At 45.4% G+C, this 57,671-nt stretch carries 41 protein-coding genes and 1 pseudogene (1 of these 42 running past the window's edge); 16 read left to right on the top strand and 26 right to left on the bottom strand.

The window, feature by feature from the left end; translation table 11 throughout:
* Positions 1-281 carry the 5' portion of an isochorismate synthase MenF gene (locus tag ACED59_RS16530; RefSeq protein ID WP_029224036.1) on the bottom strand. It extends 1,027 nt beyond the left edge of the window, so only the first 281 of its 1,308 coding nucleotides appear in the window; its start codon is at positions 279-281; the stop codon falls past the left edge of the window.
* Between the two features lie 295 nt (positions 282-576).
* On the opposite strand from ACED59_RS16530, the gene ACED59_RS16525 reads away from it, so the two are divergent.
* The 3 genes from ACED59_RS16525 (at position 577) to ACED59_RS16515 (ending at position 4,123) form a co-directional block, all read left to right on the top strand.
* Positions 577-1,809: a pyridoxal phosphate-dependent aminotransferase gene (locus ACED59_RS16525; RefSeq protein ID WP_017098783.1), complete on the top strand. Its 1,233-nt coding sequence runs from the start codon at positions 577-579 to the stop codon at positions 1,807-1,809.
* 331 nt (positions 1,810-2,140) lie between these two features.
* On the top strand, positions 2,141-2,725 hold the full coding sequence (yfbR, locus tag ACED59_RS16520; RefSeq protein ID WP_017098782.1) for a 5'-deoxynucleotidase: 585 nt from the start codon (positions 2,141-2,143) through the stop codon (positions 2,723-2,725).
* A 54-nt stretch (positions 2,726-2,779) separates the two neighbouring features.
* The gene (locus tag ACED59_RS16515) at positions 2,780-4,123 is read left to right on the top strand and encodes an anti-phage deoxyguanosine triphosphatase (RefSeq protein WP_017098781.1); all 1,344 of its coding nucleotides are present in this window, start codon (positions 2,780-2,782) and stop codon (positions 4,121-4,123) included.
* A 27-nt stretch (positions 4,124-4,150) separates the two neighbouring features.
* On the opposite strand, the gene ACED59_RS16510 is transcribed toward ACED59_RS16515, so the two are convergent.
* Complete coding sequence (locus tag ACED59_RS16510) at positions 4,151-4,750, bottom strand: tRNA-uridine aminocarboxypropyltransferase (RefSeq protein WP_017098780.1); 600 nt, start codon at positions 4,748-4,750, stop codon at positions 4,151-4,153.
* 9 nt (positions 4,751-4,759) lie between these two features.
* Here ACED59_RS16510 and rrtA point away from each other — a divergent pair, with 9 nt between their 5' ends.
* Entirely contained in the window at positions 4,760-5,302 is a 543-nt protein-coding gene (gene rrtA / locus ACED59_RS16505) for a rhombosortase (protein ID WP_017098779.1), read from the top strand.
* Here rrtA and ACED59_RS16500 read toward each other — a convergent pair.
* From ACED59_RS16500 to ACED59_RS16465, 8 genes and pseudogenes are all read right to left on the bottom strand, one after another.
* The gene (locus tag ACED59_RS16500) at positions 5,299-5,598 is read right to left on the bottom strand and encodes a ComEA family DNA-binding protein (protein WP_012604502.1); all 300 of its coding nucleotides are present in this window, start codon (positions 5,596-5,598) and stop codon (positions 5,299-5,301) included. The two genes, rrtA and ACED59_RS16500, sit on opposite strands and share 4 nt — an antisense overlap.
* Before the next feature lie 221 nt (positions 5,599-5,819).
* Complete coding sequence (ppiD, locus tag ACED59_RS16495) at positions 5,820-7,685, bottom strand: peptidylprolyl isomerase (RefSeq protein WP_017098778.1); 1,866 nt, start codon at positions 7,683-7,685, stop codon at positions 5,820-5,822.
* 220 nt (positions 7,686-7,905) lie between these two features.
* Positions 7,906-8,199, bottom strand: coding sequence for an HU family DNA-binding protein (locus tag ACED59_RS16490; RefSeq protein ID WP_012604504.1), 294 nt, complete (start codon positions 8,197-8,199; stop codon positions 7,906-7,908).
* A 170-nt stretch (positions 8,200-8,369) separates the two neighbouring features.
* A complete protein-coding gene (gene lon / locus ACED59_RS16485) occupies positions 8,370-10,721 on the bottom strand; it encodes an endopeptidase La (RefSeq protein WP_017098777.1) in 2,352 nt (783 codons plus the stop codon).
* Between the two features lie 132 nt (positions 10,722-10,853).
* Entirely contained in the window at positions 10,854-12,134 is a 1,281-nt protein-coding gene (gene clpX, locus ACED59_RS16480) for an ATP-dependent protease ATP-binding subunit ClpX (protein WP_009847283.1), read from the bottom strand.
* Between the two features lie 81 nt (positions 12,135-12,215).
* Complete coding sequence (clpP, locus tag ACED59_RS16475; protein ID WP_004736080.1) at positions 12,216-12,842, bottom strand: ATP-dependent Clp endopeptidase proteolytic subunit ClpP; 627 nt, start codon at positions 12,840-12,842, stop codon at positions 12,216-12,218.
* A 105-nt stretch (positions 12,843-12,947) separates the two neighbouring features.
* Positions 12,948-14,246: a trigger factor gene (gene tig / locus ACED59_RS16470; RefSeq protein WP_004736079.1), complete on the bottom strand. Its 1,299-nt coding sequence runs from the start codon at positions 14,244-14,246 to the stop codon at positions 12,948-12,950.
* Positions 14,247-14,540: 294 nt separating this feature from the next.
* Positions 14,541-14,723 (bottom strand): annotated as a pseudogene (locus tag ACED59_RS16465) (hypothetical protein); the annotation flags it as partial.
* A 163-nt stretch (positions 14,724-14,886) separates the two neighbouring features.
* On the opposite strand from ACED59_RS16465, the gene ACED59_RS16460 reads away from it, so the two are divergent.
* The 3 genes from ACED59_RS16460 to ACED59_RS16450 all read left to right on the top strand — a co-directional run bounded on the left by ACED59_RS16460 (position 14,887) and on the right by ACED59_RS16450 (position 18,356).
* Positions 14,887-16,695 (top strand): ATP-binding protein, encoded by a 1,809-nt coding sequence (locus ACED59_RS16460; protein WP_017098776.1) that lies wholly within the window; start codon positions 14,887-14,889, stop codon positions 16,693-16,695.
* Positions 16,696-16,755: 60 nt separating this feature from the next.
* The gene (locus tag ACED59_RS16455; protein WP_012604507.1) at positions 16,756-18,105 is read left to right on the top strand and encodes a sigma-54 dependent transcriptional regulator; all 1,350 of its coding nucleotides are present in this window, start codon (positions 16,756-16,758) and stop codon (positions 18,103-18,105) included.
* A gap of 77 nt (positions 18,106-18,182) precedes the next feature.
* The gene (locus tag ACED59_RS16450; RefSeq protein ID WP_017098775.1) at positions 18,183-18,356 is read left to right on the top strand and encodes a hypothetical protein; all 174 of its coding nucleotides are present in this window, start codon (positions 18,183-18,185) and stop codon (positions 18,354-18,356) included.
* 32 nt (positions 18,357-18,388) lie between these two features.
* Here the strand turns inward: ACED59_RS16450 and ACED59_RS16445 are convergent, their stop codons facing one another.
* The 3 genes from ACED59_RS16445 to ACED59_RS16435 all read right to left on the bottom strand — a co-directional run bounded on the left by ACED59_RS16445 (position 18,389) and on the right by ACED59_RS16435 (position 21,569).
* Positions 18,389-19,750, bottom strand: a complete 1,362-nt coding sequence (locus tag ACED59_RS16445; protein ID WP_004736074.1) for a TRAP transporter large permease — start codon at positions 19,748-19,750, stop codon at positions 18,389-18,391.
* 2 nt (positions 19,751-19,752) lie between these two features.
* Positions 19,753-20,508: a TRAP transporter small permease gene (locus tag ACED59_RS16440; RefSeq protein ID WP_009847290.1), complete on the bottom strand. Its 756-nt coding sequence runs from the start codon at positions 20,506-20,508 to the stop codon at positions 19,753-19,755.
* 65 nt (positions 20,509-20,573) lie between these two features.
* The gene (locus ACED59_RS16435) at positions 20,574-21,569 is read right to left on the bottom strand and encodes a TRAP transporter substrate-binding protein (RefSeq protein ID WP_012604509.1); all 996 of its coding nucleotides are present in this window, start codon (positions 21,567-21,569) and stop codon (positions 20,574-20,576) included.
* Between the two features lie 356 nt (positions 21,570-21,925).
* On the opposite strand from ACED59_RS16435, the gene ACED59_RS16430 reads away from it, so the two are divergent.
* Positions 21,926-22,333, top strand: a complete 408-nt coding sequence (locus ACED59_RS16430) for a thioesterase family protein (protein ID WP_009847292.1) — start codon at positions 21,926-21,928, stop codon at positions 22,331-22,333.
* Between the two features lie 11 nt (positions 22,334-22,344).
* Here ACED59_RS16430 and ACED59_RS16425 read toward each other — a convergent pair whose 3' ends face one another.
* The gene (locus ACED59_RS16425) at positions 22,345-23,181 is read right to left on the bottom strand and encodes a 4'-phosphopantetheinyl transferase superfamily protein (RefSeq protein WP_017098774.1); all 837 of its coding nucleotides are present in this window, start codon (positions 23,179-23,181) and stop codon (positions 22,345-22,347) included.
* A gap of 527 nt (positions 23,182-23,708) precedes the next feature.
* On the opposite strand from ACED59_RS16425, the gene ACED59_RS16420 reads away from it, so the two are divergent.
* From ACED59_RS16420 to pfaD, 5 genes are read left to right on the top strand one after another with little or no spacing between them, the layout of a single operon-like run.
* Positions 23,709-23,900, top strand: coding sequence for a hypothetical protein (locus ACED59_RS16420; protein WP_017098773.1), 192 nt, complete (start codon positions 23,709-23,711; stop codon positions 23,898-23,900).
* On the top strand, positions 23,900-31,708 hold the full coding sequence (locus tag ACED59_RS16415) for a phosphopantetheine-binding protein (protein WP_371705058.1): 7,809 nt from the start codon (positions 23,900-23,902) through the stop codon (positions 31,706-31,708). Before ACED59_RS16420 ends, ACED59_RS16415 begins: the two co-directional genes overlap by 1 nt.
* Complete coding sequence (locus tag ACED59_RS16410) at positions 31,708-33,741, top strand: PfaB family protein (protein WP_017096197.1); 2,034 nt, start codon at positions 31,708-31,710, stop codon at positions 33,739-33,741. The genes ACED59_RS16415 and ACED59_RS16410 overlap by 1 nt, the downstream gene beginning before the upstream one ends.
* A complete protein-coding gene (locus ACED59_RS16405) occupies positions 33,738-39,680 on the top strand; it encodes a beta-ketoacyl synthase N-terminal-like domain-containing protein (protein WP_371705057.1) in 5,943 nt (1,980 codons plus the stop codon). Before ACED59_RS16410 ends, ACED59_RS16405 begins: the two co-directional genes overlap by 4 nt.
* Before the next feature lie 30 nt (positions 39,681-39,710).
* On the top strand, positions 39,711-41,348 hold the full coding sequence (gene pfaD / locus ACED59_RS16400; RefSeq protein WP_371705056.1) for an eicosapentaenoate synthase subunit PfaD: 1,638 nt from the start codon (positions 39,711-39,713) through the stop codon (positions 41,346-41,348).
* Between the two features lie 94 nt (positions 41,349-41,442).
* Here pfaD and rnd read toward each other — a convergent pair whose 3' ends face one another.
* The 8 genes from rnd to ACED59_RS16360 form a co-directional block, all read right to left on the bottom strand.
* Complete coding sequence (gene rnd, locus ACED59_RS16395; RefSeq protein ID WP_069591626.1) at positions 41,443-42,561, bottom strand: ribonuclease D; 1,119 nt, start codon at positions 42,559-42,561, stop codon at positions 41,443-41,445.
* 142 nt (positions 42,562-42,703) lie between these two features.
* A complete protein-coding gene (gene fadD / locus ACED59_RS16390; protein ID WP_017096200.1) occupies positions 42,704-44,398 on the bottom strand; it encodes a long-chain-fatty-acid--CoA ligase FadD in 1,695 nt (564 codons plus the stop codon).
* Positions 44,399-44,504: 106 nt separating this feature from the next.
* Positions 44,505-45,356 carry an alpha/beta fold hydrolase gene (locus tag ACED59_RS16385; protein WP_009847300.1) on the bottom strand — a complete coding sequence of 284 codons (852 nt, stop codon included), beginning with the start codon at positions 45,354-45,356 and terminating at the stop codon, positions 44,505-44,507.
* Positions 45,357-45,403: 47 nt separating this feature from the next.
* Complete coding sequence (locus ACED59_RS16380; protein ID WP_017096201.1) at positions 45,404-45,964, bottom strand: Slp family lipoprotein; 561 nt, start codon at positions 45,962-45,964, stop codon at positions 45,404-45,406.
* Between the two features lie 39 nt (positions 45,965-46,003).
* Positions 46,004-46,309 carry a hypothetical protein gene (locus ACED59_RS16375; RefSeq protein ID WP_017074520.1) on the bottom strand — a complete coding sequence of 102 codons (306 nt, stop codon included), beginning with the start codon at positions 46,307-46,309 and terminating at the stop codon, positions 46,004-46,006.
* Positions 46,310-46,402: 93 nt separating this feature from the next.
* The gene (gene tsaB / locus ACED59_RS16370) at positions 46,403-47,104 is read right to left on the bottom strand and encodes a tRNA (adenosine(37)-N6)-threonylcarbamoyltransferase complex dimerization subunit type 1 TsaB (protein WP_017096202.1); all 702 of its coding nucleotides are present in this window, start codon (positions 47,102-47,104) and stop codon (positions 46,403-46,405) included.
* A gap of 59 nt (positions 47,105-47,163) precedes the next feature.
* Entirely contained in the window at positions 47,164-49,092 is a 1,929-nt protein-coding gene (locus tag ACED59_RS16365) for an ATP-dependent DNA helicase (protein WP_017101291.1), read from the bottom strand.
* A gap of 150 nt (positions 49,093-49,242) precedes the next feature.
* On the bottom strand, positions 49,243-49,443 hold the full coding sequence (locus ACED59_RS16360; RefSeq protein WP_009847305.1) for a hypothetical protein: 201 nt from the start codon (positions 49,441-49,443) through the stop codon (positions 49,243-49,245).
* A 301-nt stretch (positions 49,444-49,744) separates the two neighbouring features.
* Between ACED59_RS16360 and purU the strand changes: the two genes are divergently transcribed.
* The gene (gene purU / locus ACED59_RS16355) at positions 49,745-50,578 is read left to right on the top strand and encodes a formyltetrahydrofolate deformylase (protein ID WP_012604522.1); all 834 of its coding nucleotides are present in this window, start codon (positions 49,745-49,747) and stop codon (positions 50,576-50,578) included.
* 313 nt (positions 50,579-50,891) lie between these two features.
* On the opposite strand, the gene ACED59_RS16350 is transcribed toward purU, so the two are convergent.
* Positions 50,892-51,488, bottom strand: coding sequence for a VOC family protein (locus ACED59_RS16350; RefSeq protein WP_017096773.1), 597 nt, complete (start codon positions 51,486-51,488; stop codon positions 50,892-50,894).
* A 349-nt stretch (positions 51,489-51,837) separates the two neighbouring features.
* Between ACED59_RS16350 and argS the strand changes: the two genes are divergently transcribed.
* Positions 51,838-53,571 (top strand): arginine--tRNA ligase, encoded by a 1,734-nt coding sequence (argS, locus tag ACED59_RS16345; protein ID WP_017096772.1) that lies wholly within the window; start codon positions 51,838-51,840, stop codon positions 53,569-53,571.
* Between the two features lie 269 nt (positions 53,572-53,840).
* Positions 53,841-54,269, top strand: coding sequence for an HIT domain-containing protein (locus ACED59_RS16340; RefSeq protein ID WP_004734200.1), 429 nt, complete (start codon positions 53,841-53,843; stop codon positions 54,267-54,269).
* A 138-nt stretch (positions 54,270-54,407) separates the two neighbouring features.
* Here ACED59_RS16340 and ACED59_RS16335 read toward each other — a convergent pair whose 3' ends face one another.
* Genes ACED59_RS16335 through ACED59_RS16325 form a run of 3 tightly spaced genes read right to left on the bottom strand, consistent with a single transcriptional unit; the run spans position 54,408 to position 57,130 of the window.
* Positions 54,408-54,638 (bottom strand): FeoC-like transcriptional regulator, encoded by a 231-nt coding sequence (locus tag ACED59_RS16335; RefSeq protein WP_017096771.1) that lies wholly within the window; start codon positions 54,636-54,638, stop codon positions 54,408-54,410.
* The gene (gene feoB / locus ACED59_RS16330) at positions 54,635-56,908 is read right to left on the bottom strand and encodes a Fe(2+) transporter permease subunit FeoB (RefSeq protein WP_371705055.1); all 2,274 of its coding nucleotides are present in this window, start codon (positions 56,906-56,908) and stop codon (positions 54,635-54,637) included. The genes ACED59_RS16335 and feoB overlap by 4 nt, the downstream gene beginning before the upstream one ends.
* The gene (locus tag ACED59_RS16325; RefSeq protein ID WP_004734203.1) at positions 56,909-57,130 is read right to left on the bottom strand and encodes a FeoA family protein; all 222 of its coding nucleotides are present in this window, start codon (positions 57,128-57,130) and stop codon (positions 56,909-56,911) included.
* Positions 57,131-57,671: the final 541 nt, after the last annotated feature.

Genomic DNA, 57,671 nt, shown 5'->3' with positions numbered 1-57,671 from the left:
CCGTCAAACGAGCGCCCACCCCAGATTCGTTGGTCTTCACCAAGAATTGCGTACGCGGGAGCGGGATCAGAAAAAGTATGTAATTGCCCGAGCGCAACGACCTCTTCACGAGTATCACGTGACTGCCAATAAAACTTAGGAAAGAGTGGTTGAGCATGAAGCCATTCAATAAATGCAAACGATGGTTTTTGCGTTAGAACTTCAACACAACGCACTTCGCTTGCTTGGGCATTTTGTACTCGCTCAATCAAAGCGGAGACAGTTTGCTGGAAATGTGACAAATCGACCTCGTTCACATCTAAATTATTATTATATTAGTTTGATACTTTATGGGCAGCACCAACTTAGATCAAGAATGTACGATATCTTTCGAACATTCGTGTGATTTTAAGCGATCCCGCCTCTTTATTCATCTTAGCCAACAACAAACAAGCGATTAATTAAAATTTAGAAAAGAGTGACAACAAAAAGACCAAACGTGACACTGAAATACGACATTCATCAGATTTTTATTCTATCAAACCCCGTTTTGCGGTACTTTAATAAAGTATTTAAATTAATTTCAGGAAATCGGCAATGCAAAATATCGGGATGTCGTCAAAACTCAACAGCGTATGCTACGAAATCAGGGGGCCTGTACTCAAACATGCTAAGCGTATGGAAGAAGAAGGGCATAAAATACTGAAGCTTAATATCGGTAACCCCGCCCCATTTGGTTTTGACGCCCCTGATGAAATCCTTGTTGATGTAATCCGTAACCTACCGACATCTCAAGGTTACTGTGACTCAAAAGGCATCTATTCAGCCCGCAAAGCGGTTGTTCAACACTACCAGAAAAAAGGCCTCCGTAACCTTGATGTAGAAGATGTTTACATTGGTAACGGCGCATCAGAGCTTATCGTTATGTCTATGCAAGCGCTACTGGATAATGGTGATGAAATCTTAGTTCCCGCTCCGGACTACCCACTATGGACAGCGTCTGTTGCGCTTTCTGGCGGCACGCCGGTTCACTACATGTGTGATGAAGATGCTGATTGGTATCCAGATCTAGACGACATGCGAGCGAAGATCTCACCAAAGACTCGCGGCATCGTTCTTATCAATCCGAACAACCCAACGGGCGCGGTATACAGCCGTGATTTCCTATTACAAGTTGTTGAGATTGCTCGTGAGCACGGTTTGATCATCTTCGCTGATGAAATCTACGACAAAGTACTTTACGACGGTGCGGTACACACTTCAGTTGCAACGCTTGCCGAAGACGTACTCATGGTGACATTCAACGGTCTGTCTAAGGCTTACCGTGTATGTGGGTTCCGTGGTGGTTGGATGTTCTTAACGGGTCCGAAACACATAGCGAAAGGCTATGTCGAAGGGCTAGAAATGCTCGCCTCGATGCGTTTGTGTGCCAACGTGCCAATGCAACACGCCATCCAAACGGCACTGGGTGGTTATCAGAGTATCAACGAACTGATTCTTCCTGGTGGTCGACTGCTTGAGCAACGTGACCGTGCATGGGAACTGATCAACAAGATCCCTGGCGTTTCTTGTGTGAAACCAAAAGGCGCGATGTACCTGTTCCCTAAGATCGACACCAAGATGTACAACATCAAAGACGATCAGAAATTCGTACTCGACTTCCTTAAGCAAGAGAAAGTGTTATTGGTTCAAGGTACTGGCTTCAACTGGCCGAAACCGGATCACTTCCGCATCGTGACTCTACCGCACATCGAAGATCTAGAAATCGCGATTGGTCGCCTAGAGCGCTTCTTACAGACTTACAGCCAAGACGACCTCGTCGAAGGTTAATTAGCACAAAGAAAGATGACTACAATTTGCTGTTTTAAAAGACTTTAACTTGTAATCAATCACTTCTATGCTTAAAAGGCTCCTGTTTGGGAGCCTTTTTTGTATCCGCTGTCTCGTGTCCCTGTGCAAACACAAGATACGAGTGGAGCATTGCTTATACCAATCACAGTAAGTAAGTGTTCAGAAATAGCGCAGGGAAAAAACTTGAGAACAAGGCAGATTTTTTTGGTAAGTAGTTATTCTACAATCAAAAATTCTAACAAAGTTATCGAGTTTTTTAACAAGCTAGGATGACCAGTTATTTACTACGATTGGTACTAAAAGGACTCTTATGAAACAAAGCCATTTCTTTGCCCATCTTGCCCGTATGAAGCTGATTCAACGCTGGCCCCTGATGCGCTCAGTCTCAAGCGAGAACATTTCAGAGCATAGCCTACAGGTCGCTTTCGTCGCCCACGCCTTGGCGCTTATCAAAAACAAGAAGTTTGATGGCAAACTCAACCCAGAACACATTGCTCTGCTTGGCATGTACCACGATACCAGTGAAGTGCTAACAGGTGATTTGCCGACGCCAGTTAAATACTACAATCCAGACATCGCACAAGAGTATAAGAAGATAGAAGCGGCAGCAGAGCAAAGACTGCTTTCAATGCTGCCAGAAGAGTTCCGAGACGACTTATCCCCGTTTTTGATATCTGGAACAGCAAACAAAGAAGAGCAAAGCATCGTTAAGCAAGCCGACACCATCTGTGCTTACCTGAAATGCTTGGAAGAACTCAGCGCAGGTAATCATGAATACGAACAGGCCAAACGCAGGCTTGAAGAGACGCTATCACAACGTAAAAGCCCGGAAATGGACTACTTTCTCACCACATTTGCGCCGAGCTTTGAATTATCACTAGACGAGATAAGCTAACTGGGTATAAGTTGAGTGTAATTAGCTAAATAAATCAATTTGATAGGTGCTATTTTGAATTCTCCACTCGAACCACCATTTAAACTCGAACAAGAATGGCAACATCGAAATGACGATGAACATAAAATAAGGCGTGATGACCACCGTAGCCCGTATCAACGCGATCGTGCGCGGGTGCTTCACTCTGCCGCTTTTCGCCGCCTCCAAGCAAAAACCCAAGTTCATGGCACCACGGTAAACGATTTCCACCGAACTCGCCTTACTCATTCGCTAGAAGCCGCTCAGCTAGGTACCGGTATCGTTGCCCAGCTGAAAAAAAAGCAGCCCGAGTTTCGAGATTTATTGCCTTCAGACAGTTTGATTGATTCATTGTGTCTTGCTCACGACATTGGCCACCCACCTTATGGGCACGGTGGCGAAGTCGCGTTGAACTATATGATGCGCGATCATGGTGGCTTTGAGGGCAATGCTCAAACATTTCGCATTGTCACGCAGCTAGAACCTTACACTGAACATCACGGGATGAACCTATCTCGACGCACTTTGTTAGGTTTGATTAAGTACCCTTCTCTGCTGAGTGAGGTTCAAGCTAAATTGCAGTCTGAACCCGTAAAGCATCAACGACAGCTCCGAGCTAAAGATTGGATGCCAGCAAAAGGCATCTACAATCATGATGAAGAGTTGTTTAACTGGGTGCTTGAACCGCTTTCAAGCAGCGACCAACAGCTCCTAAAACAGAAAAGAAAAACACACACCGAGCCTCTTGAACATAACAAGACCAAATATAAGTCGCTGGATTGTTCGATTATGGAGTTGGCTGATGACATCGCGTATGGCGTACACGATTTAGAAGATGCGATTGTGCTTGGCTCTGTGACCAAAGCTCAGTGGGTCGAATCGGCTTACCCTCAACTTAAAGAGATGGCCGATCCTTGGATTTGTGAACACCTAGATTCAATTACAGAGATGCTTTTCTCTGGTGAGCAGTATCGTCGAAAGGATGCGATTGGTGGGATAGTCAACGCTCTGTTGACCAGTATTTCGATTGAACGAGTAGATGCTAGATTTGAGAATGTACTGCTTGCTTACAATGCGGTGCTTGAACCGAGCATGGACGCCACACTCGACAAACTGAAACACTTTGTCAGCGAGTTCGTGATTCAAGTGCCACAGGTTCAAGTTATCGAATATAAAGGTCAGCAGATTATCATGGATATGTTTGAAGCATTCAGCGCAGATCCTGAACGCTTGCTGCCACTACCTATCAAGAAGCAATGGCTACAACATCAAGATGAGTCTCGAAAAATGCGCGTGATTGCGGATTACATATCATCCATGACCGATGATCTTGCACAGAAAATGCACCAGCAACTGTTCTCAGCTCATACTGAATTTTAATTTCTGACTCGTTCCAACGAAACTGGCTTAATCTAGGTAGTTTTTCTCAAACACGCCCGGCGGCATTTGATTGATTTGAAACTGAATCATTTGGTCAAATGCCGTTAGCAGAGGGCTAAAGTCTCGATCATTTTCTAACAAGCTCAACAGATGATAACCCGCCTCTACTGTCGAAAGGCTGTTTTCACTTGGCGCTTTGCGAATTCGGTAATTACCCTTGAGATCTTTCGGCAAGTGAACCGTATTCAACGCATGCAAGTTACTCGATACTTGCCACATCTTGAACGCCTTCTTCCAGGTGCCATCCAATAAAATCACACGCAGCTTCTTTTCAGGACATGTCGCCGACTCAACTGAAACAGAGTTTTCGCTTGGGTATAAAATCACATGTTGGTACTGTTCATCGCACAACAATGCGTTGAGTTGTTCATTGTCTGAAAAGTCTTCACCGACAAACGTCACACTGTTATTTAGAGATAACGAGAGGATACGCGCAGTTCCCATCGGGCGATGCTCTTCTGATGGGTGCTGAAGAATGATAAGCTCAACGTTCGATTCTAGTGGCGTAACCCACTGACATATACAAGCTTTCAAAGCCTTGCTGCATTGGCGGCAATAACGAGACATGGATTTAATGTGTACCCTGTTTTAATTTTCACTTCACTTTTATGCGTATTATTCCAACTAGAGCCTGTTCAGGCTTGGGTAGTTTGGGATAAAAATGCGATCGCCGATGGGCAATGGTGGCGGATCCTAACAGGAAACTTTTCACATACCAACTACTCGCACCTTCTGATGAATCTAGCCGGCTTATGGATCATCAGCTATCTGTTTCAACCGAGTAAAAAACAGCTTGCTCTTGCTCTGCTTGTGATTAGTTTAGTCACTGGGGTCGCTTTGTTGTTTTCGAGTATTCAGATCTATGTTGGCCTATCTGGCTCTTTGCATGGGTTATTTGGCTTATTCGCGCTCAGTGAGGCTTTAAACGTTAGGAGATCAAGTTGGCTGTTAGTGTTGGGATTAATCGTTAAAATCGCTTGGGAGCAGCTTGTTGGCCCTTCTAGCACGACTGGAGAACTGATTAATGCTCGTGTCGCGATTGAAGCCCACCTAGCAGGTGCACTGGCCGGAGGCTTCATATCTATCGCTTCATTTCTAACAAGTAGACAAACGGATTAAAGTTGAATTCTTTCGCGGTTCTTTTTAACCGTGGCTTCACCTATCCCTTTCACACTCACCAAATCATCAGCAGTCGTAAATGCCCCGTTTTGATCCCTGTAATCGACGATCTCTTGAGCTTTCTTATCCCCAACACCAACCAATAGCGCTGACAGCTCTTCAGCTGTCGCGGTATTGATATTGACCGTAATCTCAATGCCATCGTAAAGCTCTGCCTTAGTTGGGCTGTCTGCATACGCTGCGGGGCTTAACAGAATCAGAAATGTAAGAAATAATGTTGAATATATCGTGCGCATAAACCGTTCCTTTGTTCAAAAAACGTAACTTATGCATTTGCTGCGCTAGATAAAACACTCACCAGACAAAAATAAAGCGGGTCACCTAAGTGACCCGCTTCGTTATACATCTAATTTTCATCAATTTGTTAGCTAGCTCGCAAACCGAGTTGCTGCACTACTTTCAAGTTGTATTCTCAAGTTGCATTACTCGGCAGAAGACTACCGAGTAAATTCAAAGCTTATTGAGCTTGACCAACGATGTAGTATTCAACGTCTGCATTTTTACGCAGTACGTTTAGTACATTAGTAAGGTCTTGTTGATTACCAACGCGCTCTAACTGTGCACCAAGTTGTGTGCTGTAAGCAGGGTTGATTTCAGCCGTTACTTTAGAAAGCTCAACAACAACGATGTTACCGTCTTGATCTTTAGATTGACCGAACACAGCTTGGCCGGCTTCTGGTTTCACTAGAGCGAATACAGATGCAGCTAATGGAGAATTACGGTCAATGGTTTCAAGTTCAGTAAACTCAAGGCTGTTATCCGCCAGTACCGCTTCATTACCTTGCTTAAGTTCGTTTACTAGAGAAACACCTAGCTCTACCGCTTGTTGCTCTGCTTTTACAGCAGACAATGCAGCTACAACTTGATCTTTCACTTCTGCTAAAGGAAGAACTGTTTCGTCGCGAGTCTCTTCTACACGTACAACAATAACGTGCTCAGGAGCCACTTCGATAACTTCAGAGTTCAAACCGTCTTCTTTCACTTCAGGGCTCAAGATAGCTTGCATTACTGCAGGCGTCATCAGAACTTCTGGAGCGTCAGCTTGAGAGATGAAATCAGTCGTCGTGATCTTCGCGTTGATAGCTTCAGCAGAGTCGTCTAGAGAATCTGGGAATTCAAACGCTACTTTTTCAAGTTCAGTTTGTTGCTCGTAGAACTGATCAACGGCGTGTTGGTCTAGAAGCTCTTGCTTAATATCAGTAGCAACTTCAGTGTAAGGCTGAGCTTGAGATGCTTTTACTTCGTCTAGCTTGATGATGTGGTAGCCAAAATCAGATTTAACTAAGCCAGTCGTATCGCCAATATTCTCAAGAGCGAAAGCCGCCTCTTCGAATGCTGGATCCATAACATCGCGTTCAATCCAACCTAGGTCACCGCCAACATCTGCACTACCGAAGTCGTCAGATTTTTCTTCTGCTAGCGTAGCAAAATCAGCACCTGCATTTAGCTCGTCTAGGATAGACTGAGCTTTCGCTTCGTCATCACCTTGAACTAGAATGTGGCTAACTTTACGTTGCTCTTCAGTAGAGTACTTGTCTAGATGCTCTTGGTAGTATTTCTGTGCTTCCTCATCGCTAACTTCAAGTTGCGATTTAAGTGCTTCAGCAGAAAGTTCGATGTAAGACACCTTAGCCTGCTCTGGACGAGTGTAAGCCGCAGGGTTCTCTTGGTAGTACTGTTCGATTTGCTCGTCAGTTAACTCGATATTTTTCGCTAGGTCAGCAACAGATAGTGTCACTGTGCGAATGTCACGAGTTTGAGCAATAAGCTTGCTCTGAATATCAATTTCGCCTTGAAGAACAAATTCACTGCCTTGAAGTGCAGTAACAAACTGGTTACGCATTAGGTCACGACGCATGTATTCAGCGAAGCTTTCTGCGCTGAAACCTGCACGACGTAATGCCGATTGGTAAACTTCTTGGTCGAATTGACCAGCCGTTTGAAACTGAGGCATTTCTAGAATCATGGTACGGATTTGAGAATCACTGATTCGTAGGCCTAGAGACTCTGCTTGCTGCTCAAGTAGAACATCGTTGATCATGCGATCAAGTACTGACTTACGGAAAGACTCAACGTATGCAGGGTCTGCAAGCATTTGAGCGAAGTAATCGCCAAGTTGAGATTGCATGCGATTACGTTCGTTTTGGTAAGCTTGTTCGAACTCACCACGAGCAATTTCTGTGTTGCCAACTTTAGCTGCTGCGTTGTTACCGCCACCGGTGATGTAGCTGCCTACACCTGCGAATACGAATGACAGGATAATCAACCCAAGGATAATTTTTACCGCGATGCTATTCACGCCTTCGCGTAATCGATCCATCATAATTTAAGTGCTCTCCGGATATGAAGCATTGGCTTCAAAATAAAAATCTATTCACGCGATATTATCAGAAAAAGAAATGCGCATCAGTAGGATGCGCATAATTTAAATAAGTTCAATGTGCTTTGCACATATACTGTTTAAAAATGAAACATCATTGTTCAAACAGTAAACGCATATTACTGCCTTCCCCTCACAAAACTCGAGGTTTCAGCAACAAAAATTAGTTACATGCGTCTTTAAGTGCTTTACCCGCTTTGAAGCCAGGTACTTTAGCTTCTGCGATTTGGATCTCTTCACCAGTTTTTGGGTTACGACCTGTACGAGCAGCACGAGTACGAACACTGAAAGTACCAAAGCCAACAAGTGCAACTTGGTCGCCTGATTGTAACGTTGTGCCAACTGCTTCGATGAAAGCGTCTAGAGCGCGACCAGCTGAAGCTTTAGAGATGTCTGCGTTTTCTGCGATTGATTCTACTAGTTGTGTTTTATTCACTGTTTTTCCCCTATGTGTCATCTGTGACTACTTCTCGATGACTGTACGTTCCATTTTGGTTTTAATTTAGCCGCAAGCCTTATTACAAAAGGGCTGCCGCTTTAGTCGAATAACTTAGCGTCCAAAAAAAACGCTGACAAGCCTTTTCGGGTCTATCAGCGTAATTCTTTACTTATTTTTGCTATGCATCACTATTTTTTCACGTCGAACTCGACCCCTGACGGATCTCGTTCTAGTGCGACTTTCAGTACTTCATCAATCCATTGAACCGGAATCACCTTCAAGTCAGCGATTACGTTGTCTGGAATCTCTTCCAAATCACGTTCATTGTCTTTAGGAATCAAGACCGTTTTAATGCCACCGCGGTGCGCTGCAAGAAGCTTTTCTTTCAAGCCACCGATAGGTAAAACTTCACCACGAAGGGTAATTTCACCGGTCATACCAACCTCTGCTTTTACAGGGTTACCCGTTAAGCTAGAGACCAATGCAGTACACATTGCGATACCCGCACTAGGGCCATCTTTCGGTGTAGCACCTTCCGGTACGTGAACGTGAATATCGCGCTTTTCGTAGAAATCTGAGTTAATACCCAGTTTCTCGGCACGAGAACGAACCACGGTCATTGCCGCTTGAATCGATTCTTTCATCACATCACCAAGTGAACCGGTTTGCGTTAGCTTACCTTTACCCGGCATTGCTTCAGTTTCGATAGTCAGTAGATCACCACCAACTTGAGTCCAAGCTAAACCAGTCACTTGACCAATACGGTTACTTTCATCCGCTTTACCGAAGTCATGACGTTGAACGCCTAAGTACTCTTTCAGGTTATCAATATTAACCGTTACAGACTTAAGGTCGCTGTCTAGCAAGATGTTCTTCACAGCTTTACGACAGATCTTAGAGATTTCACGCTCTAGGCTACGTACACCCGCTTCACGTGTGTAGTAACGAATGATGCCGATGATTGCAGAGTCTTCAATCTCAATCTCATGAGGCTTAAGACCGTTGCGTTGAACTTGCTTGTCCAATAGGTGGCTCTTAGCAATGTTCAGCTTTTCATCTTCTGTGTAACCAGACAGGCGAATCACTTCCATACGGTCCAGCAGTGGGCCAGGAATGTCCATTGAGTTAGACGTTGCCACGAACATCACATCAGACAGATCGTAATCGACTTCTAGATAGTGATCGTTGAATGCATTGTTTTGCTCAGGGTCTAGAACTTCTAGAAGCGCTGAAGATGGGTCGCCACGCATATCAGAAGACATCTTATCGATTTCATCTAATAGGAACAGTGGGTTCTTAACGCCAACTTTAGACATCTTCTGGATTAATTTACCCGGAAGTGAACCGATGTACGTACGACGGTGACCACGAATCTCAGCTTCATCACGAACGCCGCCTAGCGCCATACGTGTGTACTTACGACCCGTTGCCGCAGCAATCGAACGACCTAGTGAGGTTTTACCAACACCAGGAGGACCTACAAGACAAAGGATTGGACCTTTTAGCTTGTTGATACGATTTTGTACTGCCAAGTACTCAAGAATACGTTCTTTAACACGCTCTAAGCCATAGTGATCTTCGTTTAAGATCTCTTCCGCTTTCGCTAAATTCTTTTTAACTTTTGAACGCTTAGCCCAAGGAACGCCTACCATCCAATCAATGTAACTACGTACTACTGTTGCTTCAGCAGACATTGGCGACATCATTTTCAGTTTTTGCAGTTCTTGCTCAGTTTTTTCACGAGCTTCTTGAGGCATCTTAGAATCTTCGATCTTCTTCTTCAGAGTCTCGAATTCATCAGGCGCGTCGTCCATCTCGCCCAGTTCTTTCTGAATCGCTTTCATTTGCTCATTCAGATAGTACTCACGCTGAGACTTTTCCATCTGTTTCTTAACGCGGCCACGGATGCGTTTTTCAACTTGCAGGATATCAATTTCTGACTCCATTTGGCCCATCAAGAATTCCAGGCGTTCCGTCACATCTGAAATTTCTAGAACGTGCTGCTTATCTACCAGTTTAAGTGGCATGTGCGCAGCAATCGTATCAGCAAGGCGAGCAGCCTCATCAATACCGTTCAGCGAGGTTAGAACCTCTGGTGGAATCTTTTTGTTCAGCTTAATAAAGCCTTCGAATTGATTGATCGCACTGCGAACAACCACTTCTTGTTCTTTTTCGTCAAGTTCTGAGGTTACAACGTATTCGGCATCCGCTAAGAAAAACTCACTCTCTTTGAACTGGTGAATTTTTGCACGCTGCTGACCTTCGACAAGTACTTTTACGGTACCATCTGGCAGCTTTAGCAACTGAAGAATAGTAGCGACTGTACCTACGTTAAATAGGTCGTCGATTGAAGGCTCATCAGTGTCCGCTTCTTTCTGCGCTACAAGTAGTACTTGTTTGTTAGCTTCCATTGCCGATTCAAGGCAAGTAATCGATTTTTCACGACCAACAAACAATGGAATAACCATGTGTGGGTAAACCACTACATCACGTAGAGGTAGCACGGGGATTTCGATACGCTCGGAACGTTCCAAGTTCATATATTTCTCTCTTCCGCTTTAACTTATAAAGCAGTATATGGGGCTTAAACGACTGGATTCAATGGAAGAATAAAAAAAAGGAGGTAATTGCTTACCTCCTTTTTCAATTTGAGTGTGTAGTCTTAAAAAGACCTACTCTGCAACAGCTGCTTGGTTATCTGAGTTGCTGTAAATCAATAGTGGTTCTGACTCACCATTAATTACCGACTCATCAATCACAACCTTGCTTACATCAGTTGAAGATGGCAGTTCGTACATAGTTTCTAGTAGAACACCTTCCAAGATAGAGCGTAGACCACGAGCACCCGTTTTACGGTTCATTGCTTTCTTCGCAATTGCGCGTAGGGCGTCTTCACGGAATTCTAACTCTGTATCCTCAAGCTCAAATAATGCAGCGTACTGTTTTGTCAGTGCATTCTTTGGCTCACAAAGGATTTGGATTAGCGCTTCTTCATCAAGCTCTGTCAGTGTTGTTGTAACAGGTAGACGACCAATGAATTCTGGAATCAAACCATACTTCACTAGATCTTCAGGTTCTACTTGAGTGAACAGTTCACCGATAGTTTTGGTTTCGTCTTTTGAACGCACTTCTGCGCCAAAGCCGATACCTGAACCTGTTTCTACACGTTGCTCAATCACTTTATCTAGGCCGGCAAACGCACCACCACAGATAAATAGGATCTTAGACGTGTCCACTTGCAAGAACTCTTGCTGTGGATGCTTACGACCACCTTGAGGTGGAACTGAAGCTACTGTACCTTCAACAAGTTTTAATAGAGCTTGCTGTACACCTTCACCAGACACGTCACGCGTGATCGATGGGTTTTCAGCTTTACGAGAAATCTTATCGATTTCATCGATGTAAACAATGCCGCGTTCCGCTTTCGCTACGTCGTAATCACATTTCTGAAGCAACTTCTGGATGATGTTTTCAACATCTTCGCCTACATAACCCGCTTCGGTTAGTGTTGTTGCATCTGCCATTGTGAAAGGAACGTCTAGGAAACGAGCCAGTGTTTCAGCCAGTAGGGTTTTACCACTACCAGTAGGACCAATAAGAAGAATGTTACTCTTACCGAGCTCTACGCCTTCAGCCGTCGTATCACCATTACGTAAACGCTTGTAGTGGTTATATACTGCAACTGCTAGCACTTTTTTCGCGTATTCTTGACCGATTACATAGTCGTCAAGATGCTCACGAATCTCACGCGGCGTTGGCAGCGATTCCGATTCTTTCTTTGGAAGAACATCTTTAATTTCTTCACGAATAATGTCGTTACAAAGATCGACACATTCATCACAAATGTAAACAGAAGGACCTGCGATTAACTTGCGAACTTCGTGCTGGCTTTTGCCACAGAAAGAGCAGTAAAGCAATTTACCGCTACCACCCTCTTTGCTTTTATCTGTCATTCGCTAACCTCTTAGCCTTTACTCTCTATGTTTGAGTGTATATCAATTTGAATCACTTTGCGTTAAACAATTGCCCTGCAATTATTGACCGCGGTGATTAAGAACTGAATCCACCAAACCGTATTCTACAGCCTGATCAGCAGACATGAAATTGTCACGATCTGTATCACGCTCAACAACCTCTAGAGGCTGACCTGTGTGCTCTGCCAATAGTTTGTTTAGCTTTTGCTTGATCGTTAGGATCTCTTGCGCGTGAATTTGAATATCAGACGCTTGGCCTTGGAAGCCGCCAAGTGGCTGGTGAATCATTACACGTGAGTTTGGAAGCACGTGACGCTTACCCGGAGTACCACCCGCTAGTAAGAATGCACCCATAGAGCAAGCTTGACCCATACATACGGTGCTCACGTTTGGCTTGATGAACTGCATTGTATCATAGATAGACATGCCCGCTGTTACGCTACCGCCAGGTGAGTTGATGTAAAGATAGATATCTTTGTCTGGGTTTTCTGATTCCAAGAAAAGCAGTTGAGCCACGACAAGATTTGCCATGTGGTCTTCCACTTGACCTGTTAAGAAAATGATACGTTCTTTTAATAGACGAGAATAAATATCGTAAGAACGTTCACCACGGGAAGTCTGTTCAACCACCATAGGAACTAGTGCGTCCATAATCGATGGCATTGTATTTTTTTCTTGGTAGCTCATATTCTTATGTCCCTAAAATAAATGGCCCGAATGATTAAATCATACGGACCATTGTTAGCAGAATTGTTGACCGTACGTCAACCTTCTACGTCAGATATTACTATATTAAGCAGGTTGCTGATTCATTAGCTCGTTGAAGCTAACTTCTTTATCAGAAACTTGAGCTTTAGCGATGATTGCATCAATAGCTTGCTCTTCTAGAGCAACATTGCGCATGTTGTTCATCATTTGCTCGTTTTGCTCGTAGTAAGCAATAACTTCTGTTGGATCTTCGTATGCTGTAGCCATCTCTTCGATGATAGCTTTAACTTTCTCGTCATCAGCTTTTAGCTCTTCAGTCTTGATTACTTCACCAAGAAGAAGACCTACAACTACGCGACGTTTAGCTTGCTCTTCGAACAGCTCACGTGGAAGTTGGTCAGCAGCTTCAGTGTTACCACCGAAACGTTGAGCAGCTTGTTGACGTAGAACACCGATCTCTTGATCGATTAGAGCAGAAGGTACGTCGATGTTGTTTTCGTTAACTAGACCGTCGATTGCTTGCTCTTTGATGCGGTTCTTAACAGCTTGCTTAAGCTCACGCTCCATGTTCTTACGAACTTCAGCTTTAAGGCCTTCAACGCCTTCAGCTGCGCCGAACTTAGAAACGAATTCTTCGTTTAGTTCTGGAAGCTCACGAGCTTCAACTTTGTTCAGCTTGATAGAGAACTTAGCAGCTTTACCTTTTAGGTTTTCAGCGTGGTAATCTTCTGGGAAGTTTACTTCGATTTCGAATTCCATACCTGCTGTTTTACCAACGATACCGTCTTCAAAACCAGGGATCATGCGACCAGCGCCCATCTCTAGTGGGAAGTTCTCAGCTTTGCCGCCTTCAAACTCTTCACCGTCGATAGAACCAACGAAGTCGATAGTTGCACGAGAACCAGCGTCAGCAGCAGCTTCAACTTCAGTCCAAGTCGCTTGTTGCTTACGTAGAGTTTCGATCATCTCTTCAACGTCAGCTTCTTTAACTTCTACTGCTGGTTTTTCAACAGTGATGTTTTCTAGACCTTTCAGCTCAACTTCTGGGTAAACTTCAAAAGTTGCGTTGAATACTAGGTCAGCGCCTTCGTTGTTTTCAACTGGTGCGAAAGTAGGTGCGCCAGCTGGGTTGATTTTCTCTTTAACGATCGCTTCGATGAAGTGACGTTGCATTACTTCGCCCATCACGTCTTGACGTACTGCTTTGCCGTACATTTTAGCAACCATCTTCATTGGCACTTTGCCTTTACGGAAGCCATCGAAACGACGGTTTTTCGCGATGTTGCGTAGTTCAGCTGTAACTGCATCTTCGATGTTAGCAGCAGGAACAGTAATATTAAGACGGCGCTCTAGGCCTTCTAGCGTTTCAACAGTAACTTGCATTATATAAACCTCAAAACTGGCTCAGTAATCTGAGCATATGAGCCGTAACTTAGCTTTAATTCAAAAGCCGACGTTGTTGGCTGCATCCTTGTGTAGTGCTCTATCCGAACACCTAATTTAAAATCGAGCATTGATGTCTGAATTGATTATTCAACCAAACACCAGACTAATCAGCGATATCTTCGTTCTTCACGCGTCGATTAAAACGCAATAAAGCTTGTTTTCGAAAACAAGAAAGGTATCTCCGATTAGCCTCAGGACAGAAATTTTAGACGCGACATTCTAGCGATCTGTTTAATCTCTGTCGAGCCGTTCACCTCTGCATGATGATGAATGCTCTAAATTCGTCCAACTAAATGATACAAAAACGATCAAATCATCACTTAGCACAACAGAAATGGGGACAATAGCGACTTTTTCAAGGGAATCGAGGGCTTTTTTTGCTAAAAACCTTAAAAAGAGATCTTGCTCTTGTTTTACCCCTCAGAGTCGATAACTTTTTCAACAATCCCCGTTACAAACCCTTAACCTACATCCATCTGGCGACTGTCTACTTTCAGCAAACACTACCGCTATTTGCTACCATAAACGAGAGAAGACAGGCTTGATTATTTACCAAAGAAATGAGCGGAGAGCCTTCATGTTTCAAGCTTTGAGAATCCCAATCCTATTAATGGCCACATACAGTTTACTAATGGTGTTCGGCGGTCATTGGGTGTGGAACACAAGCCATGAAAGTTTGTTAAATGATCATCAATCTAAGCTAGACCGATTTTCGGTTCATATTTCAAGCCAACTCGACAAGTTCGCGCACATTCCCGAGCTGCTTTCAAAAGACAAAGAGTTGGTCGATGCTCTTCACTCTCCAAGTAACTCTGCGCAAATCGAACTCACCAATCGCTACCTAGAACACGTAAACTCGGTGATTCAAGCATCGGACACCTATCTGTTAGATAGCATTGGCACCACCATAGCAGCCAGTAACTGGAATCTACCGCGTTCTTTTATTCGGCGAAATTTCGCTTTCCGTCCCTACTTTCAAGAAGCGATTCTTGGCAATGAAAATCAATATTTTGCGCTAGGTTCAACCTCTGGGAAACGAGGCTATTATTATTCTTACCCCGTCGCCTATGCCGCCGAGATTATTGGCGTCATTGTCGTAAAGATGGATTTATCGCTGATTGAAGCAAGTTGGAAAGGCAAACAGAGTTTTTTTGTTGCTGACGATAAAGACCAGATCGTATTTATGTCGAGTAATCCTGAGTGGCTGTTCAAAAGCCTTCAACCATTAAGCGAAGAACAACACACTCAAATTCAAGAAAGCAGGCAGTATCTCGATACAAAAATAGAAAGCCTGCACTTCTCCGGTGACTTAGAGAGTGCTACTAGCAATATTGAGTCTCCCCACAAGCTCGTCCAAGAGCAGTTCTTTAACTCCTCACGCTTCCTAGCCGAGCCAAAACTCACCATACGAGTATTTTCTCCGACCCACTTAGTTTGGTGGGACTTGGTTGCTTACCTTGTGGTTTTGAGCCTTATTTTTGCGATTATTTATCTAACGATGCAACTCAATCACCATCGACAACAAAGACGAGCTCAGATAGACAGACTGCAATCCGAAGCCAAGCAAAAGCTAGAATTTCAAGTGCTTGAACGAACATCAGAGTTGCATGTCGAGATTAAGCACCGAATCGAAACTGAACATGTACTGAGGCAGACACAAGACGAACTCATCCAAGCCGCCAAACTGGCAGTGTTGGGGCAAATGTCAGCAAGCATCAGCCATGAACTGAATAACCCGCTTGCTGCGATTCGCAGTTATGCCGACAACGGCCGACTGTTTCTTGCCAAAGAAAAAACCGAGCGTGTCGATGACAACCTATCGCGAATCTCGGCGCTCACTGACCGTATGGCTAAGATAAGCCACCAGCTTCGTTCCTTTGCAAAGAAATCCACTGCGGAAGAGCTGCACACGTTACAGATACTGCCAGTATTGCACTCGTCAAAAGAACTGATGAAACCACAACTCAAGAGTGAACGAGTAAAGGTCAACGAACTTCCTGAAACCTTTGATGCTTGCGTGCTCGCCAACGCCATTCAATTGGAACAAGTGATCATTAATTTGCTGACTAACGCGATTCAGGCGATGGAACAACAAGACGACAAACAATTAGCTATTCTGTTAGAGATTAGGAAGCCCGACCATCAACAAGCCAAGACCTTGCTGATTCATGTCGATGACAATGGTCCAGGCTTCACCTCCCCTTCTAACGGAAATTTTTTTGAACCCTTCCATACCACCAAGAAAAATGGACTTGGACTTGGGCTATCGATTTCTCAACAAATAATCAGCGGAATAAATGGCAAGCTCGTTACCGGTAGTAGCCCTCAAGGCGGGGCTCGATTTAGTATCGAGTTACCCATAGTTCCAACAAAAGAATCAGATTAGTCGCTAAGCAAACCAGTACACCTTCACCAACAATAAAAATAAAAGATTAAAGGAATAACTATGTGTCACGTCTATTTCATTGATGATGAATCCGATCTGAGAATGGCTATTGAACAGAGCTTTGAGCTCGCCGATATTGATGCCGAATTCTTTCCCGATGCGGAGTCTGCTCTGCTCGCGATTCAAGAAAACGGCTTACCTCACGTGATCATCACTGATATCTGTCTACCAGGTCTATCCGGGCATGATCTGCTCAACACCGTGATGCACAAAGACAAAGAGATCCCCGTGATTATGATTACTGGTCACGGCGATATTTCGATGGCTGTACAAGCGATCCAAGATGGCGCCTATGACTTCATCGAAAAGCCGTTCGCCAATGAACGTCTAATCGAAACCACCAAACGAGCAATAGAAAAACGTCAACTCACACTCGAGAATCTTGAATTGAAGCGCTCTTTAAAGGCCAGTAAAGCGCTTGGGCCGAGAATCATTGGTGACACGCAATCAATGACCGACCTGCGTTCTATCATCACTCATGTGGCAGATACTAACGCTGACATTTTACTCTTTGGTGAAACTGGCACAGGCAAAGAGTTGGTCGCACGCTCTCTACATGAACAAAGCAGCCGGCGAGAACAAAACTTCGTCGCCGTCAATTGCGGTGCGGTACCTGAAAACCTGATAGAGAGTGAACTGTATGGTCATGAGAAAGGTGCGTTCACTGGCGCAGAAAGCAAGCGAGTGGGTAAATTTGAATTTGCTCAAGGCGGAACTCTATTCTTAGATGAAATTGAGTCCATGCCGATGCAGGCACAAATTCGCCTGTTGCGCGTCTTACAAGAGCGCGTTATTGAAAGGGTTGGCTCAAACGGTTTAGTGCCTCTCGATATTCGAGTAATCGCCGCAACCAAAGTCGACCTAAAGAAGGCGGCTGAAGAAGGCGTTTTCCGCCAAGACCTCTATTATCGACTCAACGTTGTCACCTTGGATTTACCGCCGTTAAGAAGCCGTCAAGAAGATATCCCAGCACTCTTCCACCACTTCTTACTGGTCGCTGCTGCACGTTATGGCAAGACAGCACCAGCACTTCCACAAAAGGAGCTGCACGCGCTTTTAGCCCATGATTGGCCGGGAAATGTACGAGAATTGCGTAATACAGCTGAGCGGTTTGTACTTTTAGGTAAGCTTTCTCACTTATCAGACAACACCAATCAAGTCACTCAAGAACTGTCTTTGGCAGAACTGGTGTCTGACTTTGAGAAAAACACGTTAAAACAAGCACTTATTGAATGTAATGGCAGTATTAAACAGACTATGGATAGACTGCAACTTCCACGTAAAACCCTCTACGATAAAATGCAAAAACACCAACTAGTTAAAGAGTCATACCGACAGAGCGAAAACTAAATTAAATTTGGGAGCAAGATCACCTATACTTATTTCACAACAGGATGTTATGCAACCAAGGTGGTAAGGAGGTCATTATGGGTGAGAAAACAAAAGTTCCCTCGATCACCGATACGTTTGAAATTGACGGTATTTTTTACACTGACAATCATGTCAACTTAGACACGCCAGAATTAGAGGCAAAAAGAGCGCTGTATGAGCAGATTGATTCAGGTTCTAGATATGGCAAGATTATCGATGAGGAGGTTTAACCCTCCTCATCACTTCGTTGTTACTTCACTATCTACTTAGTGATGATCTCAGGCCCCATCAAGGTAGTCGGTAACCATGTTGATACCCAAGGTACGTAAGTTACGATAATCAAGAACAAGAACATCACGCCAACCCACGGCAACGCTGCTTTTACCACGTTCATCATCGACATCTTGGCAACCCCGGCAGTCACAAACAAATTAAGCCCAACAGGCGGCGTTATCATCCCTATCTCCATGTTCACCACCATCATGATACCTAGGTGAATTGGGTCGATGCCCAGTGCAATTGCAATAGGGAATACCAACGGCGCAACGATGATCAGCAAGCCTGATGGCTCCATGAACTGCCCACCAATCAAGAGTAGAACGTTCACCACAATCAAGAAGGTGATCGGCCCTAAACCTGCAGACAACATGGATTCCGTGATCATCTGAGGAATGCGCTCCTCTGTCAGTACATGCTTAAGAATCAGAGCATTGGCAATGATAAACAACAACATGATGGTCAGCTTACCCGCATCATAGAGCGTGTCTTTGGTGTCTTTATGGAAAAACGTTTGGAACACTTTCACCAAAGCAGGCTTCGTATTTTTCTTGTCCGCAAACGGCCCCATATCTTTGTAGATAAAGTTGGCAATGAAGAACGCGTAAACCGCTGCAACAGCCGCCGCTTCTGTCGGAGTAAAGATACCTCCGTAGATACCACCTAAAATGATAACAATCAGCAACAAGCCCCAGCTCGCATCCTTCGCGGCCGCGAACATCTCACCCCAGCCCACAAATGGCTGTGCAGGAATTTTCTTAATACGTGCTGCAATGTAGATAGCTATCATCAACATCACACCCGCCAACAGACCAGGAATCACGCCGCCTAAGAACATACGACCGACAGATACATCCGTCGCCGCAGCGTAAACCACCATAACGATGGATGGTGGAATCAAGATACCCAAAGTACCCGCGTTACAGATAACCCCTGCCGCGAACTCTTTTGTGTAGCCGTTTTTGATCATACCCGCGATAACAATACTACCGATTGCCACTACCGTTGCTGGAGACGATCCAGATAACGCTGCGAACATCATACATGCCACAACCGACGCCATCGCTAAACCGCCGCGGAACCAGCCGACCATTGCGATAGCAAAACGGATAATACGTTTCGCCACACCCCCAGTGGACATGAAGCTAGAGGCCAAGATAAAGAAAGGGATCGCTAAGAGTGTGTAGTGGCCTGCAAATGCGTTGAACAACGTTTGTGCAACCGAAGCTAGTGACGCATCAGAGTGCATCAACAAGAATATAACGCTCGATAAACCAAGGGAAATCGCAATTGGTACACCGACCAACATGAAAGCAATTACCATTAAAAATAGAAATAACATTGCCATGATTAGTCTTCCTTACCGTTAGATTTTGTACCCGACTCGTTCGCCTTGTTTTGCTTAGTCGAATCCAATACCGCTGTCGCGTCTTCATCAGAACCCGCTAACACATCAGCTTTCAATGCATCCAGCTCTTCTTCGGCTTCATGCCCCGCTATCATGCGATCAAGCTTGCCTGTGACTACTTGGTAAGCAACTTGGGCAAAACGGAACGTCAGCATTGCCATACCAATAGGCAGTGCCATGTAAGGAATAAAACGTGGCAGTTTCTCGTATCGCTCGCCTTCATTCATCCAGTCGGCAAGGAACTGAAGCATCTCTGGCATTGGAATATCATCGGTCTCGTACCAAGCGCGCTCAGTCGCGAACGGGTACCAGTAATTCCAAGAACCTATAAGAAGTAAGATTGAGAATGCTAGGCAGCTTGTGACGGCGATTAACGCATACACTTTGCGTAGCTTTTCTGGGGCAAGGTTGATGATCACATCAACACCAATGTGGAAGTGTTTTTTAACGCCATAAGATGCGCCCACTAACACCATCCAAGCGAACATGAACACCGTCAGTTCTAGTGCCCATAAGATATTGCCATTGAATGCGTATCGAAATACCACATTGGCAAAAGTAAGTAGCGTCATTGCGCCAAGGAAAAATGCGATTAATGACTCTTCAATCACATCGGTAACTCTTCCGACTTTGGAAAAAAAAGAGGTTTCCAGTGCTGATTCGCTAGAATTTGGCTGTTCCATTTGAGGATTATCCATAATTGACTCCGCTTATAGTTATTTTAATAAGGAGTGGCGAAATGCACGCCACTCCCTTAGCGGTGTTATTGGTTTGAAGCTAACGCTGCATCGATAAGATCTGAACCGATGTCTTTTTCAAACTTCTTCCATACTGGTTGAAGCGCAGTTACCCATGCTTCACGCTGTTCAGGCGTAAGCGTACGAACCTCACCACCAGCTTCGATGATGTTGTTTTTGTTCGCTAGGTTAACTTTTGAAGATTCTGCGTTACGAGTCTCAGACACTTCTTGAACGATTGTGCCAAGTTGCGTACGTACATCTTCAGGTAGGTCTTTCCAGAAGTCGTTCGACGTTACTACCAGGTAATCAAGAATACCGTGGTTAGTTTCTGTCACGCCGTCTTGTACTTCAAAGAACTTCTTACCGTAGATGTTTGACCATGTGTTCTCTTGGCCATCGATAACCTTAGTTTGTAGGCCACCGTATACTTCTTTGAAAGACATCTTCTGTGGGTTAGCACCTAGCTGTTCAAACTGAGCAACCAATACGTCTGATGCTTGAACACGGAATTTCAAACCTTCCGCGTCTTCAGGATTGATAAGAGGTTTGTTTGCTGACATCTGTTTCATGCCATTGTGCCAAAACGCTAGGCCTTGAAGGCCACGACGCTTCATCGCGTTCTTCAGCTTTTCGCCAGACTCTGAGTTTTGGAAACGGTCAACAGCTTCTACGTCTTCAAATAGGAAAGGAAGGTCAAAAATGCGGTATTTCTTAGTGAACTTCTCAAATTTAGACAGCGAAGGAGCCGCCATTTGAACATCACCATTTAACAGGGCTTCCAGTACTTTATTATCATCGTAGAGTGTTGAATTAGGGAAAACTTGCATACAAGCTTTGCCATTCATTTCCGTGTTTACTCGCTCTTCCAGTAAAGAAGCGGCAATGCCTTTCGGGTGCTTATCGGTATTGGTTACATGACTGAATTTAATCACGATTTCACCTGGGTCACAGTTTGCAGCAGCATTAAAACTTGTGAGCGCCAGAGCAGAGACAGACAGCAGGGTAAGAGGCTTAAACATTATTATTCTCCTTAGTAAACAAAGCAGCCCTTCAATGGGAACTGCGTGCTTTCACTAAGGCAATTAGCGCGCCACATTGACACAAATCATTAACAACCCTTTAACCATAAGGCTTCATGATATCTGCCTGCTGCAATCACCAACTCGCTGCAAAAATCAATGGGTGGAAAGTGACACATAGAATATTTGTAAATGGGTGGAAGCTGACCAACGTATTAGTAATGAATAAGGCCGAATGAGGTCTGACCAAAAGCTCGATAGTCGATGATGCCTTGAAGTAATTTCTACCTATCCTGTAGAGTGCTGCACAACTTAGTCAGATTTACTACAACGCTACTTAATAAGAGTTGATATCAATGAGCCAGATCTACCATCACCCAGTACAAATTTACTATGAAGATACCGATCACTCAGGTGTGGTTTATCACCCTAACTTTCTAAAGTACTTTGAGCGTGCGCGCGAACATGTATTGGGTAGCGATAAACTGGCAACATTGTGGAATGAACATGGATTAGGTTTTGCGGTCTATAAAGCCAACATGACTTTTCAAGATGGGGTTGAGTTCGCTGAGATCTGCGACATCCGAACCTCTTTTGAACTCGATGGAAAATACAAAACCTTATGGCGACAAGAGGTATGGCGTAAAGATGCGACTAAGCCTGCCGTGATTGGTGATATTGAAATGGTCTGCCTTGATAAAGACAAGCAACTGCAGCCAGTGCCTGCTGAAGTATTAAAAGCGATGCTTGGCGAAACGAGCTAACTTTATTTTATCTACATAGACGTAAAGAGATGAGACGGCGAAAAGCTTCTCATCTCTATCTGCATGGGTAACAAATGACCACCAAGAGTCACGGCGAAACGATACTGTTCATCCAACCGCCCCAAGCAACATTGCCAACCTGTAGAACTCTCGGTTTTCTCAGTAACATCCAACCCAACTCCACTGTATATGCTGATTTCACCATGCAATCTAATTTCATCCTGCAAGTTTGGTTGAAAATCCGAAGCGTGAAGTGACAGTGTTTGCTCCGTCAGATTGGAGAAATCGAACGAAAAGCTTCGCAACGATGTGGCTAGCCCTTTACCTGTCGCTTTGATATACGACTCCTTCAGCGCCCAAAGATCGAAAAAGCGCTCTCTCTGTTCTTCTTTGCTGAGCTCAAGTAAATCCGTCAATTCCGTATCTGAAAAATAGTGCTTCATGATCGAGTCGATATTGGTCGAGCTTCTGGCATGTTCAATATCAACACCTAGCTGAACTTGCTTACCTTCTATCTGGCAAACTGCGATTAACAAATGTTCTTTGCTATGACTGATATTGAAATTCAGGCCGGTTTCTATTTGTTGTTTCTCAATTAATCTTGGCTTCCCTTTCTCACCATATTCAAAGCGCCACGCTTCAGGCATCAAATCAGAATAGCTAGACAATACCTTTCTTAGGTAGTTTCGAACATACAGGGCCTGAATTTGAGATGAAGGCATTCGATAGCGCTCAACTTTGACTATCTCGTCGGCCGTCAGTCTCTTTTTGAGCTGAGATACAATGTCTGGCTGGTCATTTAAGTTACTCAGAGAACATAGCCACAAATCAACAACGGGAGTTTTCATTTAACTCGAACTCACTTCTATAAATCACTCTTCAAAACACGATTGGAACAATCCAATCGAACAAATTTAACTCAGCTATGAATTAAGTGGAACCTAGAGAATACGGGAGGGAAACCCCCTTCATATGAGGACTTAAAACTAATTTTTCAAATAATAACAAATTAAAACACAGATCACACTTAGCCTTACACAAGAGGCATCCATTAAATGTTACTTACAAAAATATGACATAGATCTCACCAAGTCTAAATATAGAGTAAAAACACTAAAAAACAACCTATACCCATTAATTATCAATAAGTTAATTAAATTAAAAATACAAAAACCAAAACCATGCCAAATTCATCTGGTCTGAACAGATCATAGTGGCCTCTGGGAGCATTGTATCGACCACTCACCTCGGGTAGCCTGCTCAACCATTAAACAAATTCACACGTTTTCTTTGCGGATACCGACTTGTCGTTTAGTCAGACTTTGAACAGGATTTTAATGGACATCGCCTCAACATTTGAATGCCACCGTCGCGCATGAAACACCTCCCCTACTCTCGTAAGTCAACGCACTTCGAAAAACTAATTTCTATCTGGTTGCCGCCACTCAGCAACCTGAATTTTCAGCTGCGCTTCCCTAAGTCTGTTTCAGATTTTCTTTCTATAGCTTTAAAAGCGCAGCCTCAAAACACGACATCACTTTCTGTGATTTCTAGTGGAGACTCATAATGAGCCAACCCGAGACAAATACACCGGAATCAGTCGACGATTCTCGACTGAATAAACGCCTTAAAGATATGCCTGTCGCTATCGTTGGTATGGCGAGCATGTTTGCAAACTCTCGCTACCTGAATAAATTTTGGGATCTTATCAGCGAAAAGATCGATGCGATTACTGAAGTACCAGATACGCACTGGCGTCCAGAAGATTATTACGATTCAGATCGTACTACGCCAGACAAGTCTTACTGTAAGCGCGGTGGTTTCATCCCAGAAGTAGACTTCAACCCTATGGAGTTCGGTCTTCCGCCAAATATCCTAGAACTGACTGATACTTCACAGCTGCTTTCTTTGATCGTTGCAAAAGAAGTACTTGAAGATGCCAAGCTGCCTGAAGGCTACGATCGCGATAAGATCGGTATCACGCTGGGTGTTGGTGGTGGTCAAAAGATCGCTCAAAGCCTAAATGCACGTCTTCAATACCCTGTTTTGAAAAAAGTCTTCAAGAGCAGTGGCATCAACGACGAAGACAGCGAAATGCTGATCAAAAAATTCCAAGACCAATATATCCACTGGGAAGAGAACTCATTCCCTGGTTCATTGGGTAACGTAATTTCAGGTCGTATCGCTAACCGCTTTGACCTTGGTGGCATCAACTGTGTAGTAGATGCTGCGTGTGCAGGTTCTCTAGCCGCTATGCGTATGGCTCTAAGTGAGCTGGTTGAAGGCCGCAGTGAAATGATGATCACAGGTGGTGTGTGTACTGATAACTCGCCAACCATGTACATGAGCTTCTCTAAAACACCCGCATTTACCACCAATGAAACCATTCAACCTTTCGACATCGACTCAAAAGGGATGATGATTGGTGAAGGCATCGGTATGGTTGCTCTGAAGCGTCTTGAAGATGCAGAGCGCGACGGCGACAGAATCTACTCAGTGATTAAAGGTGTGGGTTCTTCTTCGGATGGTAAGTTCAAGAGTATTTACGCACCTCGCCCTGAAGGACAAGCAAAAGCACTAAAACGTGCTTACGATGATGCTGGTTTCGCACCGCACACGCTTGGCCTATTAGAAGCGCACGGTACAGGTACAGCAGCAGGCGATGTGGCTGAATTTGGTGGCTTAAACTCGGTATTCAGTGAGAACAATGAAGAGAAGCAACACATTGCATTAGGCTCTGTGAAATCTCAAATTGGTCACACTAAATCAACCGCGGGTACTGCAGGTTTAATCAAAGCTGCATTAGCACTGCACCACAAAGTACTGCCGCCAACGATTAACGTATCGGCTCCGAATCCTAAGTTGGATATCGAGAACTCGCCGTTCTACCTAAACACACAAACTCGTCCTTGGATGAAACGTGTCGACGGCACACCGCGCCGTGCAGGTATCAGCTCATTTGGTTTTGGTGGCACTAACTTCCACGTGGTATTGGAAGAGTACACACCTGAGCACGCTCGCGGTGACAAATACCGTCAACGCCAAGTACCGCAAACTCTGTTATTCAGTGCGGAATCTCGTCAAGCATTGATCAATGAGCTCAAGCAGGTTTCAACTCAAGCTGCAGACGCTGCGTTCAAACTGGAAGCGCTTGCTGAGCAACACGCTCTACGCGAAGTTGACGCTAAGCATGCTCGTCTTGGTTTAGTCGTGACTGACCAAGCAGATCTTTTAGCGCAACTGACTCAAGCGCTTTCTATGCTTGAGAGCCAAACAAAAACACATTGGCAGATGCCAAACGGTACTAGCTACCGTGAGTCGGCACTGATTGCAGAAAACGGCGCAGGTAAAGTGGCAGCGCTATTTGCAGGTCAAGGTTCGCAATACCTCAACATGGGTCGCGAGCTTGCTTGTCATTACCCTGAGATGCGCCAACAGCTTTCTCAAGCGGATCAAGTATTTGGTCAACACAAGAAAACGGCTCTGTCGCAAATTCTGTTCCCAATTCCAACCTTCACACCAGAAGCAACCAAAGCTCAAGAAGCGGTGCTAACCAACACGGCCAATGCGCAAAGTGCGATTGGTACTGTGTCTATGGGTCAGTTCGACATCATGACTCAAGCTGGCTTCAAAGCAGACATGGTCGCAGGCCACAGCTTTGGTGAGCTAAGCGCACTATGTGCATCGGGTGTTATCTCGCAAGACGATTACTACCAGCTAGCTTTCGCTCGTGGCGACGCGATGGCGGCGACACCAGAACAAGGAGACAGCGGTACTATGTTTGCGGTCATCCTAGACGCAGACAAGCTTCCAGCCGTTGAAAGCTGCATCAGCCAATTCGAAGGCGTAAGCATTGCCAACTACAACGCTCCGACTCAACTGGTTATCGCAGGTCCAACAGCAACCGTTCAACAAGCAGCACAAGCGCTAACAGAACAAGGCTTCAAAGCGATTGCTCTGCCAGTGTCTGGTGCTTTCCACACACCGCTTGTTGCTCACGCTCAAAAACCATTTGCTTCTGCAATTGACAAAGCTTCATTCAGCGCTCCAACGCTGCCGCTTTACTCGAACGCAACGGGCAAACTGCACAGCAAAGACGCGAAAGCGATTAAGAAAGCGTTCAAGCAACACATGCTGCAATCGGTTCGTTTCAGCGAGCAAATTGAAGCGATGTATGAAGCCGGTGCGCGTGTATTCGTTGAGTTCGGTCCGAAGAACATTCTTCAAAAGCTGGTTGAGAAAACATTGGCTGATAAGAACGAAGAGCTTTACGCAATCAGCATCAACCCAAGCCCTAAAGGCGACAGTGACCAACAGCTTCGCTTAGCTGCGGTTCAACTGTGCGTGGCAGGTATTTCATTAGACAACATTGACCCTTACCAAGCTGACATTGCTGAACCTGCAAAGGCATCACCAATGAACATCAAGCTGAATGCAACCAACTACATCAGCCCTGCTACTCGTAAGAAAATGGATCAATCATTGGCTTCGGGCAACGTCACCGAAAAGACTGAGATTGTTGAAGTGAAAGTTGAAGTCGAGAAAATCGTGGAAAAAGAAGTGATTAAAACAGAAATCGTTGAAGTACCTGTGGCTGCTCCTCAAGCTTCAAATGTACAACAGTCAGCTGCTCCAGCACCAAGCGCACAAGTAGCAACAACAGCTCAGCAGCCTCAAGTGGTTCAAACAGCCCCGTCTAACGTAACGGTTGATGAATCTTCACTGCAGTCGTTCTTCAATGCTCAACAACAAGCAGCAGAAGTACATCAGCAATTCTTGGCGATTCCTCAGCAATACGGTGACACATTCAACACCTTAATGTCTGAGCAAGCGAAAATGGCAACGGCAGGCGTAGCAATTCCTGAGAACCTACAGCGTTCTATGGAAATGTTCCACCAGCACCAAGCTGAAACGCTAAAAGCTCACGCTCATTACCTAGAAATGCAAGCGCACAGCAACAGCTCTGCACTTAATATGCTGACGCAAGGTTCAGTACAAACGGCACAACCAACCTTCGTTGCGTCTGTAAATGCTCAGCCAGTAATTCAAGCTACTCCAACAGCTATCGTTCAAGAGCCTGTAGCTCAAGTACAAGCTGCTCCTGTACAAGCTGCGCCAGTTCAAAATACAACAGTTCAGCAAGCTCCAGTCCAGAAAGCCGTTCCTGCACCACAAGTAGCGGCTCAAGCGGCAGCGCCTGTTGCAGCTCAACCTGTTCCAGTTAAAGCGCAACCGGCTCCCGTGGCTACACCAGTAGCAGTACAATCAGCCGATGCTGAAAAAGTGATGCTAGAAGTGGTCGCTGAGAAAACGGGTTACCCAACGGAAATGCTTGATCTAGAAATGGACATGGAAGCAGACCTTGGTATCGACTCAATCAAGCGCGTAGAGATCCTTGGTACCGTTCAAGACGAAATGCCGAACCTACCAGAGCTGAACCCTGAAGATTTAGCTGAGTGTCGTACTCTTGGTGAAATCGTTACTTACATGAACAGCAAGATGCCAGCATCAGCGCCTGTTGCCGCACAGCCAAGCGCAACTGCTCCTGTTCAAGCCGCTAACGGTCTTGATGCGAAAGTCGTTCAACAAACCATGCTAGAAGTGGTTGCTGAAAAGACAGGTTACCCAACGGAAATGCTTGATCTAGAAATGGATATGGAAGCAGACCTTGGCATCGACTCAATCAAACGTGTTGAGATTCTTGGTACGGTTCAAGATGAACTGCCTACTCTTCCAGAGCTAAACCCTGAAGACTTAGCTGAGTGTCGTACTCTTGGCGAAATTGTTGACTACATGAACAGTAAACTTCCAGCTTCTGCTCCTGTGTCTTCACAAGCACCAGTAGTTACTCCGGCAACAGCTAGCAATGGACTAGATGCGGCTGTCGTTCAGAAAACCATGTTAGAAGTAGTCGCAGAGAAAACGGGCTACCCGACTGAAATGCTAGACCTAGCAATGGATATGGAAGCTGACCTTGGTATCGACTCAATCAAGCGAGTTGAAATCCTAGGTACGGTACAAGACGAACTACCGACTCTTCCAGAGCTAAACCCTGAAGACCTCGCAGAGTGTCGCACTCTAGGCGAGATAGTTGCTTACATGAATACTAAAAGCATGAACAGTAAGCTTCCGGTGTCTGCTCCAGTAGCAACTCAAGCATCTGCACCAGTACAAGCAGTATCAAACGGTTTAAACGCAGAACAAGTTCAAAGCACAATGTTGAGCGTAGTCGCGGATAAAACGGGCTACCCAACAGAGATGCTAGACCTAGCAATGGACATGGAAGCAGACCTTGGCATCGACTCAATCAAACGTGTTGAGATCCTTGGAACGGTTCAAGACCAGCTGCCAACATTGCCAGAGCTGAACCCTGAAGATCTAGCTGAGTGTCGTACTCTTGGCGAAATCGTTGACTACATGAACAGCAAACTAGGCGCTAATGAAGCTCCTAACGCAGCAACTGCGACAGTAGCAGCTACAGCCGCTGTAGAAAGCGCAAGCAACGACCTAAACCCTGCTCATGTTCAATCAACCATGATGGAAGTGGTTGCCGATAAAACTGGCTACCCAGCAGAAATGCTCGACCTAGCGATGGACATGGAAGCAGACCTTGGTATCGACTCAATCAAACGTGTTGAGATTCTAGGTACGGTTCAAGACCAGCTTCCAACGCTGCCAGAGCTAAACCCTGAAGACTTAGCTGAGTGTCGTACGCTTGGTGAAATCGTTACCTACATGCAAAGCAAGCTATCCGCAGCTGCACCTGTAGCGACTGCTAAAGCAGAAACAGCGACAGCGGAACTTCCTCCACACAATGAGGTAGCGCTAAAAAAGCTACCAGCGGCAGATAAACTCGTCGATTGTTTCTCAAAAGACGCTTGTGTCGTGATCACAGATGATGGTCACAACGCTGGTGTTCTAGCAGAAAAGTTGACCGCTAACGGCATTCAAGTTGCTGTAGTGCGTAGTGCTCTTTCTGCCGCGTCACCTTTAAACAGTGAAATTGCAAGCTACACGCTCAACAGCGTCGATGATGCTGGTGTGACTGCAGTTATTAACGACATCGAAGCAGACCTTAAAACGTCGAACAAAGTGATTGCTGGCTTCATTCATTTACAAGCTATCGTTGATGCCAAGCAAAGCAACGAGCAAGCGGTTAACTTGAATGCAGACTCAAGAGCTTCACTGACGACAGCGTTCTTATTCGCCAAGCACCTAAATGGTCAGCTGAATGCCGTTTCTGGTCGTAGCGTGTTCTTCACACTGAGCCGTATCGATGGTGGCTTTGGTTACCTAGATACTAAGCAATTAGCGAACGCAGAACTTAACCAAGCGGCTCTATCTGGTCTAACTAAGACACTGAGCCATGAATGGTCAAACGTGTTCTGCCGCGCATTGGATGCTGACGCTTCGATTGATGCTCGTCATCTTGCTGAAGCAATCACAGGCGAACTGTTCGATATCGATACCAACACGGTTGAAATCGGCCTTAGCCATGCGGAAAACGGTGAATCTGGTCGTGCAACACTGATTGCAGCAACACCAGGTGCTGCACAAACCAAAAACACAGGCGCTCAACTCACCAAGAGCGACAAAGTTCTCGTGACGGGTGGCGCTAAAGGCGTAACGTTTGAATGTGCACTAACGCTTGCTAAGCAATGTAAGTCTCACTTCATTCTTGCAGGTCGTAGCAAACACATTACATCACAAGAGCTACCTCAATGGGCACAAGGCAAGCAAGAGAAAGAGCTAAAACCAGCGGCTATTGCTCACCTACAAGCAACAGGTGACAAACCAACGCCAAAGAAAGTTGATGCCTTGCTAAAACCGGTATTGAGCAGCCTTGAAATCAACGCAGCACTTGCCGCTTTCAACGAGATTGGTGCGAGCGCTGAATACCTAAGCCTAGATGTGTCGAACCATGAGTCAGTAGCGAAAACGCTGGCGAATTTCGAAGGCATCACAGGTCTTATCCACGGTGCAGGCGTACTTGCTGACAAGCACATTCAAGATAAAACGCTTGATGAACTGAACATGGTTTACGGCACGAAAGTGGGCGGACTAGAAGCAGTTCTTGGCGGTCTTGATAGCAGCAAGCTAAAACTGATTGCGATGTTCTCTTCAGCGGCAGGTTTCTACGGAAACACAGGCCAAAGCGATTACTCGATGTCTAACGAAATCCTAAACAAAGCGGCTCTGCAATTGTCTGCTCGTAACCCTCAAGCGAAAGTGATGAGCTTCAACTGGGGACCGTGGGACGGTGGCATGGTAAACGCTGCACTAAAACGTATGTTTACAGAGCGCGGTGTGTACGTAATTCCTCTTCAAGCAGGTGCAGAGCTGTTTAGTTCTCAGCTACTGAACGAAACTGGAATTCAATTGCTGGTTGGCACGAGCATGCAAGGTTCTGACAACAAGGAAGCTGCTGTAAAAAAGCTTAATGCGGAGTCTGTGCATCTTGCAAAGAGTCCGCTGAATACAAGCATCACTGTGACACGTCATCTTGATCCGAAGGCATTACCTTTCATTCAAGATCACTGCATTGCCGGTAACCCAGTGTTACCGACAGTGTGTGCTATCCAATGGATGCGTGAGATAGCAGAGCAACTGTTAGGGGTGAACGTTAGCGTTCACAACTATAAACTGCTTAAGGGTGTGATTTTTGATACTGATGAAGTGCAAGAGCTAACGCTTGTCTTGTCTTCAGACGCTAAATCAAAAGATCAGCTAAAAGCAGTAATCAGCTGCCAAGGGCGACCACAGTATCAAGCTCAGTTGCTAGTTGCCTCTGTGCAAGTGTCTGAAGATGTTCAACAAGCGTCGACAAAACGCTTTGAAGCTAACTCTTCAACACCAGTAACAACGGCACAAGCTCTATACAGTGACGGCACTCTGTTTCATGGACCAAGATTGCAAGGTATTACCTCAGTTGAACGCTTTGACGACTTAGGCTTATTGGCTCAATGCCAGTTGCCTCAGATTGAAAACAGCGACTGCGGATCATTTATTCCTAAGCAAGGCTTTGGCGATAGCCAACCATTTGCCGAAGATTATCTGTTGCAAGCCATGCTGGTATGGGCTCGATTGAAGTACGGCGCGGCAAGCCTACCGTCTGCAATCGGTGAGTTTGTTTGTTACGCACCGATGCACAACGGTGACCAAGGTTGGCTAGAGCTGAGCGTGATAAAAAGCACGGCTCGTTCTCTGCAAGCTGATATCTCGCTTTACCACCAAGATGGTCGTTTAAGTGCGGTAATGAAAGGTGCAAAAGTCACCATCAGCAAGAGCTTAAACGACGCATTTTTGCCGAAGTCTAGCTCAACAGGTTCGAAGAAAGAGTCTAATAAGAACGCAGAAAAGGAGCAATTGTCATAGTGACTGTTCCTACTAATAAAGCGATGCCATTGCGCATCGCTCTTTTAGCTCAGCCAGCAAACGCGGCTGAGCTTTCTGCCGACTTATCATCTTCGCTTCCTGAGATGATGACAGTTGTGGTTGGTGGCAATTTTAATCAAGCACTTACTCAAGCGATTGAAGCTGTCAGTCAAGATAGTGCTGTTAAGCTTTGTTTGGATTCTCACTCTCCATCATTGGTGATGTTGAGCGCGCTGACCGCGGCTCAAAGCAAGATTCATCCACACGCTTATCTAGCGAGTTTTGCAGATGCAGCTACCGAAGATAGCGTTCAGCTTGCTCTGGAAATTGCACGCCGCCCAGCTTCAGACTTAAGCCATCAACAACAATATTCTGCACTTTCTGCTTCGCAGCAGTTTGATGAATTGTTGAATATGGTTAATGCGATATCGAGCCGTTCATTACCTAACCATTACTGGTTCACTGAGCCGAACAAAGCTCGTGTTACTGCGTTAACTTTCAGTGACGATAGCCAAAAATCCACCAGCCTGATCTTGACTCAAGCGACCGGTTTGCAAGAACCAAAACCCTTGCTATCGAGCGAGCGTTTGATGTTTGTGGTTTCTGGCAATGACCAAGCTGAATTGGTTTCTCAGTTGACCTCACTAAGAGCTGAGCTTAAATGCGTTAACGAAGCGGCAGACAGCAAACTTGCTATCGCTACCTTGATGCATTCAAACCTAAGTCACTTGCAAAGCATTCAGCACAATGCTGGCCGTAGTGCGAACATCGTGATTCAAGCGGCTTCAATTGATGCTGCAATACAAGAGATCACAGCGCTAGAAAATGCGTTGCCAAAAGTAATGGCTGAAAATAGCCAATACAAAACGCCAGCGGGCAGTTGTTTCTCACCGATGCCTCAAAGCAAAGGTGGAGTTGCATTTGTTTACCCAGGTGTTGGCACAGTTTATCCCGGCATGTTGCGCGAGTTTCACCAGCATTTCCCACAGTTATTTGCTCGTTTAGAGCGCGAAGGTAACTTGAAAGAAATGTTGCAGGCTGACAAAACCTACGCTGAAGACTCGCAAGAAATGTCTCTTAGTGAGTTGGCAATTGCAGGTGTAGGCAGCAGCTATCTGTTAACACAACTGCTATGTGATGAATTCAAAGTGCAACCAGATTTCGCCTTGGGTTACTCCAAGGGTGAAGCCTCCATGTGGGCCAGCTTAAATGTTTGGAAAAATCCACATGCGCTGATTGAGATGACTCAAACCAGTCCTATCTTCACGACGGCTATTTCTGGCGAACTCACCGCAGTGCGTCAAGATTGGCAGCTGAACGGCGACGAAAGCATCCAATGGAATAGCTTTGTGGTTCGCAGTGATGCACAAGCGATTGAGGCTCTGTTACCAGAATTCCCACGCGCTTACCTCGCTATCATCCAAGGTGACACTTGCGTACTGGCAGGTTGTGAAAGCACATGTCGTGCATTGCTCAAGAAACTGGGTAAACGTGGCATTGCCGCTAACCGTGTTACTGCAATGCACACCACACCAGCACTAAGCCAGCATAGCCAAGTACGCGATTTTTACACACAACCACTGTTCGACGAGTTGCCAAAGCATATCCGCTTTATCAGCGCAGCAGGTCTACCGACTGGCGCACCAATCAATATCGACAGTGACAGCATCGCCCTTTCGATTGCCGACACTTTCTGTTCAACGCTGGATTTCACCGCGTTGATCCAGAGTGCGCGTCAACAAGGTGCTCGTCTGTTTGTCGAAGTAGGTGCCGATCGTCAAACCAGCACATTGATCGACAAGATCAATCGTAGCGACAACGTAGCAGACCAGTACTGCACAATCGCTTCCAATGCCAAAGGCGGTGACGATGTTGTCACGCTCATCAAATGCATTGGTCAGCTCATTACTCATCAAATTCCACTGTCTGTCGAGCCACTTATTCAAGGGCTAAAACAACAGATCACCACCGCTAAGCAATTAAGTGGTGTGTCTCAAGGCAGCGCAGTGAATCATCAAGGAGAGCTAGTATGAGTTCTCAATCGAACCAGTATCAGGCTCAGAACAAACAACAAGTAAAGTGCAATAAGATCGCGATTGTTGGTATTGCAAACCAATACCCAGAAGCTGATACGCCAAAAGACTTTTGGCAAAACTTGCTGGATAAAAAAGATTCTCGAACCACATTAAGCGCTGAAAAGTTAGGAGCTAAACCTGAAAACTATCAGGGCGTGCAAGGTGAGTCAGACCGCTTTTACTGTGACAAAGGCGGTTACATCGAAAACTTCAATTTCGATAGCAATGGCTACCGCTTAACAGCAGAATCGTTCAACGGTGTTGACCAAAGTTTCCTATGGGCTTTGGATACCAGTCGTAAGGCGTTAGTCGACGCTGGCATTGATCTGAATGCCGATGTTTTAGAGCGCACAGGCGTGATCATGGGTGCCCTTTCGTTCCCAACCACACGTTCAAACGACCTGTTTCTACCGATTTATCACTCGGTGGTCGAGAAAGCATTTAAAGATAAATTAGCTAATGACCAATTTTCATTGCTACCAACCAATGAAACCGCGCAAGACCTCAACCCTATCAATGGTGCAGCGGCACACAACGCCTCTAAGTTAGTGGCTGATGCATTGGGTTTAGGTAACGTACAACTGAGTCTAGATGCCGCATGTGCAAGCTCTGTGTATTCATTGAAGTTAGCGTGTGATTACTTGAATACAGGCAAAGCCGACATGATGTTGGCAGGCGCGGTATCCGGTGCTGACCCATTCTTTATCAATATGGGTTTTTCGATCTTCCACGCTTACCCTGATCACGGTGTGTCGGTTCCGTTTGATAGCAACAGTAAAGGTCTGTTTGCTGGCGAAGGTGCGGGGGTTTTAGTCCTAAAACGCTTAGCTGATGCAGAGCGTGATGGCGACAATATTTACGCAGTCGTCAGCGGTATTGGCTTGTCGAACGATGGCCGAGGCCAGTTCGTATTAAGCCCAAACAGCAAAGGACAAGTCCAAGCCTTTGAACGCGCTTACGAGGCTTCGAACTTATCACCAGACAGCATTGAAGTGATTGAGTGTCACGCAACCGGTACACCATTAGGTGACAAGGTTGAGTTAACCTCAATGGAGCGTTTCTTTGCTGACAAATTGAATGGTTCGAACCCGCCATTGATTGGCTCTGCTAAGTCCAACCTCGGTCACTTGCTGACTGCGGCGGGTATGCCAGGGATCATGAAAATGATCTTTGCGATGAAAGAAGGTGTGCTTCCGCCAAGTATTAACTTGGATAAGCCACTATCGTCGCCAGAAGGTTTATTTGGCTCACAGACTCTGCCAACGCAGGTTCAATCTTGGCCAAGTAAAGCGGGCAACTCAGAGCGCTGTGCGGGTGTTTCTGTCTTTGGTTTCGGTGGCTGTAACGCTCACTTACTGCTTGAAGCGTATTCAGACACCAGTCATGTAAACCCGACTCAAGAGTCAGCGTCTCCAAGCCTACAACCATCTAATTTAAGCATTACTGGTCTAGCGTCTCACTTTGGTTCTCTGCAGAGCATCAACGCGCTAAGCACTGCGATTGAGACCAACAACGATGCTTTCATTGCCTTGCCTAAGAAGCGCTGGAAAGGCTTAGACCAACATCCAGAACTACTGAATCAGTTTGGTTTACACGGTATTCCAAATGGCGCGTACATCGATCAATTCGATCTCGATTTCCTACGCTTCAAAGTGCCGCCTAATGAAGATGACCGTTTGATCTCTCAGCAGTTGCTACTGATGAAAGTTGCAGACGAAGCGATCAAAGACGCCAAGCTTGTAGCAGGCCAAAAAGTTGCAGTACTCGTTGCGATGGAAACAGAGCTTGAGATGCACCAATTCCGTGGACGCGTAAACCTGCATAGCCAATTGGCTGACAGCTTTACCAACATGGGGATTGAGCTGACACAAGATGAATACCAAGCGCTAGAAACCATCGCGATGGACAGTGTGATGGACGCAGCCAAGCTGAACCAATACACCAGTTTCATCGGCAACATCATGGCTTCGCGCATCTCTTCGTTGTGGGACTTTAACGGCCCTGCCTTTACGATTTCAGCCGCTGAACAGTCGGTTGCTCGTTGTATCGATGTCGCGCAAAACCTAATGTCGCAAGAATCGATGGATGCAGTCGTAATTGCAGCCGTAGACCTAAGCGGCAGTGCAGAGCATGTAATTCTGAAGAACAGCATGAGCCCAGTGTCACTTGCTCCAAAATTCGGACAAACGCAAGACGGCAGTTGGAATGTGGGAGAAGGCGCAGGTGCGATTGTTCTTGTTGAAGAGAGTCGAATAGCGAGCAACCAAGATACGGCTTACGGCAGCATCAACGCATTGGCCTTTGGCTCAAGCGAGAATAACAACGCCGTGGCTGATGAGTTACTGACTCAAGTCGGTCTGAGCTCGAACGATGTTTCTCTGCTTGAGCTTAACCATGCACCAGAGTCTTCGTCATATCAGTCTTCGTCTCTAAGTTTAGCGAGCACAAGGACGACTCAAGCGAGTCTACGTGTTGGGCACTGCTCTGCAGCTTCTGGGATGGCAAGCCTGTTACACGGTCTGCTCAACCTGAACCTTGCACCTCTGAATCCGAATGTCAGTTCTAAGAGCGTGATTGTTGCCAACATCAGCGAAGGACAATGTTCACAGCTACTACTAAGCCAATCGAGTGTTGAATCTCAGTCACTATCGGTTCGTTTAAGTAATGAACTGGCGAGTGATGCTAAACGTCAATTAGTTAAGCAAGTGACATTAGGTGGTCGCGATATCTATCAACATATTGCCCAAACCCCAGTGACTAACTTAGCAACGATTCAACAGAAAGCTTCTGGCAAACAAGCAGCAAGAGTGGCGTCTATTCCAACGACAGCAAGCATTCAAGCAGCCCTTGCGCAAAAAGAGTTAGAGAAGAAAGCATTAGCGCAGAACGCGGTAGAGCCAGTCATCGAAACTCCGACTTCAGTATCCCCTACTCTGGCGCCAACTCGCCACAGTCAGCTAACAGGTAACCACAGCAATATGACTCATGTCTTATCCGCTAAAAATGGCGCGTCTCAAATCGACGCAGCTTCACAGCAGCCACAAAATCTAAACCAAGCTCAGGTAAGCCAAAACCAAGCTTTTGCTCAAAACCAGCAAGCGGCGCAGCAAGTACACAAAGCATTCCTGCACACACGTGCCCAAGGCATGCAAATGGCTGATGCGTTATTAAAAGCACAGCTAAACGCAGTGACATCTGGTTTAGATAGCAATGCCCTTTCTCAACAAACGACTGGTCAGCAAACATCAGCTCAGCCTGTTCAAGCTCAACCGACTCAGGTTCAGTCAGTGCCAGTAAACGTACTTGCGACGCCAGCATCAGTAAAACCTATCCGTAAGCCATGTATCTGGGATTACGATGATCTGGTTGAATACGCTGAAGGCGACATCGCTAACGTATTTGGCCCTGATTACGCGATCATCGATAGCTACTCGCGTCGCGTTCGCTTGCCAACCACGGACTACCTACTGGTATCTCGTGTAACCAAGCTAAACGCGACCGTTAACGAGTACAAGCCAAGCACAATGACCACAGAATACGACATCCCAGTTGATGCGCCGTATCTTGTTGATGGTCAGATCCCTTGGGCTGTTGCAGTTGAATCTGGTCAGTGTGACCTAATGCTAATCAGCTACTTAGGTATTGATTTCGAAAACAAAGGTGAGCGTGTTTATCGCCTGCTTGATTGCACGCTGACCTTCCTTGGCGACTTGCCTCGTGGTGGCGATACACTGCGTTACGACATCTCAATCAACAACTTTGCTCGCAATGGCGACACGCTGCTGTTCTTCTTCTCGTACGAATGTTTCGTTGGCGACAAGATGATCCTGAAAATGGATAACGGCTGTGCGGGCTTCTTCACCGATGAAGAGTTGGCAGATGGCAAGGGTGTGATTCACACTGAAGATGAAATCAAGGCTCGTAAGCTTGCAACTAAGCAACGCTTCGATCCTATGTTGCACTGCCCTAAAACTCAGTTTAACCACCAAGAATTGCGTCATCTACTGACTGCCAACATTGCAGAATGTTTTGGTCCAACTCACCAATCCAATAGCCACCAGCCTTCTTTATGCTTCAGCTCAGAGAAGTTCATGATGATCGAAAAGGTTAGTCGTGTTGAACCACAAGGTGGCACATGGGGACTTGGTCTGATTGAAGGTCATAAGCAGCTAGAGCCTGAGCATTGGTACTTCCCTTGTCACTTCAAAGATGACTCGGTAATGGCTGGTTCTTTGATGGCAGAAGGTTGTGGTCAACTGCTTCAGTTCTTCATGATGCACCTTGGCATGCACACGCTTGTTCAAAATGGTCGTTTCCAACCGCTTGAAAATGCGCCTCAACAAGTACGTTGCCGTGGTCAAGTTCTACCACAATCGGCAGAACTGACTTACCGCATGGAAGTGACTGAGATTGGTCTAAGCCCTCGCCCATACGCGAAAGCTAACATCGATATTTTGCTGAATGGCAAAGTGATTGTTGATTTCCAAAACTTGGGTGTGATGATCAAAGAAGACGACGAATGTACTCGTTATCTGCCTTCTTTAGAATCAGCTGTCGCGACCCCTGTTATCGAAAGCTTGGACCATAAAAGCTTGGGCCATACACCAGCAGTGAACCAACAGGCTTCAGCGAATGCGCCATTGATGGCTCAAATTGAAGACCTAGAAACTGCACCAAACAAAGGTGTGGTTCCTCTTCAACACGTTGAAGCTCCGGCAACGCCTGATTACCCGAACCGCACACCCGATACGGTTCCATTCACGCCTTACCACATGTTCGAATTCGCGACTGGCGATATCGAGAAGTGTTTCGGTCCTGATTTCTCTATCTACCGTGGAATGATTCCACCACGTACTCCGTGTGGCGACTTGCAGCTAACCACTCGTGTGGTTGAGATCGACGGTAAGCGTGGCGACTTCAAGAAGCCTTCATCGTGTATCGCAGAGTACGAAGTGCCAGAAAATGCATGGTACTTTGATGAAAACAGCCACCAGACCCTAATGCCTTACTCGGTATTGATGGAGATTTCACTGCAGCCAAACGGCTTCATCTCTGGCTACATGGGAACAACACTGGGTTTCCCAGGTGAAGAACTGTTTTTCCGCAACCTAGATGGCAGCGGCAAAATGTTGCGTAACGTCGACTTGCGCGGCAAAACGATCACCAACGATTCTCGTCTGCTTTCAACAGTAATGATGGGCACCAACATCGTTCAGAGCTTCAGCTTCGAACTGAGCACTGACGGCGTGCCGTTCTACCAAGGTACAGCGGTATTCGGTTACTTCAAGGGCGCAGCACTGAAAGACCAGCTTGGTTTGGACAACGGTAAAGTGACTCACCCTTGGCATGTTGATAACAACCGCACGCCGGATGTAAACATCAACCTACTAGACAAAACGACTCGTTACTTCAATGCACCTGTTTCTGCTACTGGTGAAGTGCAAGAGCACTACCAACTGGCTGGCGGTCGCTTGAACTTTATCGATACGGTGCAGATCACCAGCGATGGTGGTAAAGACGGTCTGGGTTACCTATACGCTGAGCGTACGATTGACCCAAGCGATTGGTTCTTCCAGTTCCACTTCCATCAAGATCCGGTAATGCCAGGTTCTCTAGGTGTCGAAGCGATCATCGAACTGATGCAAACCTATGCGCTAAATAAAGATCTTGGTGCTGGCTTCCGCAATCCTAAGTTTGGTCAAATCCAATCTGAAGTGAAATGGAAATACCGTGGTCAGATTAACCCTCTGAACAAACAGATGTCACTGGATGTACACATCACTGCAATCAAAGACGAAGACGGCAAACGCATCATCGTTGGCGACGCAAACCTGAGCAAAGATGGTCTACGTATTTACGAAGTGAAAGACATCGCGATTTGTATCGAAGAAGCATAAGCCTGACAGAGAACTAGGAAAGAATTTAGTATGACAACTCAAACTACAATCAATAACGAAAAGCTATCTCCGTGGCCTTGGCAGATCGAAGAGAGCACAACTCGCTTTGATAACGCAGCAATGTCGACAATATTGAAAGACTTAAGCCTTGCTTGTTACGTCGTGAACCACCCAGAAAAAGGGTTAGGTGTTAGCCAACAAGCAGAGATTGCATCGGGCGATTCAGCAAGCTCAGCGAACAGCCAACCTGTTAGCGCCTTTGCTCCTGCACTTGGTACACAAAGCCTAGGCGACGAAGATTTTCGTCGCTGTCACGGCGTGAAATACGCTTACTATGCGGGCGCAATGGCAAACGGCATTTCATCTGAAGAGTTAGTGATTGCGCTTGGCCAAGCTGGCATTCTTTGTTCATTTGGCGCGGCGGGCTTAATCCCGTCTCGCGTTGAGCAAGCGATCAACCGTATTCAAGCAGCACTGCCAAACGGTCCTTATGCGTTTAACCTGATTCACAGCCCAAGCGAACCCGCTCTAGAGCGCGGCAGTGTAGAGCTATTTTTGAAACACAAAGTGAAAACGGTTGAGGCTTCTGCCTTCTTAGGCCTAACACCGCAGATCGTTCACTACCGTGCCGCGGGCCTTAGCCGCGATGCACAAGGTGAGATTCAGATTGGCAACAAGGTTATTGCTAAGGTAAGCCGTACTGAAGTTGCAAGTAAGTTCATGCAACCAGCTCCAGTTAAAATGCTGCAAGCTTTGGTTGATGAAGGTCGAATCACAGCAGAACAGATGGAACTGGCACAGCTGGTTCCTATGGCTGATGACATTACCGCAGAAGCCGATTCTGGTGGTCATACCGATAACCGTCCACTGGTTACCCTGCTGCCAACGATTCTTGCACTGAAAGAACAAACCCAAGCACAGTACCAATTCAAAACTCCGCTACGTGTCGGTTGTGGTGGTGGCGTAGGCACGCCTGACGCGGCTCTAGCGACGTTTAACATGAGTGCTGCTTACATTGTTACCGGTTCAATCAACCAAGCGTGTGTTGAGGCTGGCGCGAGCGAACACACACGTAAGCTGCTTTCGACAACTGAAATGGCTGACGTGACTATGGCTCCGGCAGCAGACATGTTCGAAATGGGCGTGAAACTGCAAGTGGTTAAGCGCGGCACTTTATTCCCAATGCGTGCGAACAAGTTGTATGAACTTTACACTCGCTACGACTCAATTGAAGCGATTCCAGTAGAAGAGCGTCTGAAGCTTGAGAAGCAAGTATTCCGTTCAACACTGGATGACATTTGGGCGGGGACTGTGGCGCACTTTAACGAGCGCGATCCTAAACAGATCGAGCGTGCTGAAGGTAACCCGAAACGTAAAATGGCGTTGATTTTCCGTTGGTACTTGGGTCTTTCAAGTCGTTGGTCAAACACAGGTGAACAAGGCCGTGAGATGGATTACCAAGTATGGGCAGGTCCTGCACTTGGCGCATTCAACGCATGGGCAAAAGACAGCTATCTAGATGATTACCAGAAGCGTAATGCCGTTGATCTTGCTAAGCATCTGATGCACGGTGCAGCTTACTTAGCTCGTGTTAACCTGCTGACCTCACAAGGTATCAAGCTTGATCCGGAACTAGCACGCTGGAAGCCGACGCAAAGAATGGCTTAAGTGCCGAGTAGCTAGCTAAATTTTACCAAATAAAAAAGCGACCTTAATTAGGTCGCTTTTCTTTGAATCATCGAAATGTCATTGCAGTCGTTGGTTATTTGATCGCTTTATTTAGCTTCTCGCCAACCACATCTAAACGCCAACCTTGCATAACATCTGGCAGCTTTTCAGGATTACGATCGTGCTTCCATATCCAGCTTAACACTTGGTTAAGTTGCTTCTTCGACGCCAAAAATTCAGTCGCTAAACCACTGTGTTGCGAAGCTGTTTTCACTTCATCTTTCAACACTTTGAAGAGTTGTTTGTAACCTGGGTAGTCCATTAGACGTTCTACTGGCGCTGGGTATTCTTCTTCTGGCGTATGCTCAGCTAACTTAACGATTGAACTGATTTTAGCGCCATGGCGACGTACAGAGCGGTAATCAAAACCTTCTTGCTCCATGTGCTTAGGGTCTTTCATCGCAAAACGCGCTACAGCCCATAGGTCTTGTTCTTTGAAGACAAAGTTCAGCGCTAAGTCACGCTTAATCGCTTCTTTTAAACGCCAAGTTGCTAGCGGTCTTAAAATAGCTAGCTGCTGAGGTTTTAGCTGCCACGCGCCTTTAATATCAAGGTAAGCGTTATCTGGGTTTGCTTTACGGATGCGCTTAGCCACTTGTAAATCAGACTCTTGCTGCGCCGCTTCCCACCAGCCCGCTTCCATCACTTTTTCTAGAAGCTTGTTGTACATTGGCATCAAGTAGTGAACGTCTGCTGCTGCGTAGTCGAGTTGCTTTTGAGAAAGCGGACGCGCTAGCCAGTCGGTGCGAGATTCACTCTTATCTAGGTCAACGCCTACAAACTCTGAAACGAGAGCTGCAAAGCCAGTTGAAAGACCATGACCTAAGAAGGCTGCCATGATCTGCGTATCAACCATTGGCGTTGGCGTACAGCCAAATGCGTTCTGGAACACTTCTAGATCTTCGCCACACGCGTGCAAAACTTTGAGTACTGAAGTGTCTTTCAATAACCCAACAAACGGGGTCATTTCATCAAGAGCAATAGGATCAATCAGTGACAGCGTTTCACCATCAAATAACTGAATTAAGCCTAATTGAGGGTAATAGGTTCTTGTACGAACGAACTCTGTATCAAGCATAACAACATCGGCTTCACGTGCTTGTTGGCAAACTCGCTCAAGGTCTTTCACTTGGGTAATGATTTGATAATCCACAAAAACTCTCACTGATTTTACTTTGATCGCCGGATACAAAAATGCCGACATTAACTGTCGGCATTCTAACACCATTTTTCAGCGCTCGCTTAGATTAAGCGCCTGAATGGTTTCGAGGGCTAATTTCTCGCAAACCCGACCATTACTCGCTTTCGCGTTTGGCAAGCTCTGCGTCGTTTTCTTCACGAAGCACTCGGCGCAAGATTTTGCCTACATTGGTTTTTGGTAGTTCTTCACGGAACTCAATCAATTTAGGGATCTTGTAACCTGTTAGGTGTTCACGACAGTGCGCGATAATGTCTTCTTTGGTTAGGCTAGGGTCACGTTTCACAACGTAAATCTTAACTAACTCACCTGACACTTCATGAGGTTGACCAATAGCCGCAACTTCTAACACTTTGCCATGCAGAGCCACAACATCTTCAATCTCGTTCGGGTAAACGTTGAAGCCAGACACAAGAATCATGTCTTTCTTACGGTCTACGATGTACAACAAGCCTTCGTCATCAAACTTAACGATGTCACCTGTCGATAACCAACCGTCTTGGTCGATCACTTCTTTGGTCGCTTCTGGACGCTGCCAGTAGCCTTGCATCACTTGAGGACCACGGACCTGCAATTCGCCCACTTGGTCATTGCCCACCACTTTACCTTCGTCATCAACAATACGAACTTCTGTTGATGGTACTGGTAGGCCGATTGCACCTGTGTAGTCTTTCAGATCGTATGGGTTACCTGTGACCAAAGGAGCACATTCAGTTAAACCATAGCCTTCAAGTAGGTGGACACCTGTCGCTTTCTTCCATTGCTCAGCAACAGCGCGCTGAACCGCCATACCACCGCCAACAGACAGACGCATGTTACTGAAATCCAACTCGTGGAAATCTTCGTTATTGACTAGCGCATTGAACAAGGTGTTTACGCCAGTAATCGCGGTAAACGGAACTTTTTGTAGTTCTTTAATAAAGCCAGGAATGTCACGAGGGTTAGTAATCAAAAGGTTACGACCACCCATCTCAACAAACAGTAAGCAGTTCACTGTCAGTGCAAATACATGGTAAAGCGGCAATGCCGTTACCACCAATTCACGGCCTTCTTGTAGCACAGGGCTGTATGCCCCTTTCGCTTGAAGTACGTTCGCAATCATATTGCGGTGCGTTAGAATTGCGCCCTTCGCTACACCCGTTGTACCACCTGTGTACTGTAGGAATGCGATGTCATCACCCGCCATAAACGGCTTCACATATTGAAGACGACGGCCTTTGTAAAGTGCCTTTCTGAATGAAATGGCACCCGGTAGATCGTACTTAGGCACCATCCCTTTCACGTATTTCACTACGAAGTCGACAATCGTACCTTTCGCTCGTGGCAACATTTGCCCAAGGCTAGTGAGTACAACGTGTTTAACCGGAGTTTTATCAACGACTTTCTCCAGTGTGCTCGCAAAGTTAGAAACGATAACAATCGCCTTTGCACCAGAGTCATTCAGTTGGTGTTCAAGTTCGCGAGGCGTGTACAGTGGGTTGACGTTCACAGCAATCATACCTGCACGCAGTACACCAAACAGTGCAATTGGGTATTGCAGCAAGTTTGGCATCATCAGCGCGACACGATCGCCTTTCTTCAGTTTTAGATCATTCTGCAAGTAAGCAGCAAAAGCACGACTGCGCTCTTCAAGCTTACGGAATGTCATAATCGATCCCATGTTCTCGAATGCAGGTTGGTCGGCGAACTTCTGTACCGACTGTTCAAACATTTCAATGAGAGATTGGTACTGATCTGGGTTGATCGTTTCTGGTACGTCACTTGGATAACGTGAAAGCCAAGGTTTATCCACGATGTTACTCCTCGTTTATCAGCTGACGACTGCTTCGCCGCTTTTTATCATTGCGGTATTACAGCACAGCTTTAGTGCATGAGCACTAAAAGGCTCAAACACTTGTTTAAATTTTGTTAACTACACCAAGAATTAGCTCTGAAACTAGCTCTGGGCTCTCTAAATGACAATGATGTCCGCCAGGAATCGTCTCTATATTCAGAGGACTATGCGCTGATTTGTAGCGATTATGCTGCAAATGTCGGTATCCATCATTCCCTAGGATTATTAATTGAGGGCATTCAATAGCCGCCATAATCGCTTCAGCGTGCGCCTGTGACATTCGATATAACGAGTCACATTTTAGATTAGGGTCGCATCGCCATTGCCAAGAGTTCTCAAACTCGACAATACCTCGCTCAACAATAGGAGCGATTAATTCAGCATTAATTTGGTTGGCGTGAGCTCTCAGCTTAATAGCATCCTCAAGACTTGCCAGAGGACGTGAAGGCTTTCTTCGCTGTCGAAGACGACTAAGTACCCCATCCCTCAAGCGAGAGACTGTTTCGTGGGGAGCTTCAGAAAGAGGTCCGTGACCTTCAATTTGAATTAATCCTGACACATTTTCAGGAAAGGCGGCACTATAGCAACTTGCTATCAATGCACCAAGTGAATGTCCTACCAGCACCAGTCTGTTTGGCGATAATTTGGTCACTAGCTGGTGCAAATCATCAATATAGTCGTGAAATGGGTAGTAACTCCCCGACTTATGCGACGAGAAACCGTGCCCAAAAAGATCGATCGCAACCAAGTGAGTATCTGGAGAAAGCTTAGAGACTTGCTGCATGACCTGAGTAAAACTTGCGGAATTGTCTAGCCAGCCATGAATAAAAACGACCGTCGTTACGGTCGTTTGTGGGTTGCCAATCTGTTGTGTTGCAAGTGTCCCGCTCGCAAGGGAATATGACTGTTCAATCATTGATAGTATGGTGTCCCTGTCATTGGGTATGTCGAGTTAAGGTTCGACTATTGCACATCTTGAATCACACGCCCTGACTTAGGCATGGTTTGAAAGCTGCGACAATGTAAACTGCGGCAAGAGTAGTAAGTTGGCGCAAAGTCATTAATAACCACTCTTTCAGTGATCTGCCATAAACGTTGATTGTAGACATTCATGACTGGGAAAGTGTAAGGGTATTCACCAACCATACCGTCTTCAGTGCTATTTGATGTGCCAACTAAAGTAACTAAACGACCCTCAGCAAAGTTCAATGGTTCAACATAGCCGTCAATGTAACCAACAAAACGTCCTTTTGGTTCGGCATCAATATCAGGCTTACCACTACTAGAGATAGGTAAGTTCACCACTTCAACACGCGTTTTATCTTTCAGATTAGTGACTTTAGCAATCACGCCACCCAAACGAACATCACCGGCATCCGGTAGTGTGTTTACCCACTCTTGGTAGTCAGTTACCACCTGTTCTGAGTTTGCATTAAGTTCTTTAGGTAAAGAGGAGCACCCCATCACCATCGTAGAGAAAGCGACAAGGAAAAATAAGCGAGATTTAGATATGAGAGAATACATAATGCAGCTCCTTAGAGCAGGATAAATGAAAACACAAAGCTAGATATAAATATCGACCCCAATTAGCTTTGCAAGTTCCTCTTTTTTAGCTTGATTCATCACATCCATATACTCTTCCATCGCACGTCGTCCGCGCCCTTCTGGAAGATCATATTGAACCTGAGCTTTGTGAATCTCAGATTCTTTGACCTGGCGAATAGAATGCGAGACAGCATTCGCAACCTTAGTTGGCTGACCAACAGAGGTCTTTGCATCGCCTTTTTTTACCTCATTCTTTTTGTTGGTTCGATTGGTTTTAGATGTATTGCCTATCGAAGAAGGAGGTAAGCCGTTGATTGAAACCATGCTTAAAGAGTTTATTACCTGACTTTAATGATTGTGTATCTAATTTTAATAACGGCTCTACAAAATAAACTGCAGAGCCAAAGTAATACGTATTTACTCGCGACCAGGCAGTTTTTTCCAAGTCACTTTATCACGTAGGTAAACCGGCTCAGACTCTTCAGCAGCAACCGCTTTGCCTTCAGCATAAGCAAATTGAGCAAGGAACGCCATGTCTTGAGCTTCTGGGAATAGCACTTCACACGCTTTGGTGTTGATCGCTAGTGTGTCCATGTGCTCTGCATATGCTTCCCAACCTGTGCCTACTTTCGCCCATGTGTTGGAGTCCGCTTCAAGCTGTTCAGCCAACTCACCTGGAGGCGTCACACATTCCGCATCGACCGCAGTCCAACGACCATTATCTTCACGGCTGTAACGAGCCCAGTAAACTTCACTCATGCGAGCATCAATTGCTGTTGCAACATGAGTTTCGCCAAATTTACGGTAGCTGCCTTGCGCCATCGCTGCCAGTGTAGACACACCGATCATCGGCAAATCAGCACCAAAAGCTAAGCCTTGAGCAATACCAATGCCAATACGTACACCCGTGAAACTGCCCGGGCCTTGGCCAAACGCGATCGCGTCGATATCGGTTAAAGCAACATTCGCTTCTTTCAGTACTTCATCAACCATAGGTAGAATTTTTTTCGTATGGTCTCGAGGTGCCTCTTCGCTACGTGCGAACACCTGGTCACCAATTACTAGTGCAACTGAACAGTTTTCAGTTGCGGTATCTACTGCAAGAATTTTCGCGCTCATTTGTGTCTCAAATATTCGTTATCTAATCTAAAAATAATGGCTAAGATCAACAATGCTAATTACTCAGCAGCGGTTGAATGGTCTTTAGCTAAGAATTCTTTAATGATCCCTAAGTCACGGGTACGTGGGATAGGCGGTAAACTCGCCAAAAACACACCACCGTAATCGCGGGTCACCAAGCGGTTATCGCAAATAATTAAAGCGCCATTGTCACGTTTATCACGTATTAATCGGCCGACACCTTGTTTCAAGGTAATCACGGCGTCTGGCAACTGTACCTGTGCAAAAGGATCACCCCCTTTTAACTTACAGTCCTCGATTCGAGCCTTAAGTAAAGGGTCATCAGGGGCTGTAAAGGGCAATTTATCGATGATAACACAGCTTAATGCGTCGCCCCTAACATCTATCCCCTCCCAGAAAGCGCCAGTAGCCACCAGCAATGCGTTACCTAATTCCATGAATTCGGCTAAGGTTTTTTGCTTACTTGTCTCACCTTGCAGCAGAACTGGAACCGAGAGCGTTTCACGGAATCGCTCCCCCAACTCTTTCATCATGCTATGTGAAGTACACAAAAAGAAACAGCGACCTTGGTTTTGCTCAATCACAGGGGTCAGCATTCTTACTAGCTTGTCCGCTAAGCCCGGGCTATTCGGTTCTGGTAGATAGCGAGGCACACACAAACGCGCCTGATTTGGGTAATCAAACGGGCTCGGTAGTGAAAATTGTGCTGACGGTTTTAGCCCAAGCCGTGAGGTGAAATGGTCGAAATCGTCCGACACCGCCAAAGTTGCAGAGGTAAACACCCAAGCACCCGGTTTTAGCTCAATCTGCTCATGGAATTTGTCGGCGACTGAGAGTGGCGTGATGTGCAAAGCAAAGTGTCGTGGCGTGGTGTCATACCAATACGAATAACCAGTAATCGACACGTCACATACACGTTCGATACGCGACTTAATCATGGTTGCACGCTCGAAAGCCGTGTCTAACAACTGGCTTCGACCCAATGCTAATTTCAATACATCAACGGCCAATTGCAACGCATCTTGTAAGCGAACTAACTCTCTCGCAATCGACTCTGACTTCAATGCTTCACGCCAGTTACCGCGAAAGCCCGTATCGCCAAGCACAATGCGTAGATCGGCTGACGATTGAACGAGCCTATCCCCTACTTTCTGCAGTTGGCGCATGTCTTTGGCTTCAGTTCGGTAAGCAATTTCAATGTCCTTGGCTAGCTCTTGGATCTGTCGGCTGGAAACCGATTGTCCGAAGTATTGGCTAGCGATATCGGGAAGTTGGTGCGCTTCATCGAAGATAAACACATCGGCTTCAGGTATCAGCTCACCAAACCCGGTTTCTTTGATCGCTAAATCCGCGAGAAACAAGTGGTGGTTCACTACAACAACATCAGAATCCATCGCTTTTTTACGCGCCTTCAGCACAAAGCAATCGGTGTAGCTTGGGCACTCTTTGCCTAAGCAGTTGTCGTTAGTCGAGGTAATGGTTGGAATGACCGGGCTATCTTCAGCAATATCATCACAGTCACCTAAATCGCCAGTTTGAGTCGCTGACGACCAACTGCGCACTTTCACCAACTGAGCTAACAGCGTTGGATCGGTGTGAGTGCCATGGCTCTCGATCATTTGACGACTGAGCCTGTCCAAGCACAAATAGTTTGAACGGCCTTTGAGTAACGCAACCTGACCATAAAAACCAAGCGCATCGACCATCAATGGTAAATCTCGGTGAAACAGCTGTTCTTGAAGGTTTTTAGACCCCGTACTGATGATCGTTTTCTTACCACTCAGCAGTGCTGGCACTAGATAAGCAAACGTCTTACCTGTTCCCGTTCCCGCTTCAACGACCAATTGGCTCTGTTGTTCAATAGCCTGTGAAACCGCTTCAGCCATGTCTAGCTGAGCTTGTCGAGGTTGGAACCCAGGGATCGCTTTACCCAAAGCACCATCAGCAGAAAACGTTTTAGATATCATAGAGTACGAAGTTTAGAAAAATAGAAGGCGAATTATGGCAGGTTTAGTGAGCCGGCGCGAATCAAGAATGACTTCGCACCGGAGGTGTTTGGTTTGGGTTAAGCTACCTAGAAGGTAAGAATTGAAGAAATAAAAATCAAAGAATCGTTATTATTTTCGGCTGAGATAACGCGACAACCAAGGGGCGCCTTCAAAATGATTATCGCAAGGCTGCATGGCTTTCACTGCATCGGTTGGTGAGGTTTTACTTTCCCACATTTCATCTAGAACATTACCATCTAACTCTGTACTTCCCGCTAATGAATTCACTCGTTTGCAGTACAGTTTTTTTGCTAGTAACTCTTTATCCATAAGTATCACCTCTATTTTTTGGCCAAAGCGTCAATGCCTCGGTTGAAGTTCAAATGCGTACTACGGTCAAAACTTGAAAAATGAAGCTTCTGCCTTTTTTTCTATCGAAAAACTGATATTTCTATATAAAACAATTTATCGATGCGATAAATGAGCAGCAGAATTTGTTGAAACCAACTTGATAATAGATTAATTATAACGGTGATACTGCGGCTCAGTTCACCGTTCGACGGCCTGCGTTAAATTTTGAAGAATCCCGATTTCATATAATAAGTGCAACATTCATGGAAGTAAGATGCAAATGGAAAGAAAAACTTTATTAACACATTGTACTGACGCCCCTGGCCTCATCTCAAAGATCACCAACATTTGTTATAAGCACCAACTCAATATTATTCACAATAATGAGTTCGTTGATAACACAAGTGGCCACTTCTTTATGCGCACAGAGCTAGAGGGCTACTTCAATGACGAAACCTTACTCGCCGATTTAGACCAAGCCCTGCCAGAAAACACAAAACGTAAGCTGGTTGATTCATCTCGTAAGCGTGTTGTGATTCTGGTAACTAAAGAAGCACACTGCCTTGGCGATATTCTGATGAAGAACTTCGATGGCAGTTTAGATGTTGATATTGCGGCAGTAGTTGGTAACTACGATACACTGCAAAGCCTAACCGAGCGTTTTGATATCCCTTACCACCATGTTTCTCACGAAGGATTAAACCGTGAAGAGCATGAGAAGAAGATGTTGGAAGTCATTGACCAGTATGAGGCGGACTATCTAGTGCTTGCTAAATACATGCGAGTGCTGACGCCGGGGTTTGTTGAGAAGTACAACCACAAAATCATCAACATTCACCACAGTTTCTTGCCTGCATTCATTGGTGCTAAGCCATACCAGCAAGCTTACGAGCGCGGTGTGAAGATCATTGGTGCAACGGCACACTTTGTGACAAACGATCTCGATGAAGGTCCAATCATCAAGCAAGATGTTATCCCAGTGGATCACAACTTCAGCGCGAAAGACATGGCACAAGCGGGTCGTGACGTAGAGAAGAACGTGTTGAGTAAGGCTTTAAACAAAGTGATCAATGATCACGTGTTTGTTTACGGCAACAAGACCGTGATTCTGTAGATCGGAGGTTCGATTTCAGGTAAGACTTCCAGTTAGAACCCAATAAAAAACGCGCAATAGGGTTAATCCATTGCGCGTTTTTTGTATCTGATGATCTGACTAGCTTTATGAGATTCCCGACTACGCTCCTTCGTCGCTATCGGGAATAACGAACTCGGTGATGAATCTTATAACTATAGGCTCTAACATGCGCCCTCGAACACTCAGACTGTCAGCATCTAAAGATAGACCTGGCAAACACCATCAAACACCCCGTCATTCCGACGAGCCTTGGTGAGTTCAGGAATCTATTCCCAGCAACTATCCAATCAAATTAGGCCTGTTCTGACTCAACAATCTTCTTCAAAGAGTGTGGATGCAGCTTAATGCAAATCCCTTGATGCTTAAATGCAACCGTTGGATTATTCAAACGTTCACCCTCACCTTTCGGGCTAGAGAGTTTTATCTTAATGCCTTGTTCTGCCAAATTTTCAAACTTAGCAGCGAACTGCGGGTAAGTCTCTTTAAGGTCTGCTAGATACTCATTGGCCGTTTGAGCGTGAGACGGAATCACAAACTCTACATGCTCCCAATCTTGGCTCGGGTAAATCTTACCTTCAGCTGGGTAAGGCAGCTCTAAACATTCAATCTTCCAACCAAGACTTTGCAATGGTTTATCGAAAGCCAACACCACAATGGGACGACCATTGATCATCGCTTCTGAAATCGTAGAGCCGTATTCAGACCATGCTTGATGTGCTGATTTCGCAAGCTCAGTTTCATTGATTCTTAATGCAATGTGATCCGCTTGAGCAAAGCTTAAATCCAAACCCAGCACATTTCCGAGGTTCTCAATTTTCGTCATAAACGTATCAAGGCGTGCAATCATTTGTTGTGGTTCTAGTTCAGCTTGCTTCAGGCTCATCGTCATTGTCTATGTTCTCCAAATAATGGCAACATGGTATCAGTTTTACTTCCAGCAACAAGCGCTGCTGTTACAAAAAACACTCAAAAAGTACCGTGTCTTACTTTCCTAAATAGACAAACTTGGCTTGGTCAAAGTTGATTGTCAAAAACCCCTCAGGAAATGTTAATTTTCTATCAATTCGACCTATAAGAAAGCCCACAAAATTGATATGATTAACGCCATTTTTGTGAACTTAAACAGAGTCTGTTGTTCATTTCAGCATTAAATCGTTAACTAGAAGCATAATTAGCCAAATTTAATGCCCACGAAATAACGGCTACTCTTATTCATCCTTGAATTGAAGGAAACGCGTGTGAATATCCAAGCACTGATTAATGACAAAGTATCTCAGGCTCTAGAAGCCGCTGGCGCACCTGCAGGCTCTCCTGCGGCTGTCCGTCAATCTGCAAAACCACAATTTGGTGACTACCAAGCAAACGGCATTATGGGTGTTGCTAAACGACTAGGCACTAACCCTCGAGAATTTGCTCAAAAAGTATTGGACGTTCTAAACCTAGACGGTATCGCTTCTAAAGTTGAAATCGCAGGTCCAGGTTTCCTAAACATCTTCCTAGATGAAACGTTCCTGGCACAACAAGCAGACGCAGCACTTGCTGACTCTCGCCTTGGTGTTTCAGCCGCAGAAGCACAAACGATTGTTGCTGACTACTCAGCTCCAAACGTTGCAAAAGAAATGCACGTAGGCCACTTACGTTCAACAATCATCGGTGATGCTGTTGTTCGTACACTTGAGTTCTTAGGTCACAAAGTTATCCGTGCTAACCACATTGGTGACTGGGGTACTCAATTCGGTATGCTTATCGCAAACCTTGAGCGCATCCAAGCTGAAACTGGTGAAGTTTCAATGGAACTTTCAGATCTTGAACAGTTCTACCGTGAATCTAAAAAGCTTTACGACGAAGACGAAGAATTCGCAGTGAAAGCTCGTGGCTACGTAGTGAAACTGCAAGGTGGCGACGCATACTGTGCTGAAATGTGGAAAAAGCTGGTTGACGTAACCATGGTTCAAAACCAACGTAACTACGATCGCCTGAACGTATCACTGACACGTGATGATGTGATGGGTGAAAGTATGTACAACCATATGCTTTCAAACATCGTTTCTGACCTACAAACACAAGGTCTAGCAAAAGAGTCTGACGGCGCACAAGTTGTATTCCTAGACGAATACAAAAACAAAGATGGCGACCCTATGGGCGTTATCGTGCAAAAACGTGACGGTGGCTTCCTATACACCACCACCGATATTGCATGTGCTAAATATCGTTTTGAAGAACTGGGCGCAGATCGCGTACTTTACTTCATCGACTCTCGTCAGCACCAACACCTAATGCAAGCTTGGACTATCGTTCGTAAAGCGGGTTATGTTCCTAAGTCTGTATCTCTTGAGCACCACGCGTTCGGCATGATGCTAGGTAAAGATGGTAAGCCATTTAAAACTCGTGCTGGCGGTACAGTGCGTCTTGCTGACCTTCTGGACGAAGCAGAAGTACGTGCAACTCAGCTGATTGAATCTAAAAACCCTGAGCTAGCAGAAGACGAGAAGAAAACCATTGCGAACACAGTAGCAATGGCAGCAGTTAAATACGCAGACCTTTCTAAGCACCGTACCACTGATTACGTGTTCGACTGGGAAAACATGCTGGCATTTGAAGGCAACACAGCACCGTACATGCAATACGCATACACTCGTGTCGCTTCAATCTTTGCTAAAGCAGGCATTTCTATGGACTCTCTAGAAGGTGAAATCAAAATCACTGAAGAGAAAGAGAAAGCCCTTATCGCGAAACTTCTACAATTTGAAGAAGCGGTACAGTCTGTTGCTCGTGAAGGTCAACCACACATCATGTGTAGCTACCTGTTCGAACTTGCTGGTCAATTCTCTAGCTTCTACGAAGCATGCCCTATCCTTGTGGCTGAAGATGAAACCGTTAAACAGAGCCGCCTGAAGCTTGCTGCACTGACAGCTAAGACTATCAAGCAAGGCCTGTCGCTTCTAGGTATCGAAACTCTAGAGCGCATGTAATTCCCTTCGGGTTACAATGAATAAATACAAAGGTTGATGTGAGAGCATCAACCTTTTGTTTTATCTAACGTATACTGATACCAATCGTAGTAAATAACTAATCATCCTAGCTGGTTAAAACGCTCGATAACTGCGTTAGAATTTTTGATTGTAGAGTAACTACTTATCAAAAGAATCTGCCTTGTTCTCAAACCTTTTTCCTGCGCTATTTCTGATCATTTACTTACTGTGATTGGTATGACTTCAAGAAATCGAAATGGATAATAATAATGAGCTTTGAACTTCACCCACAGTTAGCAAAAGACACCACGCTTATCGGCGAATTTCCACTAAGCTTGGCGCTGCTAAGCAAAGACAGTGCAGTGCCTTGGGTTATCTTGGTACCCAAACGCGCCAACCTAAAAGAGTTGCACCATCTACCAATGAAAGAACAACAGCAGTTCTTACTTGAGTCTCAAGCGGTAAGCCAAGCATTAGAAGCGACATTCCAACCAGACAAATTAAACCTAGGCGCGCTAGGTAACATGGTGCCACAACTGCACATTCACCATATTGCACGTTTCAAAGATGACATCGCATGGCCAGGCCCGGTATGGGGAAATACCAAAGGTGAACAACGTAGTGAAGAAGAACAAGCCGCAATCCATACTCGTATCCAAAACGTTTTGTCGCTGAGTTCTATCTTCAAGAAAGCGTAATTTGAGTTAGTCTCATTGAGCTTTAAAACAAGACAGTTCAGAAAAGATACATAACAAAAAACCGCTCACCTAAAATAGGTGAGCGGCTTTTTTTATTGTCTAATATCGTCGCTTTCAACGAGAGTATGAAGGCCTGAACTACATCATCACATTCAGAGACAAACCATCTTGTTTGCTGATGGTGTAGCGAATACGTATTGTGTGACCATGCTTATTGGTGTCGACCAAGCGAGATATCTTGCCTTTCTTGACCCACACTCCCAGCATCGCATCGATACCGTCTTCACTTACCCCAAACTTAGATGCAAGCTCACTACGTGCAGCGACACCTTCGTTATCAATGTATCGATGAAGTTCAGTTAAAATCATACTACTTGCACCTCAAGTGCTTTTTGCTTACTGCCGATTTTCTTGAAGATGCGATACGTCACCACAAAACCACCAGCAATTGCCACCATCCACACAGCACTACTTACTGGGTGTACAGAGAAGTTTGCTGCTTGGTAATAGAAGGTCGCACCGAAGTAACCAAGTGCCATTGTCCAAACTGCGATGAAGCGGGCAAACGTCTGACCAAATTCACGAACATAAGCACCCATCGCTGCCACACAAGGTGTGTAAAGCAAGATTAGGATTAAGTAAGCAAACGCAGCGTGGCCTGATACAAACTTATCTTTCAAGTTACCAAAGATCGAAGTATCAACCTCTTGATCAGCAGCCACAGAACTAGAGTCAGACAAGTCACTAACTTCAATGCCTAATGGATCGGAATAGCTCAAACCAGCAAGGTTTTCAGGAATGGTCATTACGGCTTCTTCTAAACTTGCCGCTAGATCAAACTCAGCCGCTTCTTCATCAGAAGGTGTAGTGTATAAGCTATTTAGCGTACCAACCACGGCTTCTTTCGCAAAAATACCGGTAATGATACCAACCGTTGCAGGCCAGTTCTCTTCAGTAATACCAATCGGTTGGAACACTGGAGTTACAACTTGAGCCGCTTTAGATAGCACAGAACTTTCACTGTCTTCGTTACCAAAACTGCCGTCCATACCTAATGAATTCAAGAAACTCAGAATTGCCACAACCATTACAATGGTTTTACCTGCGCCAAGCACGAAACGTTTCAGCTTCTGCCAAGTTTTCAGCATCACGTTTTGCACGGTCGGCAATTCGTAATCCGGCATTTCCATAACCAAGCTATCGCTGCTACCAGGATAGATAGTATTTTTAAGGAACAAGCCCGTAAATACAGAAGCCAGAATACCCATGATGTACAGAGCGAACACAACGTTTTGTCCAGCACCAGGAAAGAATGCAGCAGCAAACAGTGCGTATACAGGTAGACGAGCACCACATGACATAAACGGTGCCATTGATGCGGCGAGTTTACGTTCGCGCTCTTGGTCAAGAGTACGCGTTGCCATGATAGAAGGTACGTTACAGCCAAAACCCAGAACAAGTGGTACAAATGCTTTGCCCGGTAAGCCAATTTTCTGCATCACTTTATCCAGTACAAATGCAGCGCGGGCCATGTAGCCTGAACTTTCTAGTACCGCTAAGAACAAGTAAAGCGCGGCAATAACCGGAATAAAGGTCGCAACCGTTTGGATACCACCACCAATACCATCAGCAAGAACGGTGACTAGCCAAACCGGTAAGTGACCATCTAATAAGTGATGTCCGCCATCAACTAATATTGCGCCAACACCAATATCGAAGAAGTCGATAAACGCGCTACCGATATTGATAGAGAACATAAACATTAGGTACATGATGACGAAGAAGAAAGGAATCCCGACCCATTTATTCAAAATGAATTGATCGGCTTTCTCTGTGAAATTACGGCTCAGTTTGCCTTCGCTGCGACGAACTCGTTTACAAAGTTCATGTAAGAAAGTGTATTTAGCGTCAGCAACAGCAAGATCAATATCGAAATCGGCACCAAGACGCACACTATCAATTTGAGTGCGAGTTTGTGGGGCCAAACCATTCAATACCAAGTAATCATTTTCTAAAGCACGAATCGCTAGTGCTCGGTGAGATACGTCAGCATCATCAAATTGTGACTCAACAGAAGGAATAAGAGCTTCTAACGCGACATCGTAATCAATAGAGATAGGATCAAGACTCACACCTTGAACCAGAAGCTTATGCAAACGCTCTTTAAAACGAACCACTTGTCCTTTATCGTTTGCTGACAAGCTTAGAACCGGGCAACCTAGCTCTTTTTCTAGAGCCTTAAGATTAATCACCTGACGCTCACGCTTTAATACATCCATTTTGTTCAATACAACGATCATTGGGCGACCCAACTCTCGCAATTGTAATGTCATGTATAAGCTTCTTTCCAAACAGCTAGCATCAACAACATTGATGATCACGTCCGCTGGGTGAGTAAGCACGGCGCGTGATGCAATAGACTCATCGATACTGTTTGCATCATTACCACTGTCTAGTGCATAAATGCCTGGTAAATCCGTTAACTGGAATTGATCACCAGCGTGCGAATATAAACCGGTTTTCTTTTCTACGGTCACACCAACCCAGTTACCAACGTGCTGTTTTGCGCCAGTTAATGCGTTAAATAATGTTGTTTTACCACTATTAGGGTTACCAACAGTAAGAACTTGATAATCCATTTAGATAACCTCGATTTGTTCTGCAATGCTTTCACGAATGGCTATAGAAACACCTCTCACTTCAACTTGAAGCGGATCACCCATAGGTGCACGACGGATAAGTGTCACCTCGGTTTTTGGCAACATGCCCATAACCATTAGTTTTTTTCTAACGTCTGGTGTTAAACCTGTAAGTGCAACAATAGAAGCCGCTTTTCCTTGCTCTAGTTGTGAGAGTTTCATAAGTACCCAGTTCGAGATTGATAATGAGAAAGATTGTTATTACCGACATAATACACGCACATACCCACAATTCTATTGTGTGAAATCAATGTTTTCGAAAATACACTCTCGTAAATTTCGTTAAAAACGTTTACGTCAAAAACGTCACTTTCAACAATTAGTGGGTACTACCTTACTAGTACGCGTCAACCAGAAAACAATAAGGCGATAATAATCAACAACTTATAATAATGTCGGTTTTCTCACAGTCATCTGTCGTTAATTTTATAAGCAAAACAAGTCGCTACCCGTATAGTTACTCCATCGAAGAGAAACTCTTTCTCTTTAATTTTATTCCAGAGGTGATGTGGCTTGCCATATCACTCCGGCAGCAAGCGAAGGTGTCATTGGCACCCGTGGTATAGTCCCCCCGGCTATACCACGATATTTTTTTTCTTCCTTTTGTTTTAACCCAAAAACCTTTTTAAACTCCCCCAACTATCGTTATATCTCGTATCTCGTATCTCGTATCTCGTATCTCGTATCTCGTATCTCGTATCTC

It is taken from the genome of Vibrio sp. FF266, from assembly GCF_041439695.1.
In the GTDB taxonomy this organism is placed as follows: domain Bacteria; phylum Pseudomonadota; class Gammaproteobacteria; order Enterobacterales; family Vibrionaceae; genus Vibrio; species Vibrio tasmaniensis_A.
Note: the sequence above shows the minus strand (reverse complement) of the source record. Positions and strands in the feature narration are given on the sequence as shown.

Excerpts from the sequence above, each read along its gene's own strand:
- ACED59_RS16525 (WP_017098783.1), top strand. The coding sequence starts at position 577 with ATGCAAAATATCGGGATGTCGTCAAAACTCAACAGCGTATGCTACGAA.
- yfbR (WP_017098782.1), top strand. The coding sequence starts at position 2,141 with ATGAAACAAAGCCATTTCTTTGCCCATCTTGCCCGTATGAAGCTGATT.
- ACED59_RS16510 (WP_017098780.1), bottom strand. The coding sequence starts at position 4,750 with ATGTCTCGTTATTGCCGCCAATGCAGCAAGGCTTTGAAAGCTTGTATA.
- ACED59_RS16500 (WP_012604502.1), bottom strand. The coding sequence starts at position 5,598 with ATGCGCACGATATATTCAACATTATTTCTTACATTTCTGATTCTGTTA.
- ppiD (WP_017098778.1), bottom strand. The coding sequence starts at position 7,685 with ATGATGGATCGATTACGCGAAGGCGTGAATAGCATCGCGGTAAAAATT.
- ACED59_RS16490 (WP_012604504.1), bottom strand. The coding sequence starts at position 8,199 with ATGACACATAGGGGAAAAACAGTGAATAAAACACAACTAGTAGAATCA.
- lon (WP_017098777.1), bottom strand. The coding sequence starts at position 10,721 with ATGAACTTGGAACGTTCCGAGCGTATCGAAATCCCCGTGCTACCTCTA.
- clpX (WP_009847283.1), bottom strand. The coding sequence starts at position 12,134 with ATGACAGATAAAAGCAAAGAGGGTGGTAGCGGTAAATTGCTTTACTGC.
- clpP (WP_004736080.1), bottom strand. The coding sequence starts at position 12,842 with ATGAGCTACCAAGAAAAAAATACAATGCCATCGATTATGGACGCACTA.
- tig (WP_004736079.1), bottom strand. The coding sequence starts at position 14,246 with ATGCAAGTTACTGTTGAAACGCTAGAAGGCCTAGAGCGCCGTCTTAAT.
- ACED59_RS16460 (WP_017098776.1), top strand. The coding sequence starts at position 14,887 with ATGTTTCAAGCTTTGAGAATCCCAATCCTATTAATGGCCACATACAGT.
- ACED59_RS16455 (WP_012604507.1), top strand. The coding sequence starts at position 16,756 with ATGTGTCACGTCTATTTCATTGATGATGAATCCGATCTGAGAATGGCT.
- ACED59_RS16450 (WP_017098775.1), top strand. The coding sequence starts at position 18,183 with ATGGGTGAGAAAACAAAAGTTCCCTCGATCACCGATACGTTTGAAATT.
- ACED59_RS16445 (WP_004736074.1), bottom strand. The coding sequence starts at position 19,750 with ATGGCAATGTTATTTCTATTTTTAATGGTAATTGCTTTCATGTTGGTC.
- ACED59_RS16440 (WP_009847290.1), bottom strand. The coding sequence starts at position 20,508 with ATGGATAATCCTCAAATGGAACAGCCAAATTCTAGCGAATCAGCACTG.
- ACED59_RS16435 (WP_012604509.1), bottom strand. The coding sequence starts at position 21,569 with ATGTTTAAGCCTCTTACCCTGCTGTCTGTCTCTGCTCTGGCGCTCACA.
- ACED59_RS16430 (WP_009847292.1), top strand. The coding sequence starts at position 21,926 with ATGAGCCAGATCTACCATCACCCAGTACAAATTTACTATGAAGATACC.
- ACED59_RS16425 (WP_017098774.1), bottom strand. The coding sequence starts at position 23,181 with ATGAAAACTCCCGTTGTTGATTTGTGGCTATGTTCTCTGAGTAACTTA.
- ACED59_RS16420 (WP_017098773.1), top strand. The coding sequence starts at position 23,709 with ATGAAACACCTCCCCTACTCTCGTAAGTCAACGCACTTCGAAAAACTA.
- ACED59_RS16415 (WP_371705058.1), top strand. The coding sequence starts at position 23,900 with ATGAGCCAACCCGAGACAAATACACCGGAATCAGTCGACGATTCTCGA.
- ACED59_RS16405 (WP_371705057.1), top strand. The coding sequence starts at position 33,738 with ATGAGTTCTCAATCGAACCAGTATCAGGCTCAGAACAAACAACAAGTA.
- pfaD (WP_371705056.1), top strand. The coding sequence starts at position 39,711 with ATGACAACTCAAACTACAATCAATAACGAAAAGCTATCTCCGTGGCCT.
- ACED59_RS16385 (WP_009847300.1), bottom strand. The coding sequence starts at position 45,356 with ATGATTGAACAGTCATATTCCCTTGCGAGCGGGACACTTGCAACACAA.
- ACED59_RS16380 (WP_017096201.1), bottom strand. The coding sequence starts at position 45,964 with ATGTATTCTCTCATATCTAAATCTCGCTTATTTTTCCTTGTCGCTTTC.
- ACED59_RS16375 (WP_017074520.1), bottom strand. The coding sequence starts at position 46,309 with ATGGTTTCAATCAACGGCTTACCTCCTTCTTCGATAGGCAATACATCT.
- tsaB (WP_017096202.1), bottom strand. The coding sequence starts at position 47,104 with ATGAGCGCGAAAATTCTTGCAGTAGATACCGCAACTGAAAACTGTTCA.
- ACED59_RS16365 (WP_017101291.1), bottom strand. The coding sequence starts at position 49,092 with ATGATATCTAAAACGTTTTCTGCTGATGGTGCTTTGGGTAAAGCGATC.
- ACED59_RS16360 (WP_009847305.1), bottom strand. The coding sequence starts at position 49,443 with ATGGATAAAGAGTTACTAGCAAAAAAACTGTACTGCAAACGAGTGAAT.
- purU (WP_012604522.1), top strand. The coding sequence starts at position 49,745 with ATGGAAAGAAAAACTTTATTAACACATTGTACTGACGCCCCTGGCCTC.
- ACED59_RS16350 (WP_017096773.1), bottom strand. The coding sequence starts at position 51,488 with ATGACGATGAGCCTGAAGCAAGCTGAACTAGAACCACAACAAATGATT.
- ACED59_RS16340 (WP_004734200.1), top strand. The coding sequence starts at position 53,841 with ATGAGCTTTGAACTTCACCCACAGTTAGCAAAAGACACCACGCTTATC.
- ACED59_RS16335 (WP_017096771.1), bottom strand. The coding sequence starts at position 54,638 with ATGATTTTAACTGAACTTCATCGATACATTGATAACGAAGGTGTCGCT.
- feoB (WP_371705055.1), bottom strand. The coding sequence starts at position 56,908 with ATGGATTATCAAGTTCTTACTGTTGGTAACCCTAATAGTGGTAAAACA.
- ACED59_RS16325 (WP_004734203.1), bottom strand. The coding sequence starts at position 57,130 with ATGAAACTCTCACAACTAGAGCAAGGAAAAGCGGCTTCTATTGTTGCA.